This window comes from Streptomyces sp. NBC_01451, assembly GCF_036227485.1.
GTDB lineage: Bacteria > Actinomycetota > Actinomycetes > Streptomycetales > Streptomycetaceae > Streptomyces.
The window spans coordinates 5038389-5095290 of record NZ_CP109479.1 but is presented as its reverse complement, the minus strand read 5'-3'; the positions used below and the strand labels follow the sequence as shown (position 1 = coordinate 5095290).

Genomic DNA, 56902 nt, shown 5'->3' with positions numbered 1-56902 from the left:
AGCCTCTCCGGCTCACTGCGCCTGCTCGGCTCGGCCTCGGGGATCAGGACGGCCGGGGTCACGGCGGTACCGGAGGGCCTGGTCGACGGGATCCTTCCGTAACGGAGAGAAACGGGACGCTTCCCCCTCCTCCCCTCCCCTTTCTCCTCCCTAGGGGAAATCTGACGGCCCCCTTAAGGGATGTAACAGCTGGGCAGCAAAGCGGGGCCCAGAAGCCCGGGCCCCACCCGTCACTCTCCGGGACCCGGTACGTTCGATGACGTGGCTGGATTCAGGATCGGACGCGGCGGCCGGGACAACCGGGCCCCGCAAGCGCGACCGCAACAACAACCGCGGCAGCAGCCGTACGGCCAGCAGCCCCCGCAGGGCGGCCCGTCGTACGGCTACCCGTCCGCGCCGCAGCAGCAGCCGTACGGCGGCTCGGGCGGCGCCGGACGGCCGTGGCCCCCGCAGGCGACCGCCGGCGGCGGTTACGGCGCACACGGCTCCCACGGCGGGCACGGTGAGCCGGAGTACTTCGGCGACGACAGACAGGGACACGGACCCGGGTACGGGCATCCGAACGCCCCGGTGGACCCGTACGCGGCCAACAACCCTGGTCACACACAGGCGTTCACGGTCGACGACGACCCGTACAACCAGGGCGACACCTACCGCGCCGGCTCCGCCACGGCCCCGCCGGCCGGTCCGCGGCTGGGCTGGAAGGAACTGCTGCGGGGCATCGTGACCTCGCCCGACCGCACCTTCCTCCAGATGCGCGACTACTCGGTGTGGGCGTCGGCCCTCGTCGTCACGTTCCTGTACGGCCTGCTCGCCGTCTTCGGGTTCGACGACACCCGCGAGGACACGATCAACGCGACGCTCAACAACGCGATCCCGATCGTGCTGACGACGGGCGTGGCGATGGTCCTGAGCGCCTTCGTCCTGGGCGTGGTCACCCACACCCTCGCCCGCCAGCTCGGCGGCGACGGCGCCTGGCAGCCCACGGTCGGCCTCTCCATGCTGATCATGTCCATCACGGACGCCCCCCGCCTCCTCGTCGCGATGTTCGCGGGCGGCGACGCCCCCTTCGTGCAGATCCTGGGCTGGGCGACCTGGGTCGCGGGAGGCGTCCTGCTGACCATCATGATCCGCCGCTCCCACGACCTCCCGTGGCCGAAGGCCCTGGGCGCGTCGGCGCTCCAGCTGCTCGCCCTGCTGTCGATCGTGAAGCTGGGGACGTTCTAGAAATCAGGGATCAGGGATCAGGGATCCCGCATCCGGAATCCGGGATCAGGGATCTCCGGAGTACCGAGTCACGACGGGAGGGCCCCGGCCACGCGCCGGAGCCCTCCCGTTCCAGTTCTCTTCTCTCCCCCGCTCGCCATTGCTCTCTGCGACCTCTTGGTCAAATTAGACCCAAGAGGTCTAGTCCACCGCATACCCATCGGTGTTCACTGCGCCGCATGACGATTCCCCACAGCGCCAGAAGAGCGGGACGGACGATCACCCTCGTCTCCGCCGCCCTCGGCATCACGCTGACGGCCCTCACGACGGCCGCCGGAGCGGCCACCACCGTCCCGTCGGAGTTCGGCACCGACTACCACGACCCGGTGACGGCCGCTCCGCCCATCCCCACCCCCCACACCAGGTCCTGCGAAGTGACCGTCGCCCAGGCGAAGTTCAAGGACTTCACGCCTTACACCGGCACCTACACCCCGCCCACCGCCTGCGGCACCCCGGGCCGCTGGTCGAAGGTGGTGCTCCGCCTCGACGGCAGTGTCGCCGGCCGTCAGTACGACCGCCTCGGCTACCTCGACATCGGCGGCGTCCAGATGCTCCGCACCTCGACCCCCGAGCCGTCGCAGGACGGCATCGACTGGTCGGTGGAGAAGGACGTCACGCGGTACGAGAAGACGCTGAGCAAAGCCCAGTCCGTGGACATGCTCATCGGCAACGTTGTCAACGACACCTACACCGGCATCCTGGACGTCAAGGTCACCCTGACGTTCTACGCCCCCGAGCCCGGAACCCGGACCGGCAGGACCGGCGGCTCCGCCCCCGACCAGGTGATTCCGCTGAGCGACGGCAACAGCGTCACCACGGCCGCGCAGCTCACCACCCCGCGCAACTCCGAGCGCATCCTGGCCGAGGTGTACGCGACCGGCTCGGGCGGCGGCTGCGAGGAGTTCTGGTACTCGGCGGTCACCCCGTCGGCGTCCTACTCCTGCCAGGGCGGCGACGACGGCCCGTACCGCGAGGTCCAGGTCACGATCGACGGAAAGCTCGCCGGGATCGCCTCCCCCTACCCCAACATCTGGACAGGCGGCTGGTCCCCGTACCTGTGGAGCGTGATCCCCTCCCCCACCGCTTTCGACGTACGCCCCCTGGAGTTCGACCTCACCCCCTTCGCCGCCCTTCTGAACGACGGCAGGGCACACTCGGTCGACGTGACCGTGGCCGGCGTCCCGGCGGGCCAGACCGGCTGGAGCGCGCCGACCAACATCCTGGTCTGGCAGGACGCCCACAAGTCGGTGGTGACGGGCGCCCTGACCTCGTACAAGGCGACCGACCCGGCCGTCACGAACACGTACACCGACGGCTCCTCGCGCACCCTGGACACGAGTGGCAAGCGCCGCCTGACGGTGAGCGGCTACCTGAACACCTCGCACGGCCGGGTGACGACGACGGTCGACCGACGCCTGACCACGGCCATCACGCACACCTGGACCCCGGACGAGACCACGGACAACCAGCAGGGCCGCTGGACGGACGACCAGACGGTCCGCCGGGGCGGGGTGACGTCCCGCACCGACCGGACGTACAACCTGGACGGCCGCTCCACCATCGACGCGGACAACCGCCTCCGCGTGCTGATGTCCTTCGGCGACCACGCCCGCATCGACGGCGTCCGCCTGGACGACACCTACGACGGCGACGCGACCTTCACCCTCGGCGTGCCCCGCGACCAGCGCCACGCGGTCGCGACGACCACCGAGCGCTACCGCCTGCGCGGCCCGGGCCTGTGCTACGACCACACGCTCGGCACGGAGCAGGGGGTGCTGACGAAGGACGGACAGGGCTGCTAGCGAGCCTGGAGAAACGTCGGGCGGCCCTCGCACTCATCGCACGAGGACCGCCCGACACGGTTCTTCAACTCCCGGCTCTCGACTCCCGGCCCTCAACGGTCAGCTCTCAGAGCGCGTCCTTGGACGGAGTGACCGGCTCCCCCGCCCTGCGCACCGGCGGCAGGACGGACCACGGGAAGTTGATCCACTCATCGGTCCGCTTCCACACGTATTCGCACTTCACGAGGGACTGCGTCTTCTCGTAGATCACCGCGGAACGCACCTCGGCCACGGCGTCCAGGCAGAAGTCCCGCACCAGTTTGAGCGTCTTGCCGGTGTCGGCGACGTCGTCCGTGATGAGGACCTTCTTGTCGGAGAAGTCGATGGCGTTGGGGACCGGCGCGAGCATGACGGGCATGGGAAGAGTGGTGCCGACGCCGGTATAGAACTCGACGTTGACAAGGTGGATGTTCTTGCAGCCGAGGGCATACGCCAGCCCGCCCGCGACGAACACACCCCCACGCGCGATGCTGAGCACGACGTCGGGTTCGTAGCCGTCGTCGACGATGGTCTGCGCGAGCTCGCGGACGGAGACGCCGAACTGTTCGTAGGAGAGTTCCTCGCGTACGACCGTCATACCTGCGTCCGGTGGAAGTTGAGGAAGGACCGGGAGGCGGTGGGCCCGCGCTGCCCCTGGTACCGGGAGCCGTACCGCTCGCTGCCGTACGGGAACTCGGCCGACGAACTCAGCTGGAACAGGCACAGCTGGCCGATCTTCATACCCGGCCAGAGCTTGATGGGCAGCGTCGCGAGGTTGGAGAGTTCGAGCGTCACGTGTCCGGAGAAGCCGGGGTCGATGAATCCGGCGGTGGAGTGGGTGACGAGCCCGAGCCGCCCGAGCGAACTCTTGCCTTCGAGGCGGGAGGCGAGGTCGTCCGGAAGCGTGATGACCTCGTACGTGGAAGCGAGCACGAACTCCCCGGGGTGCAGGATGAACGGCTCGTCGCCCTCGGGCTCGACCAGACGTGTGAGGTCGGCCTGCTCGATCGAGGGGTCGATGTGGGGGTAGCGGTGGTTCTCGAACACCCGGAAGAAGCGGTCGAGGCGCACGTCGACGCTCGACGGCTGCACCATGGATTCGTCGTAGGGATCGATCCGTACTCGCCCGGAGTCGATCTCGGCGCGGATGTCCTTGTCTGAGAGAAGCACGCCCCGAGGATACGCAAGGCGCGCGAACCCGACACCATCGGCCGGTTCCGCGCGCCCGCGCCTGCTCCCGCTTCTACTTCACACGCCTGCTTCTACTTCTGCCCACTGCTTCTGCCCACTGCTGGTACCGCTTGTACTGCTTGTACTGCTTGTACTGCTTCTTCTCCTACAACTACTTACTGCTGGTGCTCCGCTGCTGCTGCTCCAACGTCACTGGCACCACACTGCGGAGCCGCGCGCAGCGCGGACACCGGACCAGCCGGCCGGGGCCGAGCCGCTCGGCCTGCTGCATCGGGAACGAAGCGGTGCTGAACACGTGCCCTTCGGCACAACGGACGACGGTGCGCTCGATCAAGTCCTCAGAGTCCCTTCCCCAAGAGCCGTCGCCGGTCACTGTCGAGACCGACGAGGAAAGCCACATTACGGGACGAAAAGGGCGACCCTCCAGACGGCACTCCGATCCCGCCCAGCCCCTCTTCCGCGCCCCCACCGTACGCCCCAACTCCAGCCCCTCACAGCCGGGTCGCACCGCGAAAACCCGTCCGATCCGCGTCCCGTCCATGTCCGGTCCACGTCCGGAACACCCCCGGAATCCCCCGGAAACGGGGACAGGCCCCACGGCTCGATGCCGGGGGCCTGGCGTACGGTAGAGTGACTGAGCGTTCGGACACCGGTCCAGTCGGCGTCTTTCGCGGGTGTAGTTTAGTGGTAGAACATCAGCTTCCCAAGCTGAGAGTGCGAGTTCGATTCTCGTCACCCGCTCCATGCGAAACCCCCAGGTCAGAGACCCGGGGGTTCTTTGTTGTCTGGATCGGAGGGCGGGTGGCTCGGCACAACCGCACCATACGGGCTGGCCAGGTGCCCGAGGGCTCCTCCCGTGCGGTGCGCGGGATGACCTTTGTGGTGCTTCGCACTCTCGGCACGGACCCTGTCGTCGACCCCGGCCGCCAAGGCGGACGCCGATGCGCAGATCACGACTCAGGACGGCCGCCGGGCAACAAATCGAGACGTACCACATCCCGTTTCAATCCAAGCCTGTCCATCATCATCGCCACTGCCCCATATGAACTCCGAAGGTGATTCGTGAAGGCTTCGGGGAATTCCCCGGACAACCGCTGATATATCTTGACCGCTTCCAAGGCTGCTGCCGTCCCCCTGACGAGGTCGTCCAGAACCACCGTTCGTGCCTCGGCTCGAACCATGGCGAAGGACAGCAACGCCATGGCGAGATCGGGTTCGTGAGCTGCCGGGGCGGCCTCGGACAGCCGCCGGTACAGCCTGACCGCATCTTGAGTCACGAACATCGCCGCGAGATGCTGGCCCGCACCTGCCAGTTGCTGTCCCAGCATGGACAACGAGCGAGCAAGGAAAGGCTCGAACTCGGCGGGATTGCGGGAGACAAGTTTCTGTCGGATGGCAACTGCTTCCTGACCTGCGGCCAAGGCTTCGGCGGTGCGACCCAGCATGGACAGGTCCGCGGCGAAGTTGTGCAGCGATTCCGCGAACTCGGCTTCATAGGCGGCCGGATCGGCCGCAGCCAGTCGACGCCGGATGGTGAGGGATTCCTTGCTCGCACGCAGCGCCTCTTGGCTGCGTCCCAGTGCCGCGAGATGGGCTCCCATGTTCCTCAGCGAGCGGGCGAGGGCGGGCTCGTGAGCGGCCGGATCGGCGAGGACCAGTCGTCGGTACACCGAGACGGACTCCTCTGACGCCGCCAAGGCCTCAGCCTGCCGTCCCACCCTCGCCAGGTCGACGCCGAGGTTCTGCAACGATTCGGCGAGGTCGGGTTCGTGCGCCTCCGGATTGGACTCGACGTTCCGGCGCCGGATGGCCACCGACTCCTCAGCGGCCCGCAGGGCTTCCGTCCATCGCCCCAGCGACGACAAGCAGGCGCCGAGATTGGCCAGCCCGTGGGCCAGGGCGGGGGCGTAGGTGGCTGGAGCGGTCTGCGCCAGTCGTCGGTTCGACGCAACGGCTTCCTCCATGACCTGCAGCGCCTCCTCCCGCCTCTCCGCCTTCAGCAGAGCGGGGCCCAGGTTGTGCAGCGCCTCGGCGAACGCGAGTTCGTCGGCATCCGAATCAGGCGGGGCATACCGACGATGGATGGCAACGGCCTCCTCCGCAGCCACCAGTGCCTCGGCCCATCGGCCCATCTCCGCCTTCTTCGAGCTGAGATTTGTCAACGCGGTGGCGAGACCGAGGTCGTGCTCCTTCGCATCGTCGACGGCCGACCCCCGTCGGAGTGTGACGGCTTCCTCTGCCACGGGCAGCGCCTCGGCCCGGCGCCCGGCCCTGGCAAGAGCGACGCCGAGATTGTTCAGTGCACTGGCCAGAGCCTGCTGGTGGGCAGCCGCGTCCTCCTCGACCAGCCGACGACGTAGGGAAACGGCTTCTTGATGAACGCTCACAGCCTCGTCGAACCGGCCCGCGTCGCCCAGACGGATGCCGAGATGACTGTAGATACCTGCCCGTGTGGCGTCGTCATCGGTGCGGTCGAGGTGGAAGTGCGCCAGCCGCTCGGTCACGGCGGCCATACCTATGTCGAGGTCGACGTCTCGCTCGGGGAATTCTTTCTCAACGGCATGCAGGATGACCGGATCGACCGTCGGAATGTCGGCGAGCGCGCTGAGTGCGGCGCTGCCTGCGATGAGGGCGAGTCGAGGGTGGTTGTACAGAATCGGATACAGATACTGGAGGCCCACATGGGGCCAACGCACGGCAGCGGTCGCGAGGAAGGTGATTGCGCGGGGCGTCCAGACCGCGACGCTTTCCCCGATGCGGTCGGCCAGGCAATAGGCGATTTTCTCGGCCCAGGGCTGTGCCGGATAGTCGGCTTCGTGACCGGGGAGCGTCAAAGCGAGGAAGTCCTCGGCGAGACGGTCGGGATACAGAGGCTCCAGCACCGTTTTGCCCGTGGGATCGGTCGGGGGGTAACACAGCGCGTGGTCGGCGAGGATCGTCTCGGGGGAACCTTCGATCGGGAGGGCTTCCAGGAGCGAGGTTCCCAGGGGGCGGGGCTGTGGACCGGCCAGGGTGGCGGTGAACACAGCCTGATTCATCACGCCGGGCGGTGTGGCGTAAGCGCGTTCCCCGGGTTCCAGTTCATGAGATTCGTGGCCGTACAGGTTCTCCCAGTGCAGGTGCTCACGGTCGAGAAGGTAGACCGTCAGGCCGGCCATGTCCTGCGGTGGACGCCGGCCGGTGACCTCGGCGTCGACGGCGACGAGCGCGGCCATGTGGATGGCCAGCGTCAGCCCGAAATCCTCGTGCTCCAGAGGGCCGGGGGCGTGGACCCCACTGGCGTCCCGGATGCCGTAGGTGGCTGCGAAACTGTCGCGCGCGACGATGTACATCCGGGTGCGCTGTGCCAGGTCGTCAGCGGCAAGGGCCTCAAGGAGCTGGGAGGAGGTACCCGCCTCGTGGTTGGCCAGAGTGGCGCGCACGGCGGGCCAGAGCGCATCGGTACGGGCCAGCAGCAGAACGCGCGCAGGTACGTCCCGGTGCAGCAGGGCGTTGCTGAACAGCCAGGTCAGATGACTGAGAGGCCAGCGGTCGGCATAGTCGACGATGATCAGCACACCGCGGGCATGGCGGAGCCGCATGTCCTGGCTCCCAGGAGGCGGTAGGACGGTTCCGGGGCCGTGGACGGCCGTGACGACCGCCCAGCCGTCGGCAGCGCACTGGGCGGCGAATCGAGCCGCCAGGCGCGTCTTGCCCTGCCCTCCGGGACCATGCAGCCATCGTGCGGCCAGGCGAGGGCCGCCCTGCCGCCACTGGTTCAGTTGGGCCAGTTCAGCCTCTCGGCCGGTGAAGTCGACCACTTCGTGGCGTGCGTTGAGCATGCGGCTCGGCAACTCACGCAACCAGTCGCGGTCGGAAGCACGAGTCGTTCGCCAGTGCTCCAACAGGTAGACGGGAGTGCCGTTCCCGAAAACGTGCATGTCGGCGCCGACCACGCCGTAGCCGAACCCGTTCTCCACATGGACGTCCTGACGGGATTCATGGGGGAATCCCTCACCTTGGGGCAAGTGGCTCACGGGACCTCTCTCAGTTGGTGCACCAGCGCATCGCTTCCCGTGCTGTGGAGATCGTCGCGCGGTCTCAGGCCATGGATCGTGACGGTCGGCGGTATTGCTCGCCGGGCAGGAGGCGGCGCTGATCCACGACGTCCAGCGCCTCGACCGTCGACTCGGGTCGACGGCGCCGCAGGCTGACGGTTCGGGCCCTCGGTCCGGCCGACCGCCCGGACACTCGGAGTGGCGGTCACACCGATCCGTCCTGGAGGGAGTCGCTCGGACGCGGGCTGCGTTCTGGGACCTGGTGATAAACGATGTTTCCGCCTTGGACGGCGAACTGGGGAGCGCTGCCACAGGCCGTGTTGGTCTGAGTCCAAACCTGTCTGGCGACGGCCTGTCGGTCAGGGTTCGAGGCCACCGGGCCGGGCGGACCGACCGGGCCGGTCTCGTGCCGGTCCGGAGGCCCCGGTTTCACCTGCTGTACGGCAGTACCGGGCACCCAGATCCATGCCGTCCCCCGGTGCTCCTTCTCCTCGATCTGGACTTCCCGGAACTCGTCAGCCCGGATGGTGGTGAACTCTGGGTGGACGACGTCGTCGAAGACGGTCGGCGACACCGCGACGGCGAGACAGGCGTCCGGCGTGTCGGCCAGAGTGGCGCGCAGGGCCGCGCTGTCGAGGATGCGGCCGACCACGACCGGACCGGGTCCGACGAAACCGTTGGACCCCGGCGATGCCGAGCCGAAGTGGACGGCTGCCCTGAGTCTGAGCCATGACTCACGTATTCGGCCGTGGTTGAACTTTCGCAGCCCTGCGTCCAGGGTGCGCATGAACCTGTCGACCAAGGCGGGCTCTGAGGCGCCCTCGGGCAGGACCGCGAACACGGAGTCCCCGCCCTTCTGCATCACCCACCTCGACCGGTCCAGGTCGGCCTCCTCGGCCGCCTCGCCCAGCAGACTCGAGATCGCATCCTGGAACTGGCGCTGCGTCGTCGTGTCGACGCCGCCGTAGCCCTTGGCATCGACTGCAAGCAGCAGTCTGCGGTGGAACGTCCACGTGCCGCCCAACCTGCTCATACCGTTCACCGCCGTGGCACCCCTCACTACATGTCTCAGGAAGAGGGAGGATGCCGCATCGCTCAACTCCTTGACAAAACAAGGGAGTTATTACCTATCGGTAAATTGGTCGCGGCACCTCTGCGCAGCCCTCCCACAGAAGAGACCGGCGCCCGTTCCCCCGAACACGGGCGCCGGCCATCAATTCGTACAGCTGCTCGCGAGCGGGAATCCTGTGGAAGTACGGGATGCCGAGATCCTTGGCCGCCAAAGTCTCCGAATCACACAGAAGTGACTGGTTCGGCCGACAGGGGTGCCCGCTTACTGGACGGGACACCACTCCGTCGCCGCTCCGAGGAGGCCTCCATGGCACAGACCGACCCGGCCGCTGCCGACAGCCGCCCCATACAACGCATGTTCACCGCGCTGCACACGACCCATCAGCACGCGGACGCCAAGGCCGGCATCCTTGCAGCGGTCCAGGCCGCACTGGTAGGCACGGCCGGCACCTGGAGCCGTCAGGCCGTGCGCGCCTGGGAACAGGGCGGTGCGACCGGAGCACTCACCGGGACTCTGCTGATCCTCTTCGTCTGTGGTCTCATCGGCGGCGCGGGGAGCCTGGCGGCGGCGCTGCGCCCCCGGATACAGCGTGATCCGGCCCCCAATCGCTACAGCTTCGCTCACCTCGCGCGCGGCGCGGACATCGTGCCCGCCGTGGGGACGCACAGCGACGAGGCCGCAGAACGCATGGAGTTGTCCCGCACCGTACGGTTCCTCGCCCGCGTCGCCCTGCTCAAGTACCGATGTCTGACGGGAGCAGTGATGTGCACGGCTGTCATGGGCCTCAGCGCGGGACTGAGCATCGTCCTGCATCCGGTCCTCGCCTGATCACGTCCGGCTCACGACTGTTCGTGGGCCAGGTCGGCGAGCTCCCGAAGGCGCCGCAGATCCTGGACGATGGTGATGCGGTAGCCGGTTCCCAACAGGCCCTCTTCGCGCAGTTCCCGCAGGCCCTTGTGAATCGTCGTCTCGGCGGTACCGATGAGGGCGGCCAACTCCGGCTGAGTCAGCTGACAGCCAATGGCCACCGCGCCGTCCTCGGCACGCCCGTATGCCGTGGCAAGTTCCACCAGGAGCCGGGCAAGTCGCACTTTCGCCGGATACCCGCTGAAGTCCAGACGCCGCCGGTTCGCCCAGCGCAGACGGTCGGCGACGATACCGGTCAGGGCGATGGAGAGTTCGGGACGCCGAATCAGCGCTTCCCTCAGTACGCCGACCGGTATCACCCGGGCTGTCAGCGGGCCACAGGCGGTCACCGTCGCCGAGCGCGGAGCCCCGTCCAGGGCCGCCATCTCACCCACTGTGTCCCCGGCGACCCTGACCGCGAGGAGTGAACTCTGGCCGTTCTCCACGGTCGCCGTCACCTTGGCGAACCCGGACAACAGCAGCAGAGCGTGACGGTCGTCCATGCCTTCTCTCAGCAGCACAGACCCTGGCTTGAACCGAATCCCGGTGCCCAGACCCAGCAACTCGTCCCGGAGTGACGGCGACAGCACGCCCAAAAGGCTGCGAGCAGGCCATTTCGCTGATCCGGTTGACCTGACCACGTGTGTCCCCCGTCTCCCTGCGCGCCGCAGCCTGTCCGTCAGCCACGTTCTCTCCCGCTGCGCTACCGGAGCTTATGACCACCGACCGCCGTCGTGCCTGCGGTCGTGCCCGTTGTCTGCCCCAGCAACGGAAGGGCACGCGTCGTCACAGCCCCAGACCCTCAACGGACGAGCTGCGTTCGGCCGCACCCTTAAGGCGAGCCGGTGGATGTCCTCTGCGCCCTTGATACGGCCGCGCCCCCGCCTCGGAGGCACCCGGCAGGAATGCGCTGTGCCGGACGCCTGGCGTGGTGCGGCGACGCAGTGCCGGTCTTGGGATCGGCCGCCCACCGTTCTGCCTGGTCCCCCGGATGCAAGCGTGACGGCCTGCGGTCCACCGGACCTGCGGCTACTCGGTCTCCCGCCGCGTACTGACACTGCCGCGACATCACAGGGCCCTGCGGGTCGGCGCGGTGCAAACGCAGTCGCGACGGACCATCCAGATCAGTTCGCGAGAGGATGCGGCCCGGTCCGCGCAAAGCGTCGCTCGTACGTATGGCCCGGCCGCTGGTGGCGCTCGTGCTCATGGCGTGCCGGTAAGGACGGACAGCCACGGTAAACAGTGGCGCGATCTCCGCTCCGCGAGCGCCACGCCACGCCACGCCACATAAGCCCAGTTCAGAAGCCATCCGGCGACGCAAACGCCGCCGCTTGCCGAGCTGAGAGTGCGAGTTCGACTCTCGTCACCCGCTCCAGAGTCTGCCCCCAGGTCGGCGACCTGGGGGGTTGTTCGTTTTCCAGATCAATTTGAGGGCTCCGTGCCCGCCCCGCGTCCTGAGTCGGGGTCCTGAGATCGACTTTCGGTGACCTGGGGTACATCGTGCGCACACCTCGATCTGGATCTCCGCCATGCGCTGCTCCCTCAGGTCGGTGGTCCCGGGGTCAGGCAACCGTGTTCAGCAGGTCGGCCAGTACGTCGGGTCGTTCCAGGGCGATGAAGTGGCCGGCATTGGGGACCTGGGTGAAGTCGGCGGCCGGCAGCAGCTCCTTGTTGGCCTGCCGGTCCGAAGGACGGGACCAGTCCTTCTCGCCGTAGACGAGGTGGACGGGTGCCTTGACCTCGGGGTAGCGCGAGCGGGCGGCGATGAGGCTGGGCAGGCTCTGGTAGACGGCCCGGGCGACGGTCGAGTAGCCGGGGCGGCCGCCCACCTGGAGGAGTTCGTCGAGGTAGTCCTCCCGCAGCGCGGTCCTGTCGACCACCCCGCCCTGAAGGATCCTGCGGACGACGGGCTTGGGCTCCACCCCGGCGACCACCGGGCCCACCCCCGGAGTGAGAACGCCGCCGACCACCACACGGGCGAGAAGACCGGACCGGGCGATCCCGTCACGGAAGTCGTACGTGTTGACCGCCACGACGCGTCGTACCCGATCCGGGAGATCGGCCGCGGCGGTCAGGGCGAGCACCGCGCCCATGGACTCCCCGACCAACGTCACGTCGTGGAGGTCGAGTTCGGTCAGGAGCCGCTCGACGCCCGCACGCATCGCGGGCTCGTCGTACGAGGCCCCGGGCACGATCTCGGAGTAGCCCATCCCCGGCAGGTCGAGGGCGTACACGGTGTACCTGTCCGCGATCAGCGGGATGAGGAGGCGGAAGTGCTCGGCCTGGGTGCGCACGGTATGCAGCAGAACCAGGGGAGCGCCGGTGCCCGCCTTGAGATAGCGCAGCGTTCCCTCGCGGCCGACGGATCCCGCACGCGGGGCGATGGTGTGGCTGGTGGTCCCCGGAATGCGAATCGCGGGACGGGACTCGTGGCTGGGCATCTTGCCGACTCCTTGTGTGTGAGGGGTTACCAAAACGGTCATGACTCTCACCGGAAAATGAGAAACCGATCGGTCTCCACTAAGGTAAACCGATCGGTTTCCAAGCGCAAGTCCAACATGATCCCGGGGCCTCGCCGGGCCTCACAGATCTCACGGACCTCACCGGCATCTCGGGCCTCACGGGCATCCCGCGACCCCGGGGGCTGCCGGGCTTGCGTGCAGAAACCGATCGGTTTACGGTGGTGAAACTGATCGGTTTCTCGCCGTGCAGGCGAGCCTGCAACCCGCGTCCCCAGGAGCACGGATGACTGCCGCGCGCGATGCCGAGGGGCAACCCGCTCCTCCCAGGCTTCCGGCGAGGCCGGCGGCCCGCCCGTCGGTGCAGGCCGTACTCGCCCGGCGCAGGACCGGCGGTACCGCGCGCCCCTCGGCGGTGAACGACGCGGAATGGCTGCGCGAGCCGTGCCTCGCGGCCGGCGCGGACGACGCCGCCGCGGTCAGCCTGGATCACCCCGATCCGGCCGGCGAGCACGAGCACGTACAGTCCGCGCTGCCCGGCACCCGCACCCTGATCGCGATGGCGGTGCGGATGAACGCGACAACTGCCGTTCCCCGGCCCGCAGTGTGGCCAACCAGGAGTTCCACCAGGCCGACGACCAGGCCAACCACGCCGCCCGCAGCGTCGCCCAGTCGCTCCAGGACGCCGGCTACCGCGCCCTCAACCCGTCCGTCGGCTTCCCCCAGGAGATGGACCGCTTCCCCAGTGAGCGGATCTGGGTGGTGGCGCACAAGACGGTCGCGGTGGCCACCGGGCTCGGCGTGATGGGCCTGCACCGCAACGTCGTCCATCCGAAGTCGGCAGCTTCGTCCCGCTGGTCACCGTCCTGGTGGACGCGGAGGTGAGCGCGTACGGGCAGGCGCTGGACCACAACCCCTGCATCGACTGCACGTTGTGCGTCGCCGCCTGTCCGGCCGGCGCCATCGCCAAGGAAACCCTGTACGTCCTGCCGGGCTCCCACGCGCAGGAGTACGCCCGGCGCCGCTTCCCCCACAAGCCCGTCAAGGAAGTCACCGGCGGCCGGCAGCCCCCGGCGAAAAACTCCGCGCCCCCCCGACCGAGAGACACGTACATCATGAGCGGCATCACCCCCTTCCGCGTCCTGCGCGCCAAGCCTCTGTGGATCGCGAACGGCGTCATCACGGGCGTACTCGCACTGCTGTTCGCCGTGTTCTACGTCGGCGCCAACATCGATCCGGCCGATCACCTGACCAAGCTGCCCGTCGGGCTGGTCAACGCCGACAAGGGAGCCACTGTCGGCGGCAAACAGGTCGACCTCGGGGCTCGGATCACCGAGTCGGTCAAGAAGTCGACCGCGAGCGGGGACAGGATCGACTGGAAGGTGATGGACGAGAAGGAGATGAAGGAGGAACTCGGCAAGGGCAAGCTGTTCGGCGCGCTCGTCGTGCCCGCCGACTTCACGTCCTCGGTCGCCGCCCTGACCGGTACCACGGCCGCCGGGCACCCGGTCCGTCCGACGCTGACAGTGCTGACCAACCAGTCCGCGGGCAGCATCGGCTCCGGCCTGGCCCGGACGGCGACGACCCGGGCGGCCCAGAACGCCTCGCTCCAGGTGGGCGAGGAGCTGACCGCCCAGATCGGGACCGCGCAGGCGAAGCTGCCCACCGCGGCACGCGTCCTGCTCGCCGACCCGGCCGCCGTCACGGTCGAGGACGGCCACCCCCTCGACCCGCACAGCGGCCTGGGCCTGACGGCGTTCTACTACGCACTCACCCTCGTGGTCGTGGGCATGCTCTCCGCGAACGTCGTCAGCGGCCAGGTCGACCACGCCCTCGGCTACACCCACAACGACCTGGGACCGCTGCGCCTGCACCGCCCGCTGATCCGGGCCACCCGGGTGCAGACCCTCACCATCAGCAGCACTCTCATGGCCGGACTGTCCCTGCTGACGGGCACCCTGGTCATGGCCGGCGCGGTCGGCATCATGGGCATGGACGCCTCCCACCTGCCGCTCCTCTGGCTGTACTCGGTGTGCGCCATCGCGGTCTCGGGGATCGGCGCACTCGCCCTCCTCGCGGTCTTCGGCACGCCCGGCATGCTGGTGGTCACGCTGGTCTTCATCGGCATGGCGGTACCCACCGCCGGCGCCACCACCCCCATCGAGGCGCTGCCCGGCTTCTACCGCTTCCTCGCGGAGTTCGAGCCGCTGCGGCAGATCACCGGCGGCATCCGCTCGATCCTCTACTACGACGCCCAGGGCGACGCGGGTCTGACGCGGGGCTGGGTCATGATGGCGGCCGGACTCGTGGCTGCCGCGCTGTTCGGCTTCGGCGTACTGGGGTGGTACGACCGCAAGGGACTGCACCGCATCCCGGCGGAGACGAAGCCCGAGAAGACCGCCGTCCCGGCGTGACGGCAGGTCACCCAGGACGGGCCACCGCTCGGAGCGGCCCGGGCCCCGGTGCGGTGTGTGTCGCCCCTGTGTGTCGTCTCTGTGTGTCGCCCTGCCGGGGACGACAGGCGCGCGCACACCGCCATGGCCCGGCGACAGCCCTTCACCCGGGCCGTCGTCGAGCCTCTCCCCGGGCCTCCCGGAAACCGATCGGTTTTCATTTCGTCCGTTTCGGGTTAACCTCGCGGTATGACCACCGAAGTGAAGCGGAGCCCCAGGGAGCGGTTGCTGGAGGCGGCAGCCGCGCTCACGTACCAGGACGGCGTCAGCATCGGCGTCGAGGCACTGTGCAAGGCGGCGGGGGTGTCGAAGCGCTCCATGTATCAGCTGTTCGAGAGCAAGGACGAACTCCTGGCAGCAAGCCTGAAGGAGCGCGCCGCCCCCTACGTGGCGACTCTCCTGCCCGCGGCGGACGACGGCCGGTCACCCCGCGAGCGGATCCTGCACGTCTTCACGCAGGTGGAATCACAGGCGGGCGACCCCGAGTTCCGCGGCTGCCGGTACCTGGCCGTGCAGATCGAACTCAAGGACCAGGGTCACCCCGCGAGCCGGGTCGCCCATCAGGTCAAGGCGAACCTGACCGCCTTCTTCCGCGCCGAGGCCGAGCAGGGCGGGGCGGGCGATCCCGATCTGCTGGCCCGCCAGCTCAGCCTGGTCTTCGACGGCGCCAGCGCCCGCGCGGGAATCCAGGCCGACAACCTGACCGGGCTCATCGCACCCACGGTGACCACCTTGCTCGACGCGGCAGGCGTACGCTGACGCATCGCCCGTCCATCCGCCCGCCCATCCGACCGCCCGTCCATCCGCCCGCCCATCCGTCCGTTCCCACCGGCAGCAACTTTGCTGCGGTGAGGCGGGAACCTCAGGACGCCCGACGGCGTTCATGTCACTGACGGCCGGACGAGCGGAGCCGTCGGTTCACAGCGTCAACTGCTGATTCCGTACGACGACTTGGCCGGGGGGCAAGAGGCGTGCAGCAGCACCGCGCACACCCCACGCGCCCCGCTGCCGTCGTGCTCTCCGCGCTGCTCGCGGTCCTGGCCTTCCTCATGCCGGTGTCGGCCAAGTCGGCCCCGGCGTCCCGTCCGTCCTCGACGGGCACGGCCGCGGCGGCGACCGCGCAGGCGTCCGCGACCGCCGACGCGCAGCGACCCGTCACCGTGGCGCGCCCCGTGCTCGGCCACGCCGACGCCGTGCCGTACCCGTTCCACCCTTTCCTGGGCCACGGCACCGGGGACGCGGCCCCGCACCGCGCTGTCGGCGGTCCCGCCGTGGCCGTGGCGGTCGCGGCAGCAGGAGCGAGCCGGAGCACCCACGCGTATCGCCCGCGCGGTCCGCCGTCCCGATGGAGCACCGAAGTCCGTATCGACGCCTGACCGTTCGCCTCCGTGCCCGGGGCAGACGTCGACTCCGTCTGCCTGCCCATCGTGGAGAACCCATGTCCCGCGCGCCCATGTGGCGGGCGATCGTCGCCCTAGGTGTGATCGCCGCCTCGCTCTTCCTCGCTCTCACCCAGTCCGCCCGCCTCGGCCTCGACCTGCGCGGCGGCACCCAGATCGTCCTGGAGACCAAGGACTCACCCTCGGTCGAGGCCGACGCCGAATCGACCCAGCGGGCCCTGGAGGTGCTCCGCCAGCGGGTCGACGCGCTCGGTGTGTCCGAGCCCAGCCTGTACCGGTCCGGACAGCAGCGGATCTTCGTCGAGCTGCCCGGCGTACAGGACCCGCGCGAGGCCGCCGAAGTCATCGGCCGTACAGCTCAGTTGACCATCCACCCGGTGCAGGGCACGACGGACCGGCAGGGCGCGAACAAGGGGGAGCCGGCCAAGGACGGCTCGCGCACCCTGGCCGACCCCGACCAGCAGGGGGCGTTCCTCAAGCTCGGGCCCACCGCTCTCACCGGCGAGGGCGTCAAGGACGCCGAGGCGGTGCTCGACCAGCAGACGCTGTCGGGCTGGATGATCGACCTCACCTTCCGCGGGCAGGCGGGCAAGGACTGGGCACGGGTCACCGGGGCGGCGGCCTGTGCCCCGCAGGGCGCCCCCGAGCGGCGCGTCGCCATCGTCCTGGACGGCAAGATCCTCTCGGCGCCCGGCGTCGACGCCGACGTGGCGTGCGAGGTCGGCATCTCCGGCGGCTCCACGCAGATCACCGGCGGCTTCGACCGGGAAGAGGCCCGCGATCTGGCCGCGCTCGTCAAGGGCGGTGCGCTGCCGGTGCCCGTGGACGTCGTGGAGCAGCGCACCGTCGGCCCCACGCTCGGTGCCGACGCCATCGCCGCCAGCACCCAGGCCGCGATCATCGGGCTCGCCCTGACGGGGCTGTTCATCATCGTCGTCTACCGGCTGCTCGGCGCCCTGGCCACCGTCGCGCTCGCGCTGTACGGGCTGATCTCCTACGCCGCGCTGGTCGCCCTGGGCGCGACCCTGACACTGCCCGGACTCGCCGGTTTCGTCCTGGCGATCGGCATGGCGGTGGACGCGAACGTGCTGGTCTTCGAGCGTGCCCGCGAGGAGTATCTGGGAGCCCGCGCCCTGAAGTCGGCCTCGGCGCACCTGGACAGGCCGCTGAGCATCGGCTTCGGCAAGGCATGGAGCGCGGTCGTCGACTCGAATGTGACCACGCTGCTCGCGGCCGGGCTGCTCTTCTTCTTCGCCAGCGGTCCCGTCAAGGGCTTCGGCGTCACGCTCTCCATCGGTGTCCTCGTCTCGATGCTCTCGGCCCTGGTGATCACCCGGGTCCTCGCCGACTTCGCGATCCGGCGCCGCTTCGTCCGCAACCGGCCCGGCCTGACCGGGATCACCTCCACCGGCCGGGTGCGTGCGTGGCTCGCGCGCCGCGAACCCCGCCTGGTTCACCACCGGCGCCGCCGGCTCGGCGTCAGCGCGCTGCTGATCGTGGTCGCCGTCGCCGGAATCGGCCTGCGCGGACTGGAGTTCGGGGTGGAGTTCACCGGCGGGCGCCTGGTGGAGTACAGCACCAGCAGGCCCGTGGACGTGGACGCGGCACGTACGGCGGTCACGGACGCCGGGTTCCCGCGCGCGGTGGTGCAGGAGTCGGGGGACGGGGACATCTCGGTACGTACCGGTGAGCTGAGCAACGACCAGCAGCACACGATCAGAACGGCGCTGGCGAAGGAGGGCGGCGAGGTCACCGTCGAGCGGGACGAGCTGATCGGCCCGAGCCTCGGCGACGAGCTGCGCCGGCACGCGCTCATCGCGCTCGGTATCGCCGTCGCGACCCAGCTGATCTACCTCAGTGTGCGGTTCCGGTGGACGTTCGCCGCCGCGGCGGTGTCGGCCATGGTGCACGACGTACTGCTTGTGGTGGGCCTGTTCGCCTGGCTCGGCAGGCCCGTCGACAGCGTCTTCCTGGCGGCCCTGCTCACGGTCATCGGGTACTCCGTCAACGACACCGTCGTCGTCTTCGACCGGGTGCGCGAGGCGCGCCGCCGCGATCCGGCGGCGGAGCTGGAAACCACCGCGAACAAGGCCGTCATCCAGACGCTGCCGCGCACTGTGAACACCGGCATGGGCGCGCTGTTCATCCTGGCGGCCCTGGCCGTGCTCGGCGGTGACTCGCTCACGGACTTCTCCGTGGCGCTGATCGCCGGCGTGGTCATCGGTATGGCGTCGACGGTGTTCACCGCCGTGCCGATCGCCGTGCAGCTTGAGGCCGTCCGCCCGGCGCCGCCGGTGCGCCCCAGGCGCAGCGAGGACAGCGGGGCGCGCGGTCCGCTGGAGCGACGCGGGCGGGCGCGCGATTCAGGCGCTGTGGTGTGAGGGCTGGGCGCGCGGAGGCTCGCGGGGCAGACGCGGACAGCCGGGCGCATCCCCGTCACATACCCGTCGCCTCCTCAGCCCCGCCTGGCACCGGGCCGGCACGCTGACGAGACGCCATGGTGGCAGTGCCGTCCTCCGGTGATGGCGTCCCGCCTGGTGGTGTAGCCGATCAAGTCGCCAGAATCCGCAGGTCATCACCGCATCGGCGCGGTTCCTGGCTGCGCATGACGCCGACGGCAGGTCAGCCGCTGCGTGACACGGGAGCCGTGTCCCAGGGAGTGGCCGACGCGCGGAATACCGGAACCAGTCGAGCAAAGTCGCTTACACCACGAAGTGGGACACGGCCCCTCCGGTCGGGACGGGTCCGGCATGCACCGCTCCGTGCCGACGCCCGGCCGCGCGTCTTTCGACGGCGTGCACTCGGGGAGCCCTTCGCGTGCCCTTGAGATCGGACAACCACGGTCGGCAACGGTGCTGCCAAGCGCCCGCACCAGCCGCAACTCGGCAGATGTGGGCAGGGCAGAGAGTGCGGGGCCACGCATGTGTCGTATGTCGGCGCGCTTCACGAGGCCGGGCGGCTTTCCTGATCACGTCACCGCGGACGCTGCGGTCACGCAGGTCACGCAGGTCACGCAGGTCACGCAGGTCACGCTCCGAGTAGCCGCAAAGCTCGCAGCTCCCCAAGGGCTCGATAGGAAACCCCAGGTCAGTGACCTGGGGTTTGTTTATTGTCTAGATCGATTTGAGCGTCGGTCGAGCGAACGGGCGGCCGGGTCAGCGGAGTCCGGCGAAGAGGTCGTTCTCGGGTATGGCCGCGCCGGTGGCGTCCTGGACACGTACGAAGGTCTCCATGCCCATGAAGTCGCCGAACCTCTCCTTGCCCATCTTGAGGAGGAAGATGTTCTCGCCCTGGCTGGCGTGCGCGGCCAGCGCGTCGAACTTCTGACCGCTGAACGCGACGGTGTCCACCCACGTGGTGATCTCATCGTCGGGGAGGCCGATCTTGGCCAGCGCGGCGGCCTCGGCAGGATCCGGTTCCGGCATGTCCTCATGGAACTCGCGCATGATCTCGCCGAACCGCTGCATCATCGAGCGGGGCATCGTGGTCCAGTACACCTTCGGTGTCAGCGCGGTCATCTCCAGCGCCGCCATCGTGATGCGGTGGGCCTGTATGTGGTCGGGGTGGCCGTAGAAGCCGTTCTCGTCATAGGTGACGACCACATCGGGCCGGTAGTGCCGCATGAGTTCCGCGAGCCGGGCCGCGCCCTCCGGCACGGGGGTCTGCCAGAAGGATCCGGGGACGTCGTTGCTCGACCAGCCCATCATCCCGGAGTCGGCATAGTCGAGCAGCTCCAGATCGCTGATCTTCAGGACCTCACAGCTCGCCTCAAGTTCCTGACGGCGCATCAGGGCGACCGCCGCCGGATCGTGCCCGGGGTCGCCCGGCTTCACACCGCCCGGTCCGTCCCCGCAACCGCCGTCGGTACATGTCACGAGTACCGTGCGGATTCCTTCCGCCGCGTACCGGGCGAGGACACCTCCGGTTCCGGTGGCCTCGTCGTCGGGGTGGGCGTGTACTGCCATGAGCGTCAACGGCCGGTCAGTCATGAAACAGTCCTCCTGCAGAAATACGTCTTTGTTCGCGTGCGTTCGAGTGCGCGGCGGGCGTACCGCGATTCCGGGGCCCGGATCCTGGTGGGGCGGACGGCCTTGTGGTCTCCGTGTTCCCCGCCCGTGCGGCGCCTGCCCTCGGTCGGTGCAACCCCGCCGACCGGACCGGCTGTTCCCGGCACGGCCCCTTGGTCCTCCAGGGGCTCCCAGGGGCTTCCGGGCGTCGGCGCCTCGACTCGACGCCGACGAGGTACCGGGTTCCGTCTCGTCAGATCTTGAGATCTCGCCGAGGCAGGGCCGTTGACCTGCGGAGCAGCGAACCCGGCGCGTCACTGGTCCACCGGGTCGAAGGGCTCGTCGTGCCAGCGCCAGCCGGCGGTGCCGTCCTCGTGGATGTGCAGCATGAACTCAGCGACCGGGCTGCCGTCGGGGAACGTCATGGTGAGCGCACCGCGGATCTGGGCGTAGCAGGCGTCGACCCGCTCCCAGTCCTCCTCGTCGACAGCCCGCTCCTGCTCAGCGAAGAGAGGGCGGAACTCCTCGAAACCGGTCAGCGTCTCGACTTCCGCGTGCGTCCAGGGCATCTCGGCGCCGGTCACGGTCAGCCGGGCGATCTCCTGGTCGCCGTGGTGGAGCCGCCAGATACGGCCGGTGGTCAGGTTCGGGTCGGTCACATCCCCATCATGGCGATCACCACTGACAGTCGGGGAGCGAACCCGTGCGCTGTTGGCCGTGCGCCGTTCGCCGTGCGCCGTTGGCCGTTGGCTGCTCGCCGACCGCCGACCGCCGGCCGCTGTTCTCCGAGGGCCTCGCCCGCCGCCGCGTAGCTCCGTCCCGACCAGACGCACAGGGCGGACACTTCGCGCTCGGCTCTGCGCAGCCGGGCGAACGCGGCGCCGTGGTGGCGGGCGGCGCGGCACGTGTTGCGCAGGACGTTGGTGGCGATGCCGTACGGCCAGGGGCGCAGCGTGGGACCGGGCCGTCGATCCTTCGGGCCGGGAGGCCGCCCAGCGCCATGTCGGGCATCCCGTCGGGGCACTACTCTGCGGGAACGCGCTGGGCCAAGCAGCGTGATACGCGGGCCGTGCCGCGTCAACACTCCTATCGTGAGACGGCACACTGACGCTCAGTACCGAGGCAGGCGGGGCAGGACATGAAGAAACCGCAGATCGACTATGCGGCGGTCTTCCGGGCCCTGCCCGGCATGGTGGCCCTGCTCACCCCCGACCTGGTGTACGCCGACGCCAACGACGACTTCCTGCGGCTCGCCGGGCGGACCCGCGAACAGCTGCTGGGCCACTACATCTTCGACGTCTTCCCCGAGAACCCGAACGAACCGGCCGCGGCCGGCATGCGGGAGACCCGGGAGTCTATGCTGCGGGTGGTCGACACCGGCGACCGCGACACGATGGCACTGCTCCGGTACGACATCGAGGACCCCCAGCGGCCCGGCCACTGGCAGGAGCACTACTGGAGCCCGGTGAACGCGCCCGTCCTCGGCCTCGACGGGCAGGTGGCGCTGATCGTGCACCGGGTGGAAGAGGTCACCGAACTCATCCACGCCCGCGGCGGTCCGAACGGCGACAGCCGGGCCCGCGTGCTGGAGGCGGAGCTGTACGCGAGAGCCCGTGAACTGCAGGAGGTCAACGAACGGCTCCGCCAGGCGCACGCCCACGAGCGCGAGGTCGCCCTCGCCCTCCAGGCGGCGATGCTGCCCGCGCCCGGCCCGACCGGACCCCACAAGGCAGCCGTGCGCTACCAGCCCGCCATCGGCGCGCTGAACGTGTGCGGCGACTGGTACGACCTGGTCGACCTGCCCGGCGACAACCTCGCGGTCGCCGTCGGCGACGTGGTCGGGCACGGCCTCACCGCCGCCGGTGTCATGGGGCAGCTGCGCAGTGCCCTGAGCGCCGCCTGCCGGGTCGCCGACGGTCCGGCGCAGGCCCTGGAGGCGCTCGGTCTGTACGCCCGCTTCGTGGACGGCGCCGAGGCGACCACCGTCGTGACGACCTTCATCGACTGGGACAGCCGCACCATCACCTACAGCTGCGCCGGCCACCTGCCGCCCGCCCTCGTGCACCCCGACGGCACGATCACCTTCCTGGACCAGGCCACCGACCCCCCGCTCGACGCCCGCCCCGAACACCTCCCCCGCCCTCAGGTCCGTATCCCCTTCGCCGAAGGCGCCACCCTCGTCCTCTACACCGACGGCCTGATCGAACGCCGCGACGAGGACATCGACACCGGCCTGGCCCGCCTCGCCGACTCCCTCACCCGCCACCGGAAGTCCGCCCCCGAGGCCCTGGCCGACGCCCTCCTGACCGACCTCCTTTCCCCCACCGGCAACACCGACGACACCGCCCTCATCGTCCTGCGGCTGTGACTGTGCCTGTGCCTGTGAGCGTCCCGGGGCTCGCGATGCTTCCGCAGTCCCCCGGCGTCGACCCCGCCACCTGCGTCCCCGAACTCACTCGCTGCGTCGAGGAGTTCGGCGCCGTGGCGGTCAACCTCAACCCCGACCCCTCGGGCGGCCGCTGGACCGCCCCGCCACTCACCGACCGCTCGTGGTACCCCCTCTACGAGAAGATGGTGGAGTACGACATCCCGGCGATGGTCCACGTCAGTACGAGCGTCAACCCCGCCTTCCACACCACCGGCGCGCTCTACCTCAACGCCGACACCACGGCGTTCATGCAGCTGGTCCACGGTGACCTGTTCGCCGACTTCCCGACCCCGCGCCTCGTGATCCCGCACGGCGGCGGCGCGGTGCCGTACCACTGGGGACGGTTCCGCGGGCCGGCGATGGCGCTCGGCAGGCCTGCGCTGGAGCAACACGTCCGGCGCCCGGGTCAGGGACAGTCGTACGTGAGGTGGCTGACGACCGTGCGGTCCGCGGGGGACAGGATGCGCAGTTCGGCCCGGGCCGCGTAGTGGCCCTTGCCCTGGAAGGTCCACAGCAGGTGCAGACGTGCCTGCCTCTGGCCCCGGGCCACCACCTCACGCAGGACGCCCGAGGAGGTGCCGTCGCTCCGGGTCCAGCGGTACGAGAGTGTGCCCGGGCGGCCGTTCGTGGCGACGAGGCCGACGATGTCCGCGGTGCCGTCGCACCCCAGAACCTTCGGCTCGGCCGTGGCCTCCACCGTGTTCACCTCGACGGACGGCCCGAGGCGCTGCCAGGCGAGGAACGCGATGACGCAGATCAGCACCAGCGCGGGCAGGGCATGTCTGCGCAGACGCCGGCGCGAGGGCGCGGGAGGCGGCGGCAGGGCGGGCAGCGTCCTGTGGGTACGTTGCGCGACGGCGGCGGTCACCCCCGGGCCGAACCGCAGCACGGTGCCTTCGGTGCGATCAGGCAGCGTCGGCGGTGTCGGTGACAGCGGTGTCGGTGTCGGCAGGATCTGGGTGGAGGACGGTTCGACGAGGGTGCCGTCCGGCTCGGGACGCTGGATCCAGTGACTGCCCAGCACGGTGGCGCTGTACTCGGCGTACCCGGCATCGGTGGAGCCGGCTTCGTCGCGCGGGGCGTGCTTGTCGGCGGGGCCGAGCTTCCGGGTGGTTCCGTGGTCCTCGGCCGACGCGGGAACACGGTCGTTCTCAGCGGTCATCGAATGTCACACTGCCTGGTCAGAAGCTGCTGCGAGCCGCCGCCGTCGGCGGAGGCCGGAGTGGTCGTCGCCTGCACCATCCAGTAACAGCCGGTGTTCTGGAAGGTGTGGTCGACGGTGAGGGTGTACTGGGTGGCACCGCTGCGCTCGAAGGTCTGGGACGCACCGTCCGGGGTGCCGAGCCCGCCCCGGGTGCCCGGCCCGCCCCGGGCGCCCGGCCCGCCCCGGGCGCCCAGCCCTTCCGCGGTGTCGCTCGTGGACCACGAGACGGTGATGGAGAACGGCCCGGTGCCGTCCGTGGTGATGTCGATGGTCGCGGTGGCGGTGGCGGAACCCGTCTGCCGGAAGCCCGTCACCGCGACGTCCTTGACCGCGGGAGCCGCCGGCGCGGTGGGCGAAGCCGACGTCGGCGTCGCCTCGGGGGTCGCCCCGCCGGGCGCCGTCGTGTCCTCGGGCGGAGCCGCGGTGGTGGACGCCGAGGGCTCGCCGCTACCGGCGGTCGCCGTGCCCGAGGGCGACAGGGTGGGTGACGGTGACGGTGAGGTGGACGTCGGGAGCGGGGAGGCGGAGGGCGACTCGGACGGGGAGGAAGTGGGCGACACCGGCAGCAGGCTGGGCTCGCCCGGCTCCACGGCGGCCCGGGCGCTGCTGGTGGCCAGTGCCTGCGCCGTCTCCTGCGGTGCCGTTCCCGGGGCGTGCTGGATGCCGTAGGACAGAAGGATGCCCAGGAGCACGGCCGCACCGGACACGAGCATCCCCGGCCGACCCGGCAGCCACGAGTGCGCCCAGCCGTGGCTGCCCGGTTCCGGGCGCAGGACCGTGCGGGCGGTGTCCGTGGTGGTACGCGGGGCGCTGCGCGCCGAGGGCAGCAGCAGCGGCAGCAGTGCCACCAGCGCGGCGAGCCGGCCGCGGCCCCGTTCCTCCCAGTCGGGACCGTAGGCGGCACCGGCGGCCGATTCGAGTTCCGCGACGAACGCCTCGGCGTGCGTGGGGCGCTCCGCCGGGTCCTTGGCGAGACCGCGCCTGACCAGCTCCCGCACCGCCTCGGGGACCTCGTCGGCGGGGATGGGCGCGTCGACGTGCTGTAGGGCGAGTTCGGCGAGATTGTCGCCCGAGTACGGCCGGTGGCTCGTCAGGCACTCGAAGAACGTGGCCGTGGCCGCGTACACGTCGGCGGCGGGAGTGGCTGGTGCGCCGGTCCACTGCTCCGGGGCCATGTAGGAGGGGGTGCCCGCCGCGCCGGCGCTGGTGCCGGCGTCCACCGCGATCCCGAAGTCGACGAGCCTGGACGATCCGTCCGGCACGACCAGGACGTTCGCCGGCTTGTAGTCGCGATGGACGACGCCGACGCGGTGCGCGTCGGCCAGACCGAGCAACGATCCCTTGAGGACCACGAGCGCCGCCTCGGGATCGAGCGGGCCCTGACTCGTCAGCAGGGTCCGCAGCGAGACACCGTCGACCAGCTCCATCACGATCGCGGCGCCGTCCGGGCTCTCGACGTACTCGTACAGCTCGGCGACGTACGGGCTGTCCAGTCCGCCGAGCAGCCGCGCCTCCGCCCGGAACCCGTGGACGAAGCCCGGCCTGGTGCGCAGCGACTCGCTGAGGTACTTGACCGCGACCGGGACGCCGGTCTCTTCGTGCACGGCCAGGACGACCCGCCCGCTTGCCCCGGCCCCGAGTTCCAGTGACTCGTTGTATCCGGGCACTGCCCATACGTTCATTCCCCACCCCCAAAGGCGGCCGTGCGGGCGGATTCCGCCCCTCCGGAGCATCGGGCCACGCGGTGGGAGACACATTTTCGGCCACCGCGGTTGCGGCGCGGCACAAGGATCGAACGCGTGAAGGACACGAGGCGCGAACGCGCGGGAGGAGGCAGGCGAGCAGAGGGAGGCGGCGGCTGGCGCGCAGGGGGAGGCGGCGGCGGTCCTCATCCACTCCCCGTGACGCAAGGCGGCGCGTCGGTCAACCGGCCTTCACAGCAGAGGAGTTGCCATGTCACAGCCCTGCCACAGCGATGTCCTGAAGGGAAGACCGGCGTGACCTGCGGGCTCTGGACGACCTCATAGTGATCACAGAGCGGGAAGCGGTGAGAACGCCGCCGGCTCCCTGCCGCTCCCGCCCCCCGGAAGGAACCCCCGTGAAGAACCGCCACCTGCGCAAGGCCGTCCTCACCGCTGCCGCGGTCACCGCCGGACTGTTGATGACGGCATGCCAGAACGGCACCGCCGACAGTTCGTCCGACAAGAGCGCGACGGACAAGGCGAGCCCGGTGGCGACCGCGGAGAAGGCGTCGGACTCGAAGAGCTCCAAGACCGCCAAGGACTCCAAGGGCGTCAGCGGCTCGTTCAGGAACGGCAAGGTCGTCTATCTCGCCCCGGGCAAGTACATCGTGTCCGTATCGGGCAAGGACGACCAGCAGTTCTGGGTCGCCGACGACACCGAGGTCTACGGCGTCGGCACGATATGCGGCGTCGCGGGCTCCAAGGTGGACGCGCCGTGCACACTCGACGAGCTGGAGTCGGCCCTCAAGAAGGGTGCCGTCAACGCGGACGTGGAGATGAAGGACGGCGTCGCGACCCTGGTGACGGAGCGCCGCGCCGCCCAGCAGGACCCGGCGTCCGACTCGGACTCGGACAGTGGTTCCGACTCCCGCGAGACCGTCGTCGAGGGCATCGACGAGGGCAAGGGCGTCAACGGAACCTGGTTCGGCAACGTCTCCTACCTGGCGCCGGGCAAGTACACCGTCTCCGACTCGAAGGGCACCGAGCAGCAGTTCCTCGTCGCCGACGACACCAGGATCATGGGCTACGACGACATCTGCGACGCGGTGAACACCGGCCCGGGCGGCGAGGGCGGCATCGAGTGCACCGAGGCACAGCTGGAGACGGCCGCCAAGAAGGGCTTCTCCGCCGAGGTCAGGATCAGCAACGGCATCGCGACCAGCATCACCGACGACCACTGAGCCCGTCGCCTCACCGTGGGCGTATGGACAGGTGGCAACCTGGACAGGTTGCCACCTGGACACGTGCACCCGAGTCGGGTCAGTGGGCGCGGATCGCGTCGGCGGGTGGTGTGCGCAGGGCCTGGCGGGTGGGGAGTTCGGTGGTGAGGAACGCCGTGCCGGTGACCGTCAGGGCGAGGGCGGGCAGCAGCCAGACCGGACCCGTCGGCCAGGGGTGGCCGAGGAAGCCCTGGCCCAGGAGGGCGAGGGGTACGGCGGACAGCAGCAGGGCCGCCGTGAGCGCGGTGGCGGCGGTCACCGCTGCCTCGCGCCGCATCATCGCGCGGATCTGACGGGGTGTGGTGCCGATGAGGCGCAGCGCCGCCAGTTCCAGCCGGCGCTGCGCGGTGGCGGCGACGAGCTTGTTGGCGATGCTCAGCAGGAGGTAGCCGAGCAGGACGACGATCGTCGCCAGGTTGATCCACACCTCCGGTGGTGCGTCCCGCAGGCCGTCGGTGGTCGTGGGGGCCGTGTCCGTGAGTGCCACGCCCGGGTGGGACGCGGCGAGGGACGTCAGGGCCTGCCGGGCGGTCGCCGTGCCGTCCGTGCGGATGAGGATGCCCTGGTCGAGCCCTGTCGTGGTGTGTCCGGCCGCCAGGTCGTGGGACAGGACCACCGTGCCGAAGCCGAGGCCCCGGGTGTAGACGGCGACCACCTCGGCGTCGACCTTCGCGCCGTCGCCGAGGACGAGACCCACCCGCCGGCCCACCGACGCCGAGCGCGAGCGGGCGACGTCGCTGCTCACCGCGATCGTGGCGCCGGTGAGACGGTCCAGGCTCCCCTCCCGTACGCCGAGGTCGAGGACGCCCGACGCGTCCGGGGTGAGGATCATCGCGGACGCGGACTCGGTCACCGTGTCGTCGAACATCTTGTACGGCCACACCACGGTGGTCGTGCTCACCGGGGCCGCCGCCCGTACGCCGGTCGTGCCCCGTACGTCGGCGAGCGTGCCGTCGGGCAGCCCGCCCAGGCCCGGCGCGTCGAGGCGCTGCTGGGCGAGGGTGCCGGCGCGCGTGTCGTCGGCCGTGGCGGCCAGCACGGTGGTCTGGGCGAGGGTGTACGTCAGGACGAACACGACCGCCATGGCCAGGGTGCTGACGATCCCCGCGTTGCGCAGGGCGTAGGCGCGGACGTTGGCCATGGCCAGCCAGGTCGGCGCGGAGACACCGGAGCGGGTGCGCCGGGCCGCCGCGTTCCCGATGCCCCGGACGAGGGCCGGGCCGGCCAGGGCCAGACCGATCGCCCCGAGGATGCCCGCGAGGGACGTGGCCGCCGCGCCGAGGACCGTCGGGGAGAAGAGCGGTACGGCAGACATGGTGGTCGCGCCGACGATGACGAGGAGGCCGATGCGCGTCCGGGTGCGCGACGGACGACGCGGCTCGCTGCGTGATTCGGCGACCGCCTCGGTGGCCGGCATCCGCGAGGTGCGCCACGCGGAGCCGCGGGCCGAGACCTGCACGGTCAGGGCCATCAGGAGGATCGTCGCGAGGGCGGGCAACGGGCTGATGGTCAGGGGGAGTTCGGGCGGGACCAGCCCCTGGTCCGCCAGCAGTCCGCGGAACCGCCCGGCGAGCAGATGGCCGAGGGCCACACCGGGTACGAGGGCCACTGCCGCGACGATGCTCGACTGGGCGGCGGCAAGTCGCCTGATCTGCCGGGGAGTCGCGCCGACGGCCCGCATCAGCGCCAGGTCCCGGCGCTGCCCGGCGATCGACACGGTCAGCGCGCTCGCCGTCACGAATCCGGTGATCAGCAGGACGATCCCGGCGAGCGAACCCGCGAGGAGAACCAGGAGGGAGCGGGACGCACCCGCTCCGGGCGACACCAGATCCCCGCGGTCCGCGCCGGTGACCGCCTCAAGTCCCGTCCCCCGCAGCCTCGTACGGACTTCGGCGGCGACCTGTTCCGCGGCGCCGGGTGCGGTACGGAGGCCGACCAGGTCGACGGTCCCGGCGCGTCGGCCGGCGGCGTCGCCGCCTTCTCCCTCCGCCCTTCCCGACAGCCGTGCGGCCGTCGTATCGGCGAAGAAGACTCCGGCGCCAGGCGCGTCGACGACCGCCGAGACGCGGTACCCGGCGGCGGGACGGGCGTTCGCGACGACCTCGACCCTGTCGCCCGCCTTCACCCCCGCCGCGGCGGCGGTGGCGCTGTCCACGGCGATCTCGCCGGGACCGGCCGGCGCGCCGCCCTCGACACGCGTAACGCCCAGCAGCTTCACGGAGGACCAGCCGTGCCCCGACGCCTGGGGATTCCCGGCCGGTACGACGCGGCCGTGCGCGTCGACGAAGGCCGCGGGGAATCCGAGGTCGCCGACCGCCTCGGTGACACCCGGCAACCCGGCCAGTTCGGCGACCAGTCGGGCCGGGACCCTACGGCGTTCCGGGAGCGCGATCGGCAGGTCGCCGTTCGGATGGAGCTCCTGGTCGGCCGCGACGACGACGTCCGCGCCGCCGAGTCGGCCGACGGGCAGGTGGGAGCGCAGGCCGGACTCGGCCAGGACGCCGGTGCCGGTGATCAGGGCCGCGCCGCCGAGAACCGCGCAGGCCACGGCGATCAGCGCGGTGATCCGGTGTCCGACCATCTGGAGTGCGAGACGGAACATGGCGGGCAAGGGGAACGAAGAGAACAGGCGGGACAGAGCTGAAGGAGACGACAGAGGAGGCAGAGGAGACGGTCGGGACATTGCTCAGACCCCCGCCAACGCTACGAGCCGGGCGGCCAGTTCGGGGGCGGTCGGCGCTTCGAGGGTCTCGACCACCCGGCCGTCGGCCATAACCGCCACGTGGTGTGCGCGGGCTGCGGCGGCCGGGTCGTGGGTGACCATCACCACCGTCTGGTGCAGGTCGTCGACGAGGTCGCGCAGCAGGTCCAGGACCTCGTGGGCGCTGCGCAGGTCCAGCGCGCCGGTCGGCTCGTCGGCGAACACGACGGCCGGCCTGGCCGCCAACGCCCTTACGACGGCGGCCCGTTGCTGCTGACCGCCGGAGAGTTCGGCGGGGCGGTGGCTGAGCCGGTCGGCGAGACCGACCCGCGCCGTCAGTGTCCGCAGCCAGTCGTGGTCCGGGGTGCGTCCCGCCAGCCGCAGCGGCAGCGTGATGTTGTCCTGGATGCTGAGCGAGGGGATCAGGTTGTACGCCTGGAACACGAACCCGACGCGCTCCCGGCGCAGTTCGGTACGGCGGGTCTCGTTCAGGCCGGCGATCTCGTGGCCGTCCACGCGGACGCTGCCCGAGGTCGGGGAGTCCAGCCCGGCGGCGCAGTGCATGAGCGTGCTCTTGCCGGAGCCCGAAGGTCCCATCACCGCGAGGAACGTGCCGCGTTCCACGGTCAGCGACACCTCGTCGAGGGCGCGGATGCCTCCGGCGTACTCCTTGACGACCCGGTCCAGGACGATGGCGGGCGTCGGAGCGTCGTGTGCGGTGGCCGCGTCGGGGGCGGTGGCCGCCGACCTGCGGGTCCAGGCCAGGGCGGCGTTCATCGACGACCCCGCAGGTGGCGTACGACGAGGGTGCCCGCGCTCAGGAGGGTGACCACACCGCAGGCCAGATGCACCCAGGTGTCCGCGTCGGCGTAGGTGGCCGCCGAGTTGGCGACCGCGCTGACCACGACCACGATCCAGAGCAGCGTACGGACGACCTCCCCGCCGGTGACGGCGGGCGCCGCCGCCGCGTGCGTACCGTCGGCAGGAGTGTCGGGAGTGTCAGGTGTGGTCGTGAGACGGTAGGGGTCGGCGGTCGCCATGGGCTTCTCCTGGGGTGCTGTGCGGTCGGGCCGGGGGTCCGGCCGACGTCGTCGACGCTACGGATCGGCACCCCTCCCGGCCGATCCCGCAGCCCGCCCTCTCCGGGGTACAGCAGGCTGTACCCCGGCCCTCGCCCCACGGTGAACTGACGGGCGTCATAAGGTCGTTCGCAACCAGGGATGGGGAGGGGAGAGCGGATGGCGGTCCAGCGGGACGCGGCGACACCCGGTGACCGGCGGGTGGGCCTCAAGGACACCGTCGTACGGACCACGGGGGCGGCCGGCGCCGCGATCGCCCAACTCGCCTCCGGGCTCGGTACGGCCTTCCGGGCGCTGCTCCTGCTGCTCTGGCTGGCCGTCACCGCCGTGACGAGCCCGGCCGGGGTGGGACTGCTCATGGCGCCCGCGGTCCTGCGCGCGCTGCACTCCCTGGCCGGCCGGGAACGCGACCGGCTCGGCCGCGCGGGTCCCGAGGTCATCGCGCCGGAACCTCCGCCGACGCGGCTACGGCTCGCCCTCGTCGACCCCACCACCCGACGCGAACTGCGCTGGCTGGCGCGGCACTCCACCCTGGGCCTCCTCCTGGGGCTGCTCGGTGTCCTCCTGCCGCTCGTCGCCGTACGAGACAGCCTCTTTCCCCTGTACTGGAAGCTCCTGCCCGAGGACACGACCGCCACGTCCATGGGGGTCGGCAACGCGCACTCCTGGCCGGACGCGCTCGCCGTGGCCATGCTGGGCGTGGGCTGGATCGCCATCCTCCTGGGGCTCGGCCCCGGCATGGCCCGTGCCCAGGCCCGGCCCGGACGTCTGCTCCTCGCGGCCGGGCCGGAGACGGACCTGTCGCTGCGCGTCGCCGAACTCACCGCCACCCGCGCCGCCGCCCTGGACGCCCACGCCACCGAACTGCGCCGTATCGAGCGCGCCCTGCACGACGGCACGCAGAACCGGATCGTCTCCGTCACCGTCCTGGTCGGCGCCGCCCGCCGCATGGTGGCCAGGGATCCGGCGGGCGCCGACGAGCTCCTCGAACGCGCCCAGTCGGCCGCCGAGCAGGCCCTCGCGGAGCTGCGCACGGTCTCCCGGAGCATCCTGCCCCCGGTGCTGGACGACCGCGGGCTGGCCGGCGCGCTCTCGGGGCTGGCGGCCCAGAGCGCGGTGCCGTGCCGGATCGACGTCGACGTACCCGAACGCTGTGCCGCCTCCGTCGAGGCCACCGCCTACTTCGTCATCGCCGAGGCCCTGACCAACATCGCCAAGCACAGCGGCGCCGCATCCGCCGGCGTCACCGCGCGCAGCCATGGCGGCCGTCTCCTGCTCCGCGTCGAGGACGACGGCCGGGGCGGCGCGGACGAGGGCGGCGGCTCCGGCCTCGCGGGCATCCGCCGCCGGATCGAGGCGCACGACGGCACCCTCTCCCTGGCCAGCCCGCCCGGCGGCCCGACAACCCTGAAGGTGGAACTCCCCTGTGGACCGTGACATGCGGAGCGTGACATGCGGATAGTGATCGCCGAGGACGACCCCCTGCTGCGCGAGGGCCTCGCCCTGCTGCTGCGCGCCGAGGGCCTCGACGTGGTGGCCACCGCGGGCACCCCGGACGAGGCGCTGGCCGCGATCGACGAGCACAAGCCGGACGTCGCCATCCTCGACGTACGGATGCCGCCGACCCACACCGACGAGGGGATCGTCGCGGCGGTCGAGGCCCGGCGCAGGCGGCCCGACCTGGCCGTCCTCGTGCTGTCCGCCTACGTCGAGCAGTCCTTCGCCACCGACCTGCTCACCGGTGGTGTCAGCGGCCTCGGCTATCTGCTCAAGGAACGCGTGGGCAGGGTCGAGGAGTTCCTCGACGCCCTGCACCGGGTGGCGGACGGCGGCACCGCCATCGACCCCGAGGTCGTCGCCCAGCTCTTCACCCGCTCCCACCAGGACACCCGCCTCGACCGGCTCAGCCCCCGCGAGCGGGACGTACTCGCCCTGATGGCCGAGGGGCTCGGCAACACCGCCGTCGCCGAACGGCTCGTCGTCACCGAGGGCGCCGTCCACAAACACATCCGCAGCATCTTCGCCAAGCTCGACCTGTCCCCGACGGACCGGGTGGACCGACGGGTCGCCGCGGTCCTGCGGTATCTGGAGGATCTGCGGCGACCGGCCTGAGCGCGACGGCCGACCGGGTTGCGGGGCCTGCCGGAACGGCCACGTTCCGCCCGCGGCCCGCCCGGTTGTCCGGGAACCACATCGGGATTGTCCGTGATCGGTAACCGACGCATCCTGTGGCCGCTGTTTCCCGTCATGCCAGTTGGTCGCGAGGTGACCGAGGATCGACGAGGAACTGCGGGAAAGCGGTGGGGACATGGCACGGCACAGTGGCGGGCGCGGTTGGTACGGCAAGGTGCTCGGCGCGGCTCTCGGGGTGACTTTGCTCGCCACCGGCGCCTCGGTGTGGACCGCGCAGGCCGGCGCCGTGGACAGTTCGCCGTCGAAGCCGGCCGCGTCGGCCGGGCCGGGCGGTGCCGTCAAGCCGGTCGCGGTGACCATCGTGCACGCCTCGGACAAGGGGGCGCGCGGCGTCAACATCACCATCGACGACGGCCCCGACCCCGTGTGGACCCCCCAAATGCTCGACGTGCTGCGGGAGTACGGGGTGAAGGCCACGTTCTGCATGGTGGGTACGCAGGCGCAGGCCCACCCGGACCTCGTGAAGGAAGTGGTCGCGGCCGGGCACCGGTTGTGCGACCACTCGGTGTCGCACGACACCACGATGGACAAGCAGTCCGAGGCCTACCAGTCGCAGCAGATCCTCGACGCCGAACGCATGATCACCGAGGCGTCGGGGGGCGTACGGCCGATGTACTACCGGGCGCCCGGCGGGGCGTTCACCCCGTACAGCCGCAAGCTCGCCGCCTCCCACGGCATGCGCCCGCTGGGCTGGAACGTGGACACCAAGGACTTCGAGCGGCCGGGCACGGACGCGATCGTCGCCACCGTCGAGCGGGAGCTGCCCAACGGGCCGACCCTCCTCTTCCACGACGCGGGAGGCGACCGCTCCCAGACCGTCGAGGCCCTGCGCCTGATCCTCCCCCGGCTCAAGCAGCAGGGCTACGCGTTCGGCTTCCCGGTGCGCTGAGCCCGAACGCCTCCGGTCGCCCGACGGTGGACGACCCGAGGCGCCCGGGCCAGCCCTCGCACACTCCTGCTCTTCGCACTCCCGCCGCTCTCGCACTCCCGCCGCTCTCGCGTTCCCGCCGCTCGGCGTAGACGCGCGGAGCGGGATCGGCCGCCGCCTTCTTCGGTTCACCTGCGATTTCACCCTCGCTGCAACCAATCCGGGGTCTCGACAGGAACGGATTACGCCCGGACATGTCCCGACCGTGGAGGCCCTCGGTGAAAGAAGCAGTACATATCGGCAGAAATCCCTCAGCTGGTCCCGCCCTGGAGGATCTGGTGGGCCGGGTGGCGCTCGGGGACGAGGACGCGTTCGCCGGTGTCTACGACGCCGTGGCGGGCCCGGTGCTGGGGGTGGTGCGCGCCGTGCTGCGCGATCAGGCGCAGTCGGAGGAGGTGACGCAGGAGGTGCTGGTGGAGGTATGGCGGACCGCTCCCCGCTACCGGCCCGACCGTGGCACGGCCATCAACTGGATCCTCACGCTGGCGCACCGCCGGGCGGTGGACCGGGTGCGCTCGGTCGACGCCGCGGCGGCCCGCGACCACAAGGCCGCGCTGCTGGACCGGCTTCCCGAGTACGACGAGGTGGTCGAGCACGTGGAGGCACGGCTGGAGCGCGAACAGGTACGGCGCTGTGTGCGCACGCTGACCGAACTCCAGCGGCAGGCCGTCACCCTGGCGTACTACCGGGGGCTGACCTACCGCGAGGTGGCGGAGGCGCTGGCGCTTCCGCTGGGGACCGTGAAGACCCGACTGCGCGACGGGCTCATCCGGCTGCGCGACTGCCTGGGGGTGACCGCGTGACGACCACCGATCTGCACCGGCTGACGGGCGCCTACGCCCTGCACGCGCTGCCCGACGAGGAGAACACCGCGTTCGAGCGTCATCTGGCGGGCTGCGAGGCGTGCGCGCAGGAGACCGCCGAGCTGTCCGCGACCGCGGCCCGCATGGGACTCGCCGTCGCGACGACACCCCCCGCCGGGCTGCGCGAACAGGTACTGCACCGGATCACCACGGTCCGCCAGGAGACCCCCGGCAGACCGGCCCAGGCCCTCGCCGTCCGGTCCGGCCCACGGGCCCGGACGCTGTCCCGGTGGGCGCTCGCCGCCTGCCTCGCGGCGGCCACGGCGCTCGGCGGAACAGCCCTGTGGCAGCACCAGCGGGCCGAGGACGCCCGCGAGGAGGCGCGCCGCGCCACCCGGACCACGGACGAGATCGCCGCCGTACTGGCCGCCCCGGACGCCAGGACCCGGGCCGCCGGGCTGGCCGGCGGTGCCACGGGTACCGTCGTCGTCTCCCGTGGGCAGGACAGGGCCGTGTTCGTCGTCTCGGGGATGAGCCGCCCGCCCGGCGGAAAGGTCTACCAACTGTGGTTCGACGAGGGCGGGACCATGCGTCCGGCCGGCCTGATGGACCCCGGCCGCAGCGACCAGGCCGTCCTGCTGCGAGGCGCCGTCGACGGTGCGTCGGGCATGGGCATCACCGTCGAACCCGACGGCGGCTCGAAAGAACCCACGTCCGCCCCGGTCGCCGTGATGACCTTCCCGAGCTGAGCGGGTACGGCGGGGGCGACCGGGGATCGGCTGAGGTCGACGCAGATCGACTGGGGTCGGCTGAGGTCGACGCAGATCGGCTGAGGTCGGCTGAGGTCGACGCAGATCGGCTGAGGTCGGCTGAGGTCGACGGAGATCGGCTGAGGTCGACGGAGATCGACGGAGATCGGCTGAGGTCGACGGAGATCGGCTGAGGTCGACGGAGATCGGCTGAGGTCGACGGAGATCGGCTGAGGTCGACGGAGGTCGACGGGCGTCAGACCAGTCCCGTGACCGTCACGGTGACCCGCGGGGCGGGCTGCGGGGGCCCCGGGGGCCGCGCGCACTCCAGGGCGCCCAGCCGGCGCTCGACGGTGTCCCGGACGACGCGGGCCACGTCCAGGGTCCTGGCCCGCCGCAGCGCGACGACGTGGATCTCCACGTGCCAGGAACCGTCGCCGTCCCGGCGGGTCACGCGCACCCCGGCGGACGGTGCCCCTTCGGTGCCCGCCGGGGGCCGCGACAGCGCGGAGCGCAGCCGGTCTGCCAGGCCCGGCCTGAGGAAGGCCACCCCCGGCACGCCCTCCACGGCCGCGGTGAGGTCCGCGACGAGGGCCGCGTGCGCGGTGCTCTCCTGGTGCACGGTCATGGCGTACGACCTTCTTCCTGGCCGTCGTCGGCCGTGGTGGGGAGGAGATCGGTGACACGGATGTCCACAGCCGCCACGACGATGCCCAGTTCGCGGTCCGCGGCCTCCCACACCCGCTCACGCACCCGGGCGGCGAGGTCGGGCAGGGAGACGTCGGCCGGAGCGTGGATGTCGAGACGGATCCCGACGGCGCGGGTGGCGTCGTCGGACAGGGCATCGGCATCGGCATCGGGCAGGGCATCGACCGAACCATCGGCCGGAGCGTCGAAAAGCCGGCAGGAGCCTGCCCGGACGCCCGCGACCGTCTCGGCTGCCGCGCGCAGCGCGCGGGCCGCGACCGCCTCCATGATCCACAGGTCCTCGGCGGGTTCACCGAGGGGAAGGGGGCGGCCCGGACGCAGTTCGAGCCGTACGACGTCCATGACCCGCCGGGTCAGCGGCCCGGCGTCGTAGGCGGAGGCGTCCGCCTCCTCCTGGAGGCCGCGCACCACGGACTCCAGCCGGTCGAGTCCGCTCACGGCCTGCCGGCAGTGCGGGCAGGACCGCAGGTGATCATCGTTGGCGTCGGTGTCGTCGGACCGCTGTTCCCAGTCGTTCCAGGTGCGCGACAACAGCCGTCCGCACGGCAGGAGTTCGTCGTCGTCACCGTGGGCGGACGCGTTGTAGGGCGGATCGGTGCGGTCGGTCATCGCCAGGCCCCCAGTGCTTGGGTGAGACAACGGCGGGCGCGGAAGACACGGGCGCGGACGGCCTCCTGGCTGATGCCGACCGCGTCCGCGATGAACTCGTAGGAGCGGCCGTCCAGTTCGCGCAGCACCCAGCAGGCCCGCTGTTCGGCAGAGAGCAGGTCGAGGGCCTCCCGCAGCTCGCGGACGGCTTCGTGGGCCTCCGTGATGCGGGCGGGGGAGGTGGTGTGGTCGGCCGCGGGCACGTCACCCGCCGCCTCCAGCGAGGCCACGGGTTTGCGGGCCCGCAGCACGTTCAGGCAGCGGTTGGTGACGATCCGGTATGTCCACGTGCCGAAGGAGGAGCGCCCCTGGAACTCGGGCAGCCTCCGCCAGGCGCTGAGGAAGGCGTCCTGCACGGCGTCCTCCGCCTCGGTACGGATCCCGAGCAGCCCCGTGGCGAGCCGGATGAGTGCCGGCGCGTGCCGCTGCACGAGCACGGCGAAGGCGTCCTCGTCACCTTCGCCGGCCCGGACCGTCAGCAGGACGTCGTCCGGGTCGGTCCGGGTGTCCGGTGGTGCGCTCCGGGTGCGGTCACCCGCCACTGGGCGGCTCCTCTCGTCCGGTCTCCCGGTCTCCTGTGTCCTACCGTCTTCCGGTCTTCCGAAGGTTGGACACCGCAGCGCCGTCCCCGTTACGGAGAACACCAAGAACCCGAAGAACCGGAAGAACATGGAGTACTTCGGGAGACGGGCACCGTACGGATGCCGCGCGAGGGCGCTTTCACTCCCCTTTTTCCGTAACGGAAGCGGGCGCGGATTGGTCGGAACGGGAAAATCATCCGACCGTGGGAACGACCAATCCGCCGGGCTTTCGGGGCCGGATTCCCACCGTGACCGAGAACGAGAAGAAAGCACCGCCGCTGCTGGGCGCGCTCAGCGGCGTCCTGGCGGGATTCGCCGCGCTCACGGTCGCCGAGGCGGTGGCGGAAGGCGTGCGTCCGCAGGCCGGTCCTGTCGTCGCAGTGGGCGGCGCGGCGATCGACAGGACTCCCGCCGCCGTCAAGGACTGGGCGATCCGGAATTTCGGTTCCGACGACAAGCTGGTTCTCCAGCTCGGAATTCTCGCGGTACTGGCCCTTTTCGCACTGGCACTCGGAATTCTCGCCCTGCGGTTCAGGCGCAGCGGGGCGGCCGGTGTGCTGTTGTTCGGGGCGGTCGGCGCCGTCGCGGCGACGAGCAGGCCCGACTCGACCGGGGCCACGGACGCGCTGCCCTCCGTGGCGGGCGCCGTCGCCGGAGCCGTACTGCTGTACGTCCTCGCAGGCCGTCTCGCACCCCGGGCCCCCGCGCCCGGCGCCCTTCCTTCGGGCGAGGGTGAGCCGTCCGATGAGGGCTGGGACCGGCGCGGCTTCGTGATCGCGGCGGGCGCGGCGGCCGTGGCATCGGCGGGAGCAGGTCTGCTCGGCCGCGCCCTGAGCAGTGCCGGCGGGCGGGACGCGGTCGCCTCCCGCAAGAACGTGGTGCTGCCGGTGCCCGGTTCCCCGGCCCGGGCCGTGCCCAGGGGCGCCGGACTGCGGGTCCCCGGGGTGAGCCCCTTCGTCACGCCCAACGCCGACTTCTACCGCGTCGACACCGCCCTGGTGGTGCCCAGGGTCGACGCCACGGACTGGCGGCTGCGCATCCACGGCGCCGGCGTCGTCCGCCCGGTCACCCTCTCCTTCGACGACCTGCTGCGGCGCGAGCTGGTCGAGCGGGACATCACGCTCACCTGTGTGTCGAACGAGGTCGGCGGCCCGTACGTCGGCAACGCCCGCTGGATCGGCGTACGACTGGCCGAGTTGCTGGCCGAGTGCGGGGTGCGGCCGCCCTCGAAGGGCGGTCCGGCCGACCAGTTGGTGGCCCGTTCCGTGGACGGGATGACGATCGGCAGCCCGGTGGAGGACGTGATGGACGGCCGCGACGCCCTCCTCGCGCTGGGCATGAACGGCGAACCGCTGCCCTTCGAGCACGGCTTCCCGGTCCGCATGGTGGTGCCCGGCCTCTACGGCTATGTCTCCGCCTGCAAGTGGATCAAGGACATCGAGCTCACCACGTTCGACTCCTACGACCCCTACTGGGTCAGGCGCGGCTGGGCCCGCAGAGCGCCGATCAAGACCGAGTCCCGCATCGACACCCCCAAGCCGTTCGCCCGGCCCAAGACCGGCAGGGTCATGGTCGGCGGAGTCGCCTGGGCCCAGCACCGCGGCATCGACAGGGTCGAGGTCCGGGTCGACGACGGCCCCTGGCAGGAGGCCCGGCTGGCCGCCGAGGACACCCGCGACACCTGGCGTCAGTGGTCCTTCCCCTGGCAGGCCACCAAGGGCGGCCACACCCTCACTGTCCGCGCCACAGACCGCACCGGCGCGACACAGACCGAGAAGCGCGCCCGCACCGTCCCCGACGGCGCCACCGGATGGCACTCGGTGGTCGTGACCGTCGACTGACCCCAGACCTTCCTGACTTCCCGGACCTCCCCGACACCCACTGGCGCCCCTGCCCCTGCCCTGCCCCCTCAAGCCACCTTTCCCAACCCCCGTACGAACGCGGCTCGGGCCGCATCGACTCACAGGAGAAACACCATGAACACTCGTATCAACCGCATCAGCCGTATCCGTCGGGTCGCCGTGACCGTCGCCGCGGCGGCCGTCCTGCCGCTGGGCCTGAGCGCCTGCTCCGACTCCGGCTCCGACTCCGCCACGTCCGACGCCTCGACGAAGGCGTCCGCGTCGGCCGACACCTCCGACGACGGCATGACCGGCTCCACCGGCACCACCACCACGGCGGACAAGCCGTTCGGCTCGGCCTGTTCGGCGGTGCCCGCGAGCGGTGCCGGCTCGTTCGACGGCATGGCCCAGGACCCGGTGGCCACCGCCGCGTCCAACAACCCGGCCCTGTCCACACTGGTGGCGGCGGTGACGAAGGCCGGTCTCGTCGACACCCTCAACAACGCCCAGAACATCACCGTGTTCGCGCCGACCAACGACGCCTTCGCCAAGATCCCCAAGGCGACCCTCGACAAGGTCCTGAACGACAAGGCCCAGCTGACGAAGATCCTCACCTACCACGTGGTGGGCCAGAAGCTGACCCCGAAGGACCTGGAGAAGGGCTCCTTCGACACCCTGGAGACGTCGAAGGTGACCACCTCGGGCTCCGGTGAGTCCTACACCGTCAACGACTCCGCCAAGGTCGTCTGCGGCAACGTGAAGACCGCCAACGCCAACGTCTACATCATCGACACCGTCCTCATGCCGACCAGCTGACGGACCGTCACCTTCGGGTTGTCACATTCGGGGCGCCACTTCGGTGGCGCCCCGAGGTTTTTCCGGGTACCCGCGTCACAGACCCGGCCGGGACGGGTCTGACGGAGTGAAGGCACATCAGCGACGAGACAGAGATGGGCATGCCATGACCACGCAGACCGCACCAGTCGCCAACGCCGACAAGGACCGGGACCTGAACCTGACCGCCCCGCAGCCGGGCAGGCCGCCGCAGACGACGACGGCCGTGTCCGGCGGCTCGACGGGAGCCGACCAGCCGGCCGCGAACCGTGGCCGGACGTCGATCGCCGACGTCGTCGTGGTGAAGGTCGCGGGCATCGCCGCCCGGGAGATCCCCGGTGTGCACGACATGGGCGGCGGACTCTCGCGCAGCTTCGGCGCCGTACGCGAACGCGTGCCCGGCGGCCGTCCCAACGTGGGCCGCGGGGTGAAGGTCGAGGTGGGCGAGCGGCAGACGGCCATCGACCTGGACCTGGTCGTCGAGTACGGGGTGTCCGTCATGGACGTCGCCCAGGACGTCCGGGAGAACGTCGTCTCCGCCGTGGAGCGCGTCACCGGCCTGGAGGTCGTCGAGGTGAACATCACCGTCAACGACGTCCACCTGCCCGAGGACGAGGAGTCCGCGAGCACGACCGAGGCCCGCGTGGAGTAGGGCAGCCGGTCAGGGGCACGGGGAGGAGTGGACCGGGTGAGAGGTGGATGGGCATGAGCACACCGTTCGTAGGGATGATCGCGGGTATGGCCCTGGCGTTCGCCGGCTGGTTCGGCGGGTTCGGCGCCTTCCTGCTGGTGGCCGCTCTCGGCGCCCTGGGCTGGGTACTGGGCCGGTGGGCCGAGGGCGGCGGCATCCGGGATGTGCGGGGCGTGCGGGACGCGTTCGAGCGGAGCCGTCGATGACCGCCGCCGCACAGCGCGGCACCACCACCGTCTCGGAACGGGCGGTGCGCCGGATCGCCGAACGGGCGACCGCCGAGGCGCTGCCCTCCCAGGACGGCGCCCGGACGACCGATACGGCCAGGACGACCGGGACGGCCCGGACGACCCGGGCCGCGGCGTCCGTGCGCGGCAGGCGGGCGGACCTGTCCCTCGCCGTGTCGCTGCCCTATCCGGCTCCGCTGGCCGACACCGTGCGGGACGTTCAGCGGCACGTCGTGGAGCGCACCCGGGAACTGACGGGCCTCGATGTGCCGGCCGCGCGCGTCAGCGTCACCTCGCTCACCCCGCCGACCTCCTCCCACCCCCTGGTGTCCCCGGACCCGGAAGCCGCCCCGGACGCCCGTGGGAGCCGTACGCCCCGGCGCTGGTGGTCCCGGCGCCGGATCCCGGTCGCCGTGCTGTCCGCGGTGGCCGCCCTGGTGTGCGGCGCGCTCGCCTTCGACCTGGTCCGCGTGCACGCCACGCACCGGACGGCCGCCGCCTGGCGGACCTCCGCCGTGCACTGGGCGGCCGGACACGGGCCCGGCGATCCGGCCGTCGTCGCCCTGGGCGGGCTGACGGCCCTGGCGGGCGTCTGGATGATAGTTCTCGCTCTCACCCCCGGCCGCCGTCGCCAGTCCACCGTCCGCACCTCGTCGGCCCGCGTCGACGCCGCGGTGGACCGCTCGGCGGTCCAGGCCCTGGTCCGCGACGCGGTGGCGGACGTGGACGGCATCGGAGCGGTGCGGGTACGCGTACGGCGCCGACGGGTCACCGTGCGGGCCGGGCTCGCCTTCGGCGACCGGGCACACGCGCACACCGCCGTGACGGCCGCCGCCCGGGACACCCTGGCGGGCTGCCTCCTGAGCGGCGGTCCCCGGCTTCGGGTCACCGTCGCACCGGAGCCGGTGTGGCAGCGTCCCGTCCCGCCGGCGGACGCACCGGGCCCCGGCGACAGCGGCTCCACCCCCACTCCCGCCCTCGCCACGGCCTTCCCCACCGCCACGACCTCGAAGGTCACCGCGTCCACGCGCACGCCCACGCCCACTTCCACGTCCGCCACCACCTCCGCCACCGCCACCACCACCGCTCCGGGGGTCGACCAGTGATGGGCCGCAATCGTGGCGTCGTCAACCGCGCCGTCCTCGGCGCCGTCGGAATCGCGCTCCTCCTCACGGGCTCCTGGCTCGCGGTGACGGACCGTCATCTCGCGGACCGGCTGCCGTCCTGGTGGCCCTCCGCCGGTACGGGCACCGTCCTGCTCGACGGGGACCGGCTGGCACGCCTGCGCGGCGAGGGCTGGTGGACGCCCGCCGTCATCGCCGCGGCGATCGGCCTGACCGTGCTGTTCGCGCTCTGCGCCCTGGGGTCCTTCAGCCGGGGCCCGACCCGGCACCTCGCCCTGCCGTCACCGCGCTGCACGGTGCGCCCGCAGGCGCTGGCCGAGGCACTGACCGCGCGCGTGGCGGCCCTGCCGGGCATCGCCCGCGGCCGTGCCCGGGTACTGCCCCGTCGCGGCCGGCGACTGGAGCTGGATCTGCGTGTCTGGCTGGAACCGGACACCTCGCCGGACGCCGTCCTGCCCGCCCTGCGCGCGGTGACGGCGGAGGCCGGGACAGCGGCTGCCCCCTACACGGCGCACACCCGGGTCCGCCTGAGTGCCGCCTCGCACCGCACACCCCGTGTCCGCTGAGCCGTACACCGACGTGCCCGGCGCCACCCGCCGGGCACGTCGGCTCGCGTGGCCGTCGCGGTGGCAGTTCGCGGCCTGGCGGTCCGCGCTGTGGCGTACACCGGTGTCGCTGTGGAACGACGACATCACGGACTACGCGGCGGCGCTGACGTACTACGCGATCCTGGCGGTGCTCCCCGCCATGCTGGCCACGGTCCTGGCGTTCGGCCTGATCAGCCCGGAGACGGCCGAGGGGTTCATCACCCACGTCACCGCCTATGCCCCGGCCGAGTCCGGCGCCGAACTGCACAGTGTCCTCACCCACGCGCTGGACGCGGACCGGACGGCCTGGCCGCTCCTCGTGACCGGGGCGGCCAGCGCGCTGTGGTCGGCCTCCAGCTATCTCGCCGTCTTCCGCCGCGCCCTGCACCGCATGCACCGCGTCGAGGACCGGCGCTCGAACTGGCGCAAGGCGCACCGCATCGTGCTCACCGCGCTCGTCCTGCTCGGTCTGCTCCTCGTCGGCTCGCTCACCCTGCTGCTGACCGGCCCGCTCGCGGAGGCCGTCGGCCGGACCATGGGCATGGACGCCACCGTGACCTGGACGTGGCGACTGCTGCGCTGGCCGCTGCTGCTGTGCCTCGTCGCCCTGCTGGTCGTGATCGTCTTCCACACCGGCCCCGCCGTCGCGCGCCGACGCGGGCACAGCCTGTCCGGCGGCGCGCTGGCCGCCGCGCTCTGGCTGACCGTGTCCGCGGGCTTCTCGTCGTACGCCTCGACACTCGGCGCCTACAGCAGGCTGTACGGCTCGCTCTCCGGCATCGTCGTCTTCCTTATCTGGCTGTGGCTGTCGAACCTGGCACTGCTCACCGGCGCGCAGTTCGCCGCGGAGCTCTCCAAGGCGCCGCCCGCTCAGAGCATCGGGAAGCCGCCCGTGCCGTAGCACTCCTCGGGGAGGGGATCCGGGCTGCCGTCGGGGTCGAGCAGGTGGGCGACGAGGGCCGCGGTGGTGCGGTGCCAGAAGCGGGGGCGGTGCAGCATGGCGTGGTCGCCGCCGCCGACGACGGCCATCCCGGCCCGTGCCGCCGTGTCCCGCGCCCGGCGCACACAGTCCGCCGAGTCGGCGGGCGAGGTGACGCGGTCGCGTTCGCCGTGCAGGGCGACGACGTGCCGGCCCGCCGTCTGCTCCACCGGTTCGCCCGGCGGCCACCAGGGGGCCAGGGCCACGACACCGCACACCTGCGGGTGACCGGCGGCGCGCAGGGCGGCCCGGCCGCCCATGGAGTGCCCGAGCAGCACGGTCGGCACGGGTCCGGCCAGTCCGGCGAGGTCGCGCAGCGCCTCCTGGGTGTCCCGTACGGGGTCGGCGCGTCCGCCGTTCCAGCCGCGGAGGCGGTAGCGGACCTGGGCGACCAGGACGTCCTGGTGCGGGAGTCCGGCGGTCACCGCCCGTACGACGGGGCCCATCCGCAGCGCGGCGAGCTGCCAGGGCCGGGCACTGCGCTCGCTGGTCGCCTGTCCACCGTGCAGCACCAGCACGGCCGCGCGTGGGCGGGCCGGACGGCGCCGAAACAGCAGCGTGCCCCCGGACGGCACAAGGAATCCGGCCCCGCCCTGGACACCCTGGTCACCTCGGCCGCCCTGGTAGTCCTCCATGCCCTGCTCTCCCTGCTCTCCCTGACCGTCCTGCCCGTCCTGTTGCACGACGGCACACCCCCTGTTCCGGCTGTTCCGGCCCGCGCGCCGTGCGTCCCGCGTCCCTCGACACGCGGGCCACGGAGGCGATCCTCCCCTCCCCGACCCGATCCGACCCAGCTCAACCCAACCCGATTCCGATCCGATCCGGCGGGTTCGTCACGTCGTCCCCGGGCCGCTCCGTCGCGGCGGGCGGGGGAGGAAGCCGCTCGTACGGGCCTTGTACTCGGCGTATCCGGGCCGGTCGGCCATGTGCCGTTCCAGCAGCCGCTTTCCGCTTCCCCGGGTCAGCAGCAGGCTCATCACCACCGGCGACACGACGGACACGCCGGCCGCCGCCGGGGAGTCGCAGACGATGAGGAACAGGCCCCACCAGACGCAGAAGTCCCCGAAGTAGTTGGGGTGCCGGGTCCACGCCCACAGCCCGCGGTCCATGATCCTCCCCCGGTTGGCGGGATCGGCCCGGAAGCGGGCCAGCTGGGCGTCCCCCACCGCCTCGAAGCCGATCCCGACCGCCCACAGCGCACCGCCGGCCCAGGCGAGGGCGGACGGCGGGCCGGACACGTACTGCGCGGCCTGCACGGGCAGGGACACCAGCCAGACGAGCGCGCCCTGGAGGAGGTAGACCATGCGCAGCGCGTACGCGTTCCGGCTGCCCGGCGCCTTGGCCAGCATCTTCTCGTAGCGCGGGTCCTCGCCGTGGCCCCGGCCCCGGCGGGCGATGTGCACCGCGAGCCGCAGCCCCCAGATCGCCGTCAGCGCGGTCACCAGCAGCCGTCGTACGAGGTCGCCCTCACCGGCGGAGGCGGCGAAGGTGGTGACGGCCACCGCCGCGAAGCCGGTCCCCCAGGCGACGTCCACGATCCGGTGGACGCCCACGCGCACCGCGATACCGAAGGTGACCAGCATGACCGTGAGCGCCGCGGCGGCGGCCCAGGCCAGGTTGAGCGTGAACGCGTGCCACGGGAAGCCGCTCGCGGTGGTGTTCATCGGCCGGGGTTCTCCTTGGTGAACAGGTACTGCTGCACGTCGAGGTAGCCGGCCCGGAAGCCGGCCTCGGAGTAGGCCAGGTAGAAGGTCCACAGCCTGTGGAAGACCTCGTCGAAGCCGAGCGCCGAGACGTCGTCGGCGCGCTCGGTGAACCGCTCGCGCCACAGCCGGAGCGTCTCGGCGTAGTGCGCGCCGAAGGCGTCCCGGCGGGCGAGGCGCAGCCCGGTGTGGTCGCGGGCGGTCTCCTCGATCGCCCGCGTGGACGGGATCTGGCCGCCGGGGAACACGTACTTGTGGATCCAGGTGAAGGTGTCGCGGCTCGCGAGCATCCGGTCGTGCGGCATGGTGATGGCCTGCAACGCCACCCGGCCGCCCGGGGCCAGCCGCTCGTCCAGGGCCCGGAAGTACACCGGCCAGAACTCCACGCCGACCGCCTCGATCATCTCCACGCTGACGACGGCGTCGTACTCCCCGCGCGCCTCGCGGTAGTCGCACAGCTCGATGGAGACGCGGTCCGCGAGTCCGGCCGCGCGCACCCTTTCCACGGCCAGGGCCCGCTGCTCCCGGGAGAGCGTGAGCGAGGTGACGCGGGCGCCTCGGGCGGCGGCCCGCAGGGCGAGTTCGCCCCAGCCGGTGCCGATCTCCAGCAGCCGGGTGCCCTCGCCGACGTCGGCCAGGTCGAGCAGCCGGTCGATCTTGCGGTGCTGGGCGGCGGCGAGCCGGTCCCGGTCGGCGGGGAAGCCCCGGAACACGGCGGAGGAGTAGGTGAGGGTGTCGTCGAGGAAGAGGGCGAACAGGTCGTTGGACAGGTCGTAGTGGCGGCTGATGTTGGCACGGGAGCCGTCGGGCGTGTTCCGCTCGTCGTGCGGGTGGCGCGGCGCCCACAGGCCGCGCAGGCGTTGCAGCGGGGCCGGAATGAGTTCGGCGGCGTGCCCGGCGAGGACGGTGAGGGCGGCCACCAGGTCGGGGGCGTCCCACTCGCCGGCCATGTAGGACTCCCCGAACCCGACCAGGCCGTGGGTGCCGACCCGGGCGTGGAAGGCGGCCGGGTCGCGCACCTCGATCAGCGGCCCGCCCAGCCCCACGTCACCGGCCCCGGCGAACCGGGCCCGCAGGGGCAGCCGGCCGAGGGCCCGTCGGACGAGGGCGGCGGTCACGGCGGTACGGGCCCGGGAGGCGGCCGGTACGGCGACGATGTCGGGCCAGAGCGCGGGATCGGCGGGGGTGGCGTGCACGCGGGCGGGATCCGTGACGGCACCGCGCCCACGGCCACCCTCACGGTCAGGGCCGACGGTCTGTTCGTCGGGGGCGGTGCGGCCCTCGGGCACGGCGTGGCCGTCAGGGGCGGTGTGGCCGTCAGGGGTGCTGGGTTCTGCTGTCCTCATGTCGCTTTCTCCGAGGTGCGGTGTCCGGGGCGGGGCTGGACGGGCAGTCCCCGCAGGTAGAGGCGGATGCCGTGGGCGCGGATGGCGGCCGACACGGTGAGGGTGGACCAGGGGTGCCGCAGCGCCAGCCGCAGCAGGGACGGCGTGCTCACCGGGCGCCGGGTGCCATGGACGGTCGCGGTGAAGGCCCGGCCGCCCTCGCGGTCCAGGTGCACGGTCAGGTCGAGCCGGGGCCCGGGCGGCGGCACCCGCATGCGGTAGCCGCCGTCGACGGGGAAGAACGGCGAGACGTAGAACTTCTTGTCGGCGCGCGCGGTCCCGGAGGCGTCCGGGCGCAGCAGGTAGGAGTGGCGCCCGCCGTACGTGTTGTGCACCTCCGCGACCACGCAGCGCGGTTCCCCGTCGGGGCCGTGGCACCAGTACAGGGTGAGCGGGTTGAACACGTACCCGAAGACCCGCGCGTGGGTGAGCATCACCACCCGCCCGCCGTCCAGGTGTACGCCGTGACCGGCGAGGAAGTCGTCCAGGCCGGCCCGGATCGACGGCCGGTCGCCGGTGAAGTGGTCGCGCGGGTCGAACCGGGCCAACGGCCGCAGCGGGAACGGCAGTCGGGGCGGACGATCGGGGTCGACGAGCCACATGTACGTCCGGTGGCGCAGCCCGTAGCGGCGGGGCGCGGTCCGTATGTGGCTGATCGTGCAGGCGTAGAGGGCGGGTACGGCGCTCACCAGCGCACCCCCAGTGCCGCGGCGGCCTCGACACCCGAACGGCAGCCGTCCTCGTGGAACCCCCAGCCGTGGTAGGCGCCCGCGAACACACAGACGTCACTGGCGAGTTCGGGCAGGCGCCGCTGAGCGGCCACCGACTCGGGGGTGTAGACGGGGTGTTCGTAGACCATGCGGGCCAGCACCCGGCCGGGGTCGACGCGGTCCTCGCCGCCCAGGGTGACCACGAACGTCTCGGTGGCGTCGAGGCGTTGCAGCCGGTTCATGTCGTAACTGACCCGTACCCGGCCGCCGTCGGCCGCGCACGAGGGCATCAGGTAGTTCCAGGAGGCGCGGGCGCCGGGCGCACTCGGCAGCAGCCGGGTGTCGGTGTGCAGGAGGGTGGTGTTGCGGGAGTAGCGGAACGCGCCCAGCACCTCCCGCTCCCGCTCGCTCGCGTCGGCCAGCAGCCGCAGCGCCTGGTCCGGATGGACCGCGATCACGACCGCGTCGTAGGACTCGGTGGTGCCGTCCCCCGCCGTCACGTCGACGCCGTCGGCATGGCGTCGTACGGCCCGTACGGGCGTGCCGGTGCGGACGTCGCCGATCTGCTTGGCGATCCGGTCGACGTAGGTGCCCGAGCCGCCGCTGACCGTGCGCCACACCGGTGAGCCGCTCACCGACAGCAGTCCGTGGTGTTCCAGGAAGCGGAACAGGTAGGCGGCCGGGTAGCGCTGGGCGGTGACGGCGTCGCAGGACCACACCGCCGACACCACCGGCGTCATGAAGTGGCTGCGGAAGTAGGCGGAGTAGCCCTCCCGGTCGAGGAACTCACCCAGCGTGAGCGCCTGCTCACCGCCCTGTTCGCCGTGTTCGCCGCCTTGGGCGAGCAGTCGCCGGGCCGCGCGGTGGAAGGCGGGCACCTCGGCCAGCAGCCGCAGGTAGGGGCCGCGCAGCAGGTTGCGGGGCTGTGCGAACACTCCGGCCGGGCCGCGGGCGCCCGCGTACTCCAGGCCGCACCCCTCGCACCGCACCGACATGCTCATCTCCGACTCCTGCGTGGGCACGCCGAGCTCGTCGAACAGCCGCAGCAGATGCGGGTAGGTGCGCCGGTTGTGGACGATGAACCCGGAGTCGACACGGTGCACCCGCCCGTCGTGCGGCGACGTCAGCTCGTGGGTGTGCGCGTGTCCGCCGAGCCGGTCGTCGGCCTCGTACAGGGTGACGTGACCGGCACCGCCCAGGACGTACGCGGCGGTCAGGCCCGCCACCCCGCCCCCGACCACGGCCGTGCGCCGCCCCTCCCGTGCCGTCCGTTCCGGGCCGCGCGGGCCGTCCGTCGGCGTCCGTTCCATCACATCTCCTCCCGCCCTGCGATCAGGGATCTCCGCGTAATCCGGATCAGGTCGGGCGGCGGATTGGCCCAGCGGCGAATCGGCCGAGGAAGCCGATGGGAGGAGTGCGAGGGGAGCGGGGCCGAACGCAGGAGGGCGCACCGGCCGGAGCCGGTGCGCCCTCCTCGCGCGACCCGATACGGGCCGGTGGGGATCAGGTGTTGTTGCCGCAGGTGTTGACCCACTTGTGGGAGGCCGCGTTGTCGTGGACGCGCTGGCCCTGGCCGGCGGTGTTACCGGCGTTCCAGCTGAAGACCTGGCTGTTGTTGCGCAGGTTCCACTCGTGCCCCTGCCCGATGCAGGCGTAGGCGCTCTGGTAGTTCTCGTTGTAGTAGATGTTCACCTGGGCGAAGGAGCTGCCGGTGCCCCGGTTCGCGACCCAGTCGAGCTTGTTCTTGATCGTGGCCGGCCAGTCGGTGCTGTTGCCCTGGTTGCGGTAGGTCAGCTGGTTGTCGTCGGCGTAGGCACAGAACTCGCCGGAGTTGCAGCCTCCGTCGGCCTGGGCGATGCCGGGCGTGGCCAGGAGCGCTGTGGCGGCCACGGCCGCGCCGGCGAGAACGGTACGAAGCTTGCTCATGATCATTCAGTCCTTTGATCGATTTTTTCGTTGATGTCGGTCACTTGGTTGGTGCGCCGGATTTCCTCGGCGGCCCCGGTGGATCCGGTGTCCCGCTGTCCCGGTCCGTTCCGTGGTCCCCACGAGTCCGCCTGGTCGTGCTGTTACGCGGTGTCAGTTCCGGCCGACCACACCGCGAGCCTTGGGCAGGGCTTTCACCTGCATGCGCCGTGCCGTGTCGTACGCCGCGCGGTACTCGCCGTACAGGACGTCCGAGTAGTGCCGGTCCAGACGCTTCGCCGTGGTCGAGAGCCCGGTCGAGCGGCCGCACTCGGCCTCGTCCACGGCAGCCTTGACGTCCTTCGCCCGCGCCCCCGGGGCGGTGTCCCGCAGACGGATGTCGCGCAGCGCCGGGGGATTCTCGGCCACATGACCGCGCCGCTTCATGCAGTCGCGCCACTTCACGAGCACGGACCGGAACGCCGGGTCCTCGGCGACCCGGCCGACCCGCATGCCGGGCAGACCGTTCACCACCTGGATCGAGCGGTACCAGGCACGCGCGTCCCCGTAGAGGCTCTGCCACGAGCCCGCGGCACAGCCCTTCTCGCTGTGGCTGAGGACTCCGCCCATGGGAGGCGTGGCCTTGAGCCTGTCGCCTCCCTGGCTCGGCCCGAAGAGGGCGTCGCCGTAGGCCTCGTACCGTGCCTTCGGAAGCGAGTCGAGGTAGTGCTTCTCCTCGCTGTCCTTCCAGTCGCGTTCGGCACGCCGCTCGATGTCCCGGCCGTACCCGTAACGCGCCGCCCACGCCCTGTCGTCGATCCCGTAGGGGAACTCCCGGTAGTCCGGTGCCGGCAGCCGGGGGACGAGCCAGTAGCGGAAACCCCTGTCGGCCATGCAGTCCCGGATCAGCAGCTGTTCCGCGCGGTGCAGGACGTCCAGCTCCGCCGTCGTCGGCCTGCGGGGCGGTTGCCCGCCCTGCCCGGCCGTCGCGTCCGTGTTCCTCCCGGACTGCTGGGCCGCCGAGTCGCCGCCGCTGATCGTCACGACGGCCGCGGCCAGCAGACCCGCGCACATCGCGGCGGCGAGCAGCCACCGCAGTCCCACCCCAACACGCACGACAGTTCCCTCCCTGGTGGCTTCCGGCCTCTGTGGCTTCCGGCCCTTGCGGTGCCTGTGCGGTCCGTGAACCGACGCCTCGAAAGCTAGCCAGGGGCGTACCGGGTGGGACATCCGGAACTTGCGGGAGTCCCTTTCTGCGCCGGATCGGGCACCGTGCCGACAAAACAGCCATCCGGTGACGCTCGGGGGGCCGGTGCGGCACCCCGTCAACTTCCGGATACCGGCGGGCCGGTGGCCGCCATAGCTTGCTTCCGCCATCTGCGGCCCGTACGCCGACACGGCCCCGGAGGACGGCTGGCCCTGCGCAGCCGCAGGGCCCCCGGCGCCGACGCGGGGGCCGATCCGCGCCCTTACCGCGACACCCAGGTGGCCCGAGCGAAATGGGGAACCCACGTGACCAGTCCGACCACCCACCCCGGCGGATCCGCCGCCGGACGACCGCCGAACCGGCGCGGGACACGTCTGCGCCGGCTCCCCGCCGTCGCCGCCGCCCTCGCGCTCGCCGCGACCGTGCTGGGCCTGACCGGGTCGTCACCGGCGACCGCCGCGCCGCACCTCGCCACGCAGGCCGAGGTGCCGGCGGGTGTGACCGCCGGTGTGGCGGTCTTCGACCGTACGACCGGGACTTTCACCGAACGGCTCAACGAGACCATGCGGTTCCGCTCGGCCTCGGTGGTGAAACTGCTCATCGCCCTCGACTACCTGCGCACCCGCGACCCCCGCACCCTGTCCACCGCCGACCGCACCCGGCTCGACTCGATGCTGCGCAGCAGCGACGACAACGCGGCAAGCTACTACTGGAGCCTCGGCGGGCGGACGGCGATCATCGACCGCACGGTGACGCAGCTCGGCCTCGCCGACACCGCCAACCCGCCGGCGGGGTACGAGGACTACTGGGGGTACGTCGCCCTGTCGGCCGCCGACACGGTACGGATCTACCGGTACATCCTGGACACCGCCTCCGCTCCGGTGCGCGACTACGTCATGGGCAACCTGCGCCAGTCGACGCGCTGCGGCACCGACGGGTTCGACCAGCAGTTCGGCATCGCGGGCTCCTTCGAGCGGCCGTGGGCGGTCAAGCAGGGCTGGTCCGGCTTCGGCAGCTCCGGCGGCTGCACCCCCAGGCCCGCGACGACCGTCCCGAGCGTCGCCGCGGCGGCACAGCAGTCCGCGCAGAAGTCCGCACAGCAGTCCCCACGGAAGTCAGCCGAGCAGTCCGGGCGGCAGTCCACGGCCGTGCAGCGGGCCGCCGCCGGGGTCGATCTGACCAAGGAGGCGCTGCACACCACCGGCACGGTCGGGGCCGGTGACCGGGCGATCGTGGCCGTGTTCACCCTGCACCCCGACGGCACCCCGTTCGGCACGGCGTACACGGACCTGGGCCGGCTCACCCGCTCCCTCGACGTACCGGGCGCCGTCCGCCCGTCCGGAACCTGGTTCGGCACCTGGAGCTCGGGCGTGAACGTGCGCCCGCGCCCGACCACCGTCGACTCCCCTCCGCTGACGACCCTGCCGGGCGGTGTGGAGGTCCTGGTGAGCTGCCAGAAGCAGGGCCAGGAGGTCAGCATTCCGCCATACACGAACAAGTGGTGGGCCTATCTGCCCCAGTACGGCGGCTACATCACCAACATCTACATCAGCTCGCCGGGGAACCAGCTTCCCGGTGTGCCCGTCTGTTCCTCGTAGAACGCGCTGGACGAACGGCGTAGGGCCCCTGTGGACCGGAACCCACGGGGGCCCTGCGCCGCCTCCCCGTGCGCCGACCACCGGGCGGACGGCCGCCCCCGGCCACCGGCGGAATCCAGCCAACGCACGCGCGATCCAGCCCGCACGGGGTACCCCCCGGGGCTACGATGCCCGGCGGCTTGACCAGCCGAAGAGCGGGGGAAGGGAAAACTGCCGATGAGCGGCGTACTCATCCATTTGCCGTCAGCGCACCCCACGGAACCGGCGACGACCCGGCGCCTGGGACCGGGGGAGGCGGCACGGTTCGGCCGTGGCACGAAGGCGCATCCGGTCGAACTGCTGCTGCCGGACCCGGCCGTCTCCCGGCTCGCCGGGGAGATCCGGGTGACGGAGGACCACTGGCAGCTCAGCAACTTCTCCACCACCCACAGCTATCTGGTCGAGAACCCGGAGGGCGCCGGGGAGTACCTGCGGATCCCGCCGCGCCGGTCGGGGGCGCCGATCCCGTTCGAGTTCGCCCGGGTCGTGCTGCCCACCCGGGGCTCCACGGTGAGCTTCCAGGTATTCGCGCCCGACCACGTCTACCTCGACGCGGAGGATCCCGGCGGCGCCTGGGGCACCCGTACCCTCAACGCCTACTCCCTCGACGAGACCGCCACGTACTTCCTCGTCCTGGTGGCGCTCTGCGAACCTCGGCTGCGCGACGAGTCGGCGGTCTCCGTGCCGACCACCCCGCAGGTCGTGGAACGCATCAGCACCCACCCGGCCCTGACACGGCTGACCGCGCGGGCCGTCAGCGCCCACATCGACTACCTGGCCGAGCAGAAACTTCGGGTACGCGGGCCGCAGGACGTCACCGACACGGGCGGCGGCGCACGCCGTACGGGCAAGCGCGAGGCCGTCGTCGGCGTCGCGCTCCGCTTCGGCCTGGTCCGCGAGGAGCACCTGGCCCTGCTGCCGTCCCGCGCCCCGGGCCCCCTCCTCCCGGACCCGGCACAGTCCGGGGGCCACCGGTGACCAACACGGGCGGGAAGTACGACGAGGCGGTCGACGAGAACGTGGGCGGGCGTACGAGCGGCAGTACCGGCGGGACGGCGGCCGGGGGTCCGGGCGAACCGTGTCACGGCGGGTCCGGCGGGCCCGACGGGACGGCCGACCCGATTCCCCGGGGCTTTCGCGTGGGCCGCTGGGAGGTCACCGAGCCGATCGCCGACGGCGGCTGGGGACGCGTCTACGAGGGCCGCGAGACGCCCGGGGAAGCAGCGGAGGCAGCGGAAGGTGCCGAAACCGCTGAGGGGAGCGCAGGGCCCGGGTCCGGGCCGGCGCCGGAGAGCCGGGTCGCGCTGAAGTTCCTGTCGACCTCGGGGCTGGCTCCCCGGCAGGCCGAACGGCTGGCGGAGACCGTGCGGCGCGAGATCGAATTCGGCAGCCGGGCCCGGCATCCCCGGCTGATGCGGCTGCTGGACTCCGTGGTGCTCGGCGACACCGAGGTGCCCGGACTGGACGGCGCCGTCGTGCTGGTCATGGAGCGGGCCGAGAGCAGCCTCCAGGACCTGCTGGACGCCGCCGACGGCAGCCCCCTGCCGGAGGCGGAGCGGCTGGTGACCGAGGTCTGCGAGGGGCTGGCCCATCTGCACCGGCTCGGCTGGGTGCACGGCGACCTGAAGCCGGACAACGTGCTGATCATGGCGGACGGTTCGGTACGGCTCTCCGACTTCGGCCTCACCGTCGAGCTCGACGGGACGCGCGGCACCCACGGCTACATCCCGCCTCTGGGCTCCCCCGACTATCTGCCGCCCGAGCGCTGGCGGGCCCCGCTGGACGAACGCGGGGTGCAGGTGCGGCCCTCCGCCGACGTGTGGGCCCTGGGCGTGATGATCCACCAGGTGTTCACCGGGGGTGCCTCGCCGTTCCCCGGGGCCACCTTCGCCGCCCGGGTCTCCGCGGTCCAGGAGTACGCCGAGGGCAGGGCGCCGCTCAGACCGCACGTCATGGTGCCGGAGTTCTGGCGGGCCCTGGCCGCCGACTGTCTCCTGCCCGCCCACACCGAGCGCGCGGCGCACACGTCGGAGAGCCTGCTGGACCGCGTCCGGGCCGCCCGGCACGCGGACGGCCTCCCCACCGCCCGGCAGCGCCCCGCCAAGCGGACCGCCGCCCTGGCAGCCGGCGCCGCGCTGGCCCTGCTGGGCGCGGGCGGCGCCGCCTGGTGGCAGTGGGGAGGTTCCGGCGGCGACCCCCGTACGACGCCGGAAGCGCGGCTGAGCGTGTACAACGCCGACGCCAAGTGCCGTGCCCGCGCCGACCGGCACCCGCTGTGCAGCCTCGGCCTCGCCATCGACCCCACCACGCCGTACGTCCTGGACAACGTGGTGGAGACCCGGGTGTGGCACGGCGACGTACTCACCGTGGAGTGCGGTCTGGAGCGCGGGGTCCCCGTCACCGACGAGGCGGGCGTCCGGTCGTCCCGGTGGTTCCGGGTGCGGCTGCCCGCGGCGGCGGCGGACGCGGAGAAGGACACGCAGACCGTGCGGACCACCGCCTGGCTGCCCGACGTACGGACCAGGAGCAAGCCCGTCGTCCCGGCCTGCGCGAGCGGCTGAGCCACGGGCGCGGCTTCCGGCCCGTGGCTCAGCCCGCGTTCGTCAGCACTGCCTGCTGACACCGCCGGTCTCGTTGCCCTTGAGGAAGATCCCGCTGACATAGCCGACCCCGCCCGCGTTCAGCGGCAGCCGGACCCACTTGTCGTTGGTGACACCCTCGGCGGTCACGCTCTGACCCACCACCCAGCAGTCCGCCGGGTAGGTCTCGTTCGGGTACACCGTGCTGCGGATCTCGCACGAAGTCGACGCACAGGCCCGGACGTTGGCCTGCGTCCACGCCGTCACCGTCGTCGAGCCGCCACCGCCACCGCCCCCGCCCCCGCCGGGCGTGCACGGCAGCCCGACGCCGCGGTCGCGCAGGTACGGGACCGGGTCGATGCCCCGGACCGAGGTGGAGGTGCCGACCCGGACGCGCAGATGCAGGTGGACGCCGGTGGAGTCGCCCTCGGAGCCCATCAGGGCGATGCGCTGACCGGCCGACACCTGCTGGCCGACGGAGACGTCCCGCTGGTACATGTGGCCGTACTCGGTCACGGTGCCGTCGGAGTGCAGGATGCGGATCCACTGGCCGTAGCCCTGGGCGGGGCCGGAGGCGATGACCTCACCGGCGCCGACCGCGTAGATCGGGGTGCCGAGCGAGTTCGCGATGTCGACACCGTCGTGGGAGCTGCTGTAGCCCTGGGTGACCACACCGGCGGCCGGGCAGGAGCCGGCGAAGGCGGCAGCGGCGGAGGTGGCGGCGACGGTGCCGTTCGTCGCCGCGTGGCCGGGGGCGGCCACCGCGAGAGGCAGCAGCAGGGCCGCCGTGGCCAGCAGGCCGGCCCGTAGGTTCATGCCGCGCAGAGCGAGACGCACGTGTGTTCTCCCATGAGGTAGCGGCTTCTGACGAGCCGAGGGGTGCGGTGGTCCGGCCCCCTCCCGCCGTGGAGCGGGGGCCGGTCCACGGACCCTAGGCGCGCGGTGGCCCCGCGGGGCATCCGGAAGTTTGCGGAGAGACGGTGCCCACGCCGGGGCGGTAGTCCTGGACCCTCGTCCGCATCGACCGAGGGGGAACCCGTGCCTGTCGTATCCATACCCGCCAAGTGGCGTACGCCACTGTGGGGAACGCAGGTCCTGTGTCTGCTGCTCGTCCTGATGGGCCTGACGGCGCCGCCCGCCGCCGCGCAGCCTCCGAAGCTCCAGGACAGCTGGCGCATCGACCTCGCCGGGCCGGAGGCCGACCGGGGCAACGTCGCCCGCCGTCCGGACGGGATCACCGTCAGGAACAGCGGAGTCAGGACCCGGTCGGTACCGGGCACCTCCGCCGTCTACACGTCGCCCGGCAGAAGCCTCGGCCGCCAGCTCACGGCGTTCACCGTACGGACCCGGGCGAAGGTCCCCAAGGGCACCAGGGTGCAGACCGAGGTCCGGGGCAGCAACCACCCGGGCACCTGGACGCAGTGGCGGACCACCGGCGGCACCGGCGCGGTCCGGCTGCCGCAGGCGGTCTCCCTCCTCCAGGTCCGGCTCACCCTGGTCGGCGTCCCCGGCGGGGCGTCGCCGACCGTCCGGTCCGTCACCGTCGCCGCGGCGGCCGTGCAGCCGGCGCCGCAGCAGACCCCGCAGGGCAGCAGGGCAGCCGCGTCCGGTCCCACCTACCGGCTGTTCGCGACCCGGGAGGGCCTCGTCGGCGGGACCACCGCCAACGGCCACGTCATCCAGCCCCGCGACCACTTCGTGGCCCTGCCCTCGCGCCGGATGCTGGCGGTCAACGGCGGTCGCGAGTACCAGGTCCGCCTCTGCTACAAGGGGCGTTGCGAGACCGCGCCCGTGTGGGACGTCGGCCCGTGGAACACCCGCGACGACTACTGGAACCCGCCCGCGCAGCGGGAGATGTGGCGGGACCTGGCGCAGGGCACCCCCGAGGCCCAGGCCGC

General features: G+C 71.6%; 52 protein-coding genes, 1 tRNA gene and 1 pseudogene (2 of these 54 only partly in view). 29 read left to right on the top strand and 25 right to left on the bottom strand.

The features are described 5' to 3' along the window. The 3 genes from OG595_RS22350 to OG595_RS22340 form a co-directional block, all read left to right on the top strand. Nucleotides 1-102, top strand: the final stretch of a protein-coding gene (locus OG595_RS22350; protein ID WP_329274633.1) for an FG-GAP and VCBS repeat-containing protein. 1284 nt of this gene lie to the left of the window's left edge; only the last 102 of its 1386 coding nucleotides appear in the window; its start codon lies beyond the left edge, outside the window; it ends in the stop codon at nucleotides 100-102. Nucleotides 103-261: 159 nt separating this feature from the next. Next, the gene (locus tag OG595_RS22345; protein ID WP_443073107.1) at nucleotides 262-1227 is read left to right on the top strand and encodes a Yip1 family protein; all 966 of its coding nucleotides are present in this window, start codon (nucleotides 262-264) and stop codon (nucleotides 1225-1227) included. 218 nt (nucleotides 1228-1445) lie between these two features. Then, the gene (locus OG595_RS22340) at nucleotides 1446-3068 is read left to right on the top strand and encodes a peptide-N4-asparagine amidase (protein ID WP_329274631.1); all 1623 of its coding nucleotides are present in this window, start codon (nucleotides 1446-1448) and stop codon (nucleotides 3066-3068) included. Between the two features lie 106 nt (nucleotides 3069-3174). On the opposite strand, the gene OG595_RS22335 is transcribed toward OG595_RS22340, so the two are convergent. The 3 genes from OG595_RS22335 to OG595_RS22325 form a co-directional block, all read right to left on the bottom strand. Continuing rightward, entirely contained in the window at nucleotides 3175-3684 is a 510-nt protein-coding gene (locus tag OG595_RS22335; RefSeq protein WP_329274629.1) for a phosphoribosyltransferase, read from the bottom strand. Next, nucleotides 3681-4256 carry a dCTP deaminase gene (dcd, locus tag OG595_RS22330; protein WP_327695866.1) on the bottom strand — a complete coding sequence of 192 codons (576 nt, stop codon included), beginning with the start codon at nucleotides 4254-4256 and terminating at the stop codon, nucleotides 3681-3683. Before dcd ends, OG595_RS22335 begins: the two co-directional genes overlap by 4 nt. Nucleotides 4257-4428: 172 nt before the next feature. After that, entirely contained in the window at nucleotides 4429-4608 is a 180-nt protein-coding gene (locus tag OG595_RS22325) for a hypothetical protein (protein ID WP_329283113.1), read from the bottom strand. 339 nt (nucleotides 4609-4947) lie between these two features. Between OG595_RS22325 and OG595_RS22320 the strand changes: the two genes are divergently transcribed. Then, a tRNA-Gly gene (locus OG595_RS22320) sits at nucleotides 4948-5021 on the top strand. 206 nt (nucleotides 5022-5227) lie between these two features. Here the strand turns inward: OG595_RS22320 and OG595_RS22315 are convergent. Beyond that, the gene (locus tag OG595_RS22315) at nucleotides 5228-8236 is read right to left on the bottom strand and encodes a tetratricopeptide repeat protein (protein ID WP_329274625.1); all 3009 of its coding nucleotides are present in this window, start codon (nucleotides 8234-8236) and stop codon (nucleotides 5228-5230) included. 283 nt (nucleotides 8237-8519) lie between these two features. Next, nucleotides 8520-9347 carry a hypothetical protein gene (locus tag OG595_RS22310; protein ID WP_329274623.1) on the bottom strand — a complete coding sequence of 276 codons (828 nt, stop codon included), beginning with the start codon at nucleotides 9345-9347 and terminating at the stop codon, nucleotides 8520-8522. Nucleotides 9348-9692: 345 nt separating this feature from the next. On the opposite strand from OG595_RS22310, the gene OG595_RS22305 reads away from it, so the two are divergent. After that, a complete protein-coding gene (locus OG595_RS22305) occupies nucleotides 9693-10214 on the top strand; it encodes a Pycsar system effector family protein (protein WP_329274621.1) in 522 nt (173 codons plus the stop codon). A gap of 11 nt (nucleotides 10215-10225) precedes the next feature. On the opposite strand, the gene OG595_RS22300 is transcribed toward OG595_RS22305, so the two are convergent. Together OG595_RS22300 and OG595_RS22295 are read right to left on the bottom strand one after the other, a co-directional pair. Next, a complete protein-coding gene (locus tag OG595_RS22300) occupies nucleotides 10226-10882 on the bottom strand; it encodes a Crp/Fnr family transcriptional regulator (RefSeq protein ID WP_329274619.1) in 657 nt (218 codons plus the stop codon). 972 nt (nucleotides 10883-11854) lie between these two features. Beyond that, nucleotides 11855-12733: an alpha/beta fold hydrolase gene (locus tag OG595_RS22295; protein ID WP_329274617.1), complete on the bottom strand. Its 879-nt coding sequence runs from the start codon at nucleotides 12731-12733 to the stop codon at nucleotides 11855-11857. Between the two features lie 624 nt (nucleotides 12734-13357). Between OG595_RS22295 and OG595_RS22290 the strand changes: the two genes are divergently transcribed. The 5 genes from OG595_RS22290 (at nucleotide 13358) to secD (ending at nucleotide 18985) form a co-directional block, all read left to right on the top strand. Continuing rightward, a complete protein-coding gene (locus OG595_RS22290) occupies nucleotides 13358-13636 on the top strand; it encodes a hypothetical protein (protein ID WP_329274615.1) in 279 nt (92 codons plus the stop codon). A gap of 230 nt (nucleotides 13637-13866) precedes the next feature. Further along, the gene (locus tag OG595_RS22285; RefSeq protein ID WP_329283111.1) at nucleotides 13867-15165 is read left to right on the top strand and encodes an SNG1 family protein; all 1299 of its coding nucleotides are present in this window, start codon (nucleotides 13867-13869) and stop codon (nucleotides 15163-15165) included. A 228-nt stretch (nucleotides 15166-15393) separates the two neighbouring features. Next, nucleotides 15394-15963, top strand: a complete 570-nt coding sequence (locus OG595_RS22280) for a TetR/AcrR family transcriptional regulator (protein ID WP_329274612.1) — start codon at nucleotides 15394-15396, stop codon at nucleotides 15961-15963. Nucleotides 15964-16175: 212 nt separating this feature from the next. Then, entirely contained in the window at nucleotides 16176-16580 is a 405-nt protein-coding gene (locus OG595_RS22275) for a hypothetical protein (protein ID WP_329274609.1), read from the top strand. 62 nt (nucleotides 16581-16642) lie between these two features. Next, entirely contained in the window at nucleotides 16643-18985 is a 2343-nt protein-coding gene (secD, locus tag OG595_RS22270) for a protein translocase subunit SecD (RefSeq protein WP_329274605.1), read from the top strand. 774 nt (nucleotides 18986-19759) lie between these two features. Here secD and OG595_RS22265 read toward each other — a convergent pair. Further along, the gene (locus OG595_RS22265; protein ID WP_329274602.1) at nucleotides 19760-20593 is read right to left on the bottom strand and encodes a PIG-L family deacetylase; all 834 of its coding nucleotides are present in this window, start codon (nucleotides 20591-20593) and stop codon (nucleotides 19760-19762) included. A 332-nt stretch (nucleotides 20594-20925) separates the two neighbouring features. Further along, entirely contained in the window at nucleotides 20926-21270 is a 345-nt protein-coding gene (locus OG595_RS22260) for a hypothetical protein (protein ID WP_329274599.1), read from the bottom strand. Nucleotides 21271-21749: 479 nt separating this feature from the next. Between OG595_RS22260 and OG595_RS22255 the strand changes: the two genes are divergently transcribed. Next, nucleotides 21750-22979 (top strand): PP2C family protein-serine/threonine phosphatase, encoded by a 1230-nt coding sequence (locus tag OG595_RS22255; protein WP_329274597.1) that lies wholly within the window; start codon nucleotides 21750-21752, stop codon nucleotides 22977-22979. 32 nt (nucleotides 22980-23011) lie between these two features. Further along, nucleotides 23012-23434: pseudogene (locus tag OG595_RS22250) on the top strand (amidohydrolase family protein); the annotation flags it as partial. Between the two features lie 11 nt (nucleotides 23435-23445). Here the strand turns inward: OG595_RS22250 and OG595_RS22245 are convergent. Both OG595_RS22245 and OG595_RS22240 read right to left on the bottom strand, forming a co-directional pair. Next, nucleotides 23446-24201: a hypothetical protein gene (locus OG595_RS22245; RefSeq protein WP_329274596.1), complete on the bottom strand. Its 756-nt coding sequence runs from the start codon at nucleotides 24199-24201 to the stop codon at nucleotides 23446-23448. Continuing rightward, entirely contained in the window at nucleotides 24198-25925 is a 1728-nt protein-coding gene (locus OG595_RS22240; RefSeq protein WP_329274594.1) for a serine/threonine-protein kinase, read from the bottom strand. The genes OG595_RS22245 and OG595_RS22240 overlap by 4 nt, the downstream gene beginning before the upstream one ends. Before the next feature lie 416 nt (nucleotides 25926-26341). Between OG595_RS22240 and OG595_RS22235 the strand changes: the two genes are divergently transcribed. Then, a complete protein-coding gene (locus tag OG595_RS22235; protein WP_329274592.1) occupies nucleotides 26342-27166 on the top strand; it encodes a hypothetical protein in 825 nt (274 codons plus the stop codon). Between the two features lie 79 nt (nucleotides 27167-27245). Here OG595_RS22235 and OG595_RS22230 read toward each other — a convergent pair whose 3' ends face one another. The 3 genes from OG595_RS22230 to OG595_RS22220 all read right to left on the bottom strand — a co-directional run bounded on the left by OG595_RS22230 (nucleotide 27246) and on the right by OG595_RS22220 (nucleotide 30946). Beyond that, nucleotides 27246-29807 (bottom strand): ABC transporter permease, encoded by a 2562-nt coding sequence (locus OG595_RS22230; protein ID WP_329274589.1) that lies wholly within the window; start codon nucleotides 29805-29807, stop codon nucleotides 27246-27248. 84 nt (nucleotides 29808-29891) lie between these two features. Further along, nucleotides 29892-30683: an ABC transporter ATP-binding protein gene (locus tag OG595_RS22225; RefSeq protein ID WP_329274587.1), complete on the bottom strand. Its 792-nt coding sequence runs from the start codon at nucleotides 30681-30683 to the stop codon at nucleotides 29892-29894. Continuing rightward, nucleotides 30680-30946, bottom strand: coding sequence for a hypothetical protein (locus OG595_RS22220; protein ID WP_329274583.1), 267 nt, complete (start codon nucleotides 30944-30946; stop codon nucleotides 30680-30682). The genes OG595_RS22225 and OG595_RS22220 overlap by 4 nt, the downstream gene beginning before the upstream one ends. Before the next feature lie 198 nt (nucleotides 30947-31144). Between OG595_RS22220 and OG595_RS22215 the strand changes: the two genes are divergently transcribed. The 5 genes from OG595_RS22215 to OG595_RS22195 all read left to right on the top strand — a co-directional run bounded on the left by OG595_RS22215 (nucleotide 31145) and on the right by OG595_RS22195 (nucleotide 35658). Continuing rightward, the gene (locus OG595_RS22215; RefSeq protein ID WP_329274581.1) at nucleotides 31145-32422 is read left to right on the top strand and encodes a sensor histidine kinase; all 1278 of its coding nucleotides are present in this window, start codon (nucleotides 31145-31147) and stop codon (nucleotides 32420-32422) included. A 15-nt stretch (nucleotides 32423-32437) separates the two neighbouring features. Further along, nucleotides 32438-33097: a response regulator transcription factor gene (locus tag OG595_RS22210; RefSeq protein ID WP_329274578.1), complete on the top strand. Its 660-nt coding sequence runs from the start codon at nucleotides 32438-32440 to the stop codon at nucleotides 33095-33097. A 196-nt stretch (nucleotides 33098-33293) separates the two neighbouring features. Further along, entirely contained in the window at nucleotides 33294-34067 is a 774-nt protein-coding gene (locus tag OG595_RS22205) for a polysaccharide deacetylase family protein (RefSeq protein WP_329274576.1), read from the top strand. Nucleotides 34068-34324: 257 nt separating this feature from the next. Continuing rightward, entirely contained in the window at nucleotides 34325-34909 is a 585-nt protein-coding gene (locus OG595_RS22200; protein WP_329274575.1) for a sigma-70 family RNA polymerase sigma factor, read from the top strand. Then, the gene (locus tag OG595_RS22195; protein ID WP_329274573.1) at nucleotides 34906-35658 is read left to right on the top strand and encodes an anti-sigma factor; all 753 of its coding nucleotides are present in this window, start codon (nucleotides 34906-34908) and stop codon (nucleotides 35656-35658) included. Before OG595_RS22200 ends, OG595_RS22195 begins: the two co-directional genes overlap by 4 nt. A 256-nt stretch (nucleotides 35659-35914) precedes the next feature. Here the strand turns inward: OG595_RS22195 and OG595_RS22190 are convergent, their stop codons facing one another. The 3 genes from OG595_RS22190 to OG595_RS22180 are packed head-to-tail and all read right to left on the bottom strand — an operon-like array spanning nucleotide 35915 to nucleotide 37556. Beyond that, nucleotides 35915-36286, bottom strand: a complete 372-nt coding sequence (locus tag OG595_RS22190) for a hypothetical protein (RefSeq protein ID WP_329274570.1) — start codon at nucleotides 36284-36286, stop codon at nucleotides 35915-35917. Continuing rightward, nucleotides 36283-36975, bottom strand: coding sequence for an Asp23/Gls24 family envelope stress response protein (locus OG595_RS22185; RefSeq protein ID WP_329274568.1), 693 nt, complete (start codon nucleotides 36973-36975; stop codon nucleotides 36283-36285). The genes OG595_RS22190 and OG595_RS22185 overlap by 4 nt, the downstream gene beginning before the upstream one ends. After that, nucleotides 36972-37556 carry an RNA polymerase sigma factor gene (locus tag OG595_RS22180; protein WP_329274564.1) on the bottom strand — a complete coding sequence of 195 codons (585 nt, stop codon included), beginning with the start codon at nucleotides 37554-37556 and terminating at the stop codon, nucleotides 36972-36974. Before OG595_RS22180 ends, OG595_RS22185 begins: the two co-directional genes overlap by 4 nt. A 287-nt stretch (nucleotides 37557-37843) precedes the next feature. Here OG595_RS22180 and OG595_RS22175 point away from each other — a divergent pair, with 287 nt between their 5' ends. The 7 genes from OG595_RS22175 to OG595_RS22145 all read left to right on the top strand — a co-directional run bounded on the left by OG595_RS22175 (nucleotide 37844) and on the right by OG595_RS22145 (nucleotide 43800). Continuing rightward, nucleotides 37844-39436 (top strand): sulfite oxidase, encoded by a 1593-nt coding sequence (locus OG595_RS22175; RefSeq protein ID WP_329274562.1) that lies wholly within the window; start codon nucleotides 37844-37846, stop codon nucleotides 39434-39436. 135 nt (nucleotides 39437-39571) lie between these two features. Continuing rightward, the gene (locus OG595_RS22170) at nucleotides 39572-40252 is read left to right on the top strand and encodes a fasciclin domain-containing protein (RefSeq protein WP_329274559.1); all 681 of its coding nucleotides are present in this window, start codon (nucleotides 39572-39574) and stop codon (nucleotides 40250-40252) included. 145 nt (nucleotides 40253-40397) lie between these two features. After that, on the top strand, nucleotides 40398-40922 hold the full coding sequence (locus OG595_RS22165; protein ID WP_329274557.1) for an Asp23/Gls24 family envelope stress response protein: 525 nt from the start codon (nucleotides 40398-40400) through the stop codon (nucleotides 40920-40922). Between the two features lie 53 nt (nucleotides 40923-40975). Then, nucleotides 40976-41167 carry a hypothetical protein gene (locus OG595_RS22160; RefSeq protein ID WP_329274554.1) on the top strand — a complete coding sequence of 64 codons (192 nt, stop codon included), beginning with the start codon at nucleotides 40976-40978 and terminating at the stop codon, nucleotides 41165-41167. Then, on the top strand, nucleotides 41164-42294 hold the full coding sequence (locus OG595_RS22155; RefSeq protein WP_329274551.1) for a DUF6286 domain-containing Asp23/Gls24 family envelope stress response protein: 1131 nt from the start codon (nucleotides 41164-41166) through the stop codon (nucleotides 42292-42294). The genes OG595_RS22160 and OG595_RS22155 overlap by 4 nt, the downstream gene beginning before the upstream one ends. Then, complete coding sequence (locus OG595_RS22150; RefSeq protein ID WP_329274548.1) at nucleotides 42294-42878, top strand: hypothetical protein; 585 nt, start codon at nucleotides 42294-42296, stop codon at nucleotides 42876-42878. Before OG595_RS22155 ends, OG595_RS22150 begins: the two co-directional genes overlap by 1 nt. Continuing rightward, nucleotides 42868-43800 carry a YihY/virulence factor BrkB family protein gene (locus tag OG595_RS22145; RefSeq protein ID WP_443073104.1) on the top strand — a complete coding sequence of 311 codons (933 nt, stop codon included), beginning with the start codon at nucleotides 42868-42870 and terminating at the stop codon, nucleotides 43798-43800. Before OG595_RS22150 ends, OG595_RS22145 begins: the two co-directional genes overlap by 11 nt. On the opposite strand, the gene OG595_RS22140 is transcribed toward OG595_RS22145, so the two are convergent. The 7 genes from OG595_RS22140 to OG595_RS22110 all read right to left on the bottom strand — a co-directional run bounded on the left by OG595_RS22140 (nucleotide 43770) and on the right by OG595_RS22110 (nucleotide 50697). Then, a complete protein-coding gene (locus OG595_RS22140; RefSeq protein WP_443073103.1) occupies nucleotides 43770-44513 on the bottom strand; it encodes an alpha/beta fold hydrolase in 744 nt (247 codons plus the stop codon). The genes OG595_RS22145 and OG595_RS22140 overlap by 31 nt on opposite strands. Nucleotides 44514-44711: 198 nt before the next feature. After that, nucleotides 44712-45542 (bottom strand): DUF1295 domain-containing protein, encoded by an 831-nt coding sequence (locus tag OG595_RS22135; protein ID WP_329274545.1) that lies wholly within the window; start codon nucleotides 45540-45542, stop codon nucleotides 44712-44714. Beyond that, nucleotides 45539-46927: a class I SAM-dependent methyltransferase gene (locus tag OG595_RS22130; RefSeq protein ID WP_329274543.1), complete on the bottom strand. Its 1389-nt coding sequence runs from the start codon at nucleotides 46925-46927 to the stop codon at nucleotides 45539-45541. Before OG595_RS22130 ends, OG595_RS22135 begins: the two co-directional genes overlap by 4 nt. Then, nucleotides 46924-47655, bottom strand: coding sequence for a DUF1365 domain-containing protein (locus tag OG595_RS22125; RefSeq protein WP_329274540.1), 732 nt, complete (start codon nucleotides 47653-47655; stop codon nucleotides 46924-46926). The genes OG595_RS22130 and OG595_RS22125 overlap by 4 nt, the downstream gene beginning before the upstream one ends. Then, the gene (locus OG595_RS22120) at nucleotides 47652-48986 is read right to left on the bottom strand and encodes an NAD(P)/FAD-dependent oxidoreductase (protein WP_329274537.1); all 1335 of its coding nucleotides are present in this window, start codon (nucleotides 48984-48986) and stop codon (nucleotides 47652-47654) included. The genes OG595_RS22125 and OG595_RS22120 overlap by 4 nt, the downstream gene beginning before the upstream one ends. 193 nt (nucleotides 48987-49179) lie before the next feature. After that, on the bottom strand, nucleotides 49180-49602 hold the full coding sequence (locus OG595_RS22115; protein ID WP_329274534.1) for a hypothetical protein: 423 nt from the start codon (nucleotides 49600-49602) through the stop codon (nucleotides 49180-49182). A gap of 153 nt (nucleotides 49603-49755) precedes the next feature. Next, on the bottom strand, nucleotides 49756-50697 hold the full coding sequence (locus OG595_RS22110; protein WP_329274530.1) for a hypothetical protein: 942 nt from the start codon (nucleotides 50695-50697) through the stop codon (nucleotides 49756-49758). Between the two features lie 465 nt (nucleotides 50698-51162). Here OG595_RS22110 and OG595_RS22105 point away from each other — a divergent pair, with 465 nt between their 5' ends. The 3 genes from OG595_RS22105 to OG595_RS22095 all read left to right on the top strand — a co-directional run bounded on the left by OG595_RS22105 (nucleotide 51163) and on the right by OG595_RS22095 (nucleotide 54986). Then, nucleotides 51163-52386 (top strand): hypothetical protein, encoded by a 1224-nt coding sequence (locus OG595_RS22105; protein WP_443073356.1) that lies wholly within the window; start codon nucleotides 51163-51165, stop codon nucleotides 52384-52386. A gap of 216 nt (nucleotides 52387-52602) precedes the next feature. Beyond that, a complete protein-coding gene (locus OG595_RS22100; RefSeq protein ID WP_329274527.1) occupies nucleotides 52603-53403 on the top strand; it encodes a serine/threonine protein kinase in 801 nt (266 codons plus the stop codon). Beyond that, complete coding sequence (locus OG595_RS22095; RefSeq protein WP_329274525.1) at nucleotides 53400-54986, top strand: serine/threonine-protein kinase; 1587 nt, start codon at nucleotides 53400-53402, stop codon at nucleotides 54984-54986. The genes OG595_RS22100 and OG595_RS22095 overlap by 4 nt, the downstream gene beginning before the upstream one ends. Before the next feature lie 42 nt (nucleotides 54987-55028). On the opposite strand, the gene OG595_RS22090 is transcribed toward OG595_RS22095, so the two are convergent. Next, nucleotides 55029-55841 (bottom strand): M23 family metallopeptidase, encoded by an 813-nt coding sequence (locus OG595_RS22090; RefSeq protein ID WP_329274522.1) that lies wholly within the window; start codon nucleotides 55839-55841, stop codon nucleotides 55029-55031. Nucleotides 55842-56042: 201 nt separating this feature from the next. Here OG595_RS22090 and OG595_RS22085 point away from each other — a divergent pair, with 201 nt between their 5' ends. Next, on the top strand, nucleotides 56043-56902 hold the 5' portion of the coding sequence (locus OG595_RS22085; RefSeq protein WP_329274519.1) for an SH3 domain-containing protein. The gene runs 415 nt beyond the window's last position; the window shows 860 of its 1275 coding nt (coding positions 1-860); the start codon lies at nucleotides 56043-56045; its stop codon lies beyond the right edge, outside the window.

Bases quoted from the DNA above. Each gene is read 5' to 3' on its own strand.
- OG595_RS22340 (WP_329274631.1), top strand. From the start codon at position 1,446: ATGACGATTCCCCACAGCGCCAGAAGAGCGGGACGGACGATCACCCTC.
- OG595_RS22335 (WP_329274629.1), bottom strand. From the start codon at position 3,684: ATGACGGTCGTACGCGAGGAACTCTCCTACGAACAGTTCGGCGTCTCC.
- OG595_RS22310 (WP_329274623.1), bottom strand. From the start codon at position 9,347: ATGAGCAGGTTGGGCGGCACGTGGACGTTCCACCGCAGACTGCTGCTT.
- OG595_RS22305 (WP_329274621.1), top strand. From the start codon at position 9,693: ATGGCACAGACCGACCCGGCCGCTGCCGACAGCCGCCCCATACAACGC.
- OG595_RS22295 (WP_329274617.1), bottom strand. From the start codon at position 12,733: ATGCCCAGCCACGAGTCCCGTCCCGCGATTCGCATTCCGGGGACCACC.
- OG595_RS22285 (WP_329283111.1), top strand. From the start codon at position 13,867: ATGAGCGGCATCACCCCCTTCCGCGTCCTGCGCGCCAAGCCTCTGTGG.
- OG595_RS22280 (WP_329274612.1), top strand. From the start codon at position 15,394: ATGACCACCGAAGTGAAGCGGAGCCCCAGGGAGCGGTTGCTGGAGGCG.
- secD (WP_329274605.1), top strand. From the start codon at position 16,643: ATGTCCCGCGCGCCCATGTGGCGGGCGATCGTCGCCCTAGGTGTGATC.
- OG595_RS22265 (WP_329274602.1), bottom strand. From the start codon at position 20,593: ATGACTGACCGGCCGTTGACGCTCATGGCAGTACACGCCCACCCCGAC.
- OG595_RS22255 (WP_329274597.1), top strand. From the start codon at position 21,750: ATGAAGAAACCGCAGATCGACTATGCGGCGGTCTTCCGGGCCCTGCCC.
- OG595_RS22245 (WP_329274596.1), bottom strand. From the start codon at position 24,201: ATGACCGCTGAGAACGACCGTGTTCCCGCGTCGGCCGAGGACCACGGA.
- OG595_RS22240 (WP_329274594.1), bottom strand. From the start codon at position 25,925: ATGAACGTATGGGCAGTGCCCGGATACAACGAGTCACTGGAACTCGGG.
- OG595_RS22230 (WP_329274589.1), bottom strand. From the start codon at position 29,807: ATGTTCCGTCTCGCACTCCAGATGGTCGGACACCGGATCACCGCGCTG.
- OG595_RS22225 (WP_329274587.1), bottom strand. From the start codon at position 30,683: ATGAACGCCGCCCTGGCCTGGACCCGCAGGTCGGCGGCCACCGCCCCC.
- OG595_RS22220 (WP_329274583.1), bottom strand. From the start codon at position 30,946: ATGGCGACCGCCGACCCCTACCGTCTCACGACCACACCTGACACTCCC.
- OG595_RS22215 (WP_329274581.1), top strand. From the start codon at position 31,145: ATGGCGGTCCAGCGGGACGCGGCGACACCCGGTGACCGGCGGGTGGGC.
- OG595_RS22210 (WP_329274578.1), top strand. From the start codon at position 32,438: ATGCGGATAGTGATCGCCGAGGACGACCCCCTGCTGCGCGAGGGCCTC.
- OG595_RS22205 (WP_329274576.1), top strand. From the start codon at position 33,294: ATGGCACGGCACAGTGGCGGGCGCGGTTGGTACGGCAAGGTGCTCGGC.
- OG595_RS22190 (WP_329274570.1), bottom strand. From the start codon at position 36,286: ATGACCGTGCACCAGGAGAGCACCGCGCACGCGGCCCTCGTCGCGGAC.
- OG595_RS22185 (WP_329274568.1), bottom strand. From the start codon at position 36,975: ATGACCGACCGCACCGATCCGCCCTACAACGCGTCCGCCCACGGTGAC.
- OG595_RS22170 (WP_329274559.1), top strand. From the start codon at position 39,572: ATGAACACTCGTATCAACCGCATCAGCCGTATCCGTCGGGTCGCCGTG.
- OG595_RS22165 (WP_329274557.1), top strand. From the start codon at position 40,398: ATGACCACGCAGACCGCACCAGTCGCCAACGCCGACAAGGACCGGGAC.
- OG595_RS22160 (WP_329274554.1), top strand. From the start codon at position 40,976: ATGAGCACACCGTTCGTAGGGATGATCGCGGGTATGGCCCTGGCGTTC.
- OG595_RS22155 (WP_329274551.1), top strand. From the start codon at position 41,164: ATGACCGCCGCCGCACAGCGCGGCACCACCACCGTCTCGGAACGGGCG.
- OG595_RS22150 (WP_329274548.1), top strand. From the start codon at position 42,294: ATGGGCCGCAATCGTGGCGTCGTCAACCGCGCCGTCCTCGGCGCCGTC.
- OG595_RS22140 (WP_443073103.1), bottom strand. From the start codon at position 44,513: ATGGAGGACTACCAGGGCGGCCGAGGTGACCAGGGTGTCCAGGGCGGG.
- OG595_RS22135 (WP_329274545.1), bottom strand. From the start codon at position 45,542: ATGAACACCACCGCGAGCGGCTTCCCGTGGCACGCGTTCACGCTCAAC.
- OG595_RS22130 (WP_329274543.1), bottom strand. From the start codon at position 46,927: ATGAGGACAGCAGAACCCAGCACCCCTGACGGCCACACCGCCCCTGAC.
- OG595_RS22120 (WP_329274537.1), bottom strand. From the start codon at position 48,986: ATGGAACGGACGCCGACGGACGGCCCGCGCGGCCCGGAACGGACGGCA.
- OG595_RS22115 (WP_329274534.1), bottom strand. From the start codon at position 49,602: ATGAGCAAGCTTCGTACCGTTCTCGCCGGCGCGGCCGTGGCCGCCACA.
- OG595_RS22100 (WP_329274527.1), top strand. From the start codon at position 52,603: ATGAGCGGCGTACTCATCCATTTGCCGTCAGCGCACCCCACGGAACCG.